Genomic DNA, 57,671 nt, shown 5'->3' on the forward strand with positions numbered 1-57,671 from the left:
TTCAATCCCTACATCCATTGCCCCTGTAACAGACAAAAAACTTAGAGGTTTCTTCTCATAATAAAGTTCTGAATAAGCAAAATCATGCAATACAGCAAAGCCGTACTTCTTTGCCAGATGGATCACCTGAAGAAAAAACTCTTCTGTCGCCATTGCAGGAACGGGATTGCCGGGGAAATTCAGAATCATTAATTTCGTGTTTGCGAGTATTTCATCAGGGATTTCATCAAAATCCGGCAGGAAGCTACTGTCCTTTTTTAAGGGCATGCCGTACATCTGTGCCCCGGCCAATGCTGCACCTGCAGCATAAGCAGTATATCCCGGGTCCGGGACTAGGATATACTCTCCAGGGTTACATAGAACCATCGGCAAATGAACCAGCCCGTCCTGGGAACCCATTAAAAGCAGCACCTCTGAAGATTCAAGATTCACTTCAAAATTTCGTTTATAATAGCTGCAGACTGCAGAATGAAATTCATTTGTACCTGTTAACGAGTACCCATATGATTCTGGTTCCCGGGTTCCTCTTGCTAACTCCTCCATAACAAAAGCGGGAGGGGGCAAATCAGGGCTGCCAATGCTCAAATCAATCACCGGAAATCCGTCTGAAAGTTTCGAATTCTTAATTTGGGACAATTCAGCAAACACACTTTCCGGAAAAGAAGCCATTCTTTTTGAAATAGGAAATTCCATAGTATCCTTCCTCGCTATGTATCTCAATTCTATTTTTCTATTATACTTCTTTTCGAACCAAATTTAAATTGATTTCATGTATCGTTAAAAAGAACAATAGATATATAGTGAAAAATATATTTGCCGGATTATAAAGCAGCAAAGCGGGAATAATAAGAACAAATCGTTTTCTTCAAGCCGAGGAGAATAAAAAGGGGGAAATTCAAATGGATTGGTCTGTATTCTTTGTTATTGCAAGCCTTTTGCTGATGGCTTACTTTGTTTATCTGGCCATCGCAGATTAAATAAGAAGGTGCCTGGTATTCAGGCACTTTTTCTTATTTTTCAATTACCCCAAAATGAAATTTCGATGACTTTCTTTCAATTACTTTGAAGCCATATCGGTCAAACCTTGAACTTCTAAAGTGATCCTTCAGAACCACTCTCTGTCTGGCTGCTCTTTTTGCATGAAAAATAACTTCCTCTGACAGGTCCTCATAAACAGCAAAGTTCCTCAGTGCTTTAATCCCCTCTGACTCAAGGATTTTTTCTTCAAACATGGGATCAAAATATACAACGTCATAACTGTCCGGGGGCAATTTTTTCAAATAAGGAAGGGCCATTGACGACTCCACCTTTATTCTTCTCATTGCCTGATTCATACTATCAAGCCCGGAGTCCCATTGTCTAAGGCCATTCGCCACCATGAAGGAAAGATATTTATTTCCTTCCAGCCCTGTAACTTTGCCTTTACTCCCTGCTGCATAACTGGCTGTTATGCTGTCCGAGGCCAGTCCAAGGGTACAATCTATAATACTGCTGCCTTCTTTAAGCCCCGCAGCCTGAAGAAAAGGATCACCCTCTCCTTTTAGGAGACGCTTTACTCTGAACATCGCTGAACTGGGATGAAAGAAAAATGGCTGGCTTTCACCTATAGGAAAAAGCTCCAAACGTTCTTTTCCAACTACTATGCAGTCTTCAGGAACTTGTTTTTGGATCATTCCTACAGACCTTTTATTCCTGCTGATATATTCTGCACCCAATTGTTCGGCAATTTTTTTTGCTTTTTCTTTCATTGCTTCATTGGTGCGTCCGGCAGTTGTAATAATCATTGTGTTCACCTGAATTTCTTAATTTTGCTATAAAAAAAGGGTGCCAGCAGACACCCCGTTTTGTTTAATCTTTATATTCTCAGCAATTCGCCTCAAAAGCCGCAAGAAGATTTTCCATGATCGCTTCCATGGAATGGTCTTCAATATCATGGCGGTGAATGAAGTGCACAACTTCCTTCCCTTTTAAAACAGCCATAGAAGGAGATGAAGGCTCATATCCATCAAAGTACTCGCGCATTTTAGCTGTTGCTTCTTTATCCTGTCCTGCAAACACCGTCACTAAATGATCAGGTTTCTTTTCACTGCGTAAGACGGCCTGTGTAGCTGCCGGCCGAGCCAGTCCAGCAGCACAGCCGCAAACTGAATTGACAACAACAAGAGCTGTTCCTTCAAGACCTTCCATAAACTGCTCTACATCTTCTGAAGCCGTCAGCTCTTTAAAACCAGCCTGTACAAGCTCCTCACGCATCGGCTTTACCATTTGTTTCATATATTCTTCATATGCCATAGACATAAAATTGCCTCCTCCTTAAGCTGAAGTTTGTAAAGTAAGCATACTATAACGTATGATCTTTATGCAATTTTTCTATGCCGGGTATTACTTTGTAATCCTTTTTATCGTCCTATTACGGTATTCTATCGTCCTAAATCACATACATATCGGCCAAAAACTCTTATCAGCAAGAAAGCCAGTCATAAATGACCGGCTTTCTTAACATTATTAAATTTTCATAACGCCGCCTGTGCTGGCATTGGTTACAAGCTTCGAATAACGGGCAAGATACCCTTTTTTGACCTTTGGCTCGAAGCCTTGCCAATTGGCTTTGCGTTCTTCAAATTCTTCATCCGAGATTTCCAGGTTTATTGTACGGTTATTCAAATCCAATTCAATGATATCTCCATTTTCCACGAATGCAATAGGCCCGCCTTCAGCAGCCTCAGGAGAAATGTGCCCAATGCTGATCCCCCTGGAAGCCCCTGAGAAACGGCCATCTGTAATCAGGCCGACTTTTGCCCCGAGTCCCCGGCCAACAATCTGGGAAGTAGGTGCAAGCATCTCCGGCATTCCAGGCCCTCCTTTAGGACCCTCATATCGAATGACTACAACATGGCCTTCCTGCACTTTGCCGGTAATGATTCCGGATAATGCCTCTTCCTGCGAATCAAAGCAGATGGCTGGTCCTCTATGGTATCCGCCTACTGATTCATCAACAGCACCGACTTTTATAATTGATCCTTCAGGAGCAAGATTTCCAAACAGAACTGCCAGCCCTCCGCGTTCAGAATGCGGATTCTCCAGGGTACGGATTACGTTTTTATCCAGAATTTCACTGCCTGCAACATTCTCCCTTAGCGTCTTTCCGGTAACCGTCAGACAATCTCCATTCAGGGCGTCCGGCTTTTTAAGCAATTCATTGATGATCGCACTGACTCCACCCGCATTATGAACATCTTCAATATGATAATCTGAAGCAGGAGCAATCTTCGCTAAATGCGGAACCCGGTTGGCAATCTGATTAATTCGTTCAATCGGATATTCAAATTCGGCTTCGTGAGCAAGTGCCAATGTGTGAAGAACTGTATTGGTTGACCCGCCCATTGCCATATCCAGGGCAAATGCATTGTCAATCGCATCAATTGTAACGATATCGCGCGGCTTGATGTCTTTTTTTATTAATTCCATCAGCTGCTTGGCTGAACGTTTAACAAACTCTTTTCTCTCTTCTGATACTGCCAGAATCGTCCCATTGCCAGGAAGTGCAAGGCCCAGCCCTTCTGCCAGACAGTTCATGGAATTTGCAGTGAACATTCCGGAACATGATCCGCAAGTCGGACAGGCAACCTGCTCGATTTCCTGAAGCCTTTTTTCATCGATTTGTCCAGATTCAAAGGCACCTACACCCTCAAAGACAGAGCTTAAAGATAAAGGTTTTCCGCTTGAATCAACGCCAGCTTTCATCGGGCCTCCGCTGACAAAAACGGTTGGAATATTAACCCTTAAGGCCCCCATCATCATTCCAGGCGTAATTTTATCGCAGTTCGGGATACAGACCATTCCGTCAAACCAGTGTGCAGAAACAACTGTTTCAAGTGAGTCTGCAATGATTTCGCGGCTTGGCAGAGAATAGCGCATGCCAATATGGCCCATGGCAATTCCATCATCTACTCCGATGGTATTAAATTCAAATGGAACTCCTCCTGCTTCACGGATTGCTTCTTTAACAATTTTACCGAATTCCTGCAAATGCACATGTCCAGGTACGATATCAATATAGGAATTGCACACAGCAATAAATGGTTTTCCGAAATCCTCTTCCTTTACCCCGGCAGCACGCAGCAAGCTGCGGTGCGGAGCCCGGTCTGTGCCTTTTTTGATCATATCACTTCTCATCTGTGAGCCAGTCATAGTATGTAATACCTCCGTTTACCCTAGATTCATAATCTCTTATTCTATGGGAATAATATGATAAGCCTCCTGCTCCCAAATATTTTCTTTCCAATATAGACCCTTTTTCGGATAATTTCAATAATTTTTACAAATTTATTATAATTTTTCGCTTTAAATGGGTGAAACTGCAGTGTGTGTGAGTTATGGAATTCAATAATTGAGGACGGGACATTCTATAAAAAGCCGGGCACAAAATTTTGCTTCAGTCGTTACCTTATTACTGCTGCCGTCTTTCCTAAGACGCCGGGAACAATTCCTTATATGCCCAACAAAAAAACCGCTCCAGATTTTCATTCTGTGAGCGGTTTTTTCCTGTAATTATTCCTGGCCCCGTTTCCGGGATTCAGTCATCTGTTTCCAAACTGACCCTTTTGCTTCTTCTCCATGTTCAATTCTTTCAATAGCCAATTTGATTTGCATGCTGACTTCGAATTCCGGATCGTCTTCTGCTGCTTTTAAAGCAGGAAGCACACTTTCATCACCCACTTCGTAAAGGAACATAGCCGCACGCCAGCGCACAAGTTTACTGTCATCCTGCAGTGCTTCCTTCATGGCGTCCATTGCTTCTTCAAATCCCAGGTCTGACAAACAATCCCCTGCTGTACGTCTTACAGTGACCGTTTTATCCTTTAATGCTTTGTAGAGGAGAGGCAGGACACTCTTTTCCTCAATCATCCCAAGATAAACTGTCGCAAGTCTTCTGATTGAAGCCTTCTCATCTTTAAGCGCTTTTTCAAGCACAGGCAGGTCCTCCAGTTCAGGATCATCCATCTGTTCGAGTTTTTGATAGCGCTCCCGCCAATCTGGGGAATCCAGATCTTCGACAGACAGTTTAAGAAGGGAACGTGCGTTTTTTTCCTCCGCTTTATCCGGGCTTTTTGCCGTTTTAACAAGTATCTGGAGTCTTGCTTCTGGATAGGCAGCCATTAATTCTTCAACAATATCATGGCCAACTTGGTCAAAGTCTCCATAGCGGACACCGAATTCTTTCCACTTGCGGACCATGACAACGTTATCTGCAGGATCCTGGGCCTCTGAAACAGCACTGATAAAGTTTTCAGGAAGTCCAAAGCGCTTTTCTTCTGTGCCGTCAGTCAGTTTTACCTGCATGGGAATTCCTTTATACATTTGGACTAACACTTGGACTTCACCAAAATGTTCATCGATGCCGTTGTCTTCTGTGCCTTCATTTTCCACATCCTCGCCAAAAGCGGATCTTACTTGAGGGAGAAGCTCTTTCCAGTCATATTTCGCATTTCTTTCGACAGCAAGGAAATCGGCAACATGGTACACCCCTTTGATTCCTTCAATTTCAAGTATATCTAGAATAATCTTTGGAGCTCCTTCTTTTTTTTCCTTTTTATAATTATTGGCCTTCCCCATCGGAAGCTCTTCATCAAGAATAACCTTCATAGTGTTTGGACTTGGTGTTGGTTCGATTGCTTTTATTCTCAAAAGTATCACCCTTTTTTATATATTCACGATGGTAACTGGTATTATTTTAACATAAGGAGATTATCGAGGCATTTTAGCTGTTTCTGAATATGCAAAGAAACCCGGGAAAAATCCCCGGGTATGAATTATTCATTTTCAGCTGCTTCTGAAAGATAGCTCCATCTCTCAATCAAGTATTCAAGCTCTTCATTCAGCTTTGTTTCTTCTTCTACTAAGGCCTGACCCTTTTCAAAGTCACTGCCGATGCTGGCCATTTCTGAGGAAATCGCTTCGAGACGGGATTCAGCCGCTTCAATTTTACCCTCGATTTCTTCCCATTCCTTTTTTTCTTTGTAGCTCATTCTCTTCTTTTTCGGCTTAGTTTCCCTCGCCTTTTTGGGGGCATGATCAGCTTCCTGAACAGGCTTGGCATTCTCGCTTTCAAGAAATTCACTGTAATTTCCATAGTAGGATTCGATTTTGCCCTCGCCTTTTAATACAAGAAGCTGCTCAGCCACTTTATCCAGGAAGTAGCGGTCATGCGAAACTGTAATGACTACACCGGGAAAATCTTCAAGATAATCTTCGAGAACCGTTAGGGTTTGAGTATCAAGGTTATTGGTCGGCTCATCAAGCAGAAGAACATTAGGCTCAGACATTAAGATTTTCAATAAATACAGCCTGCGTTTTTCCCCGCCGGAAAGCTTGCGGATAGGAGTGCCGTGAGAATAGGCCGGAAATAGGAAGCGCTCAAGCATTTGAGCTGCAGAAATCGTTTTGCCATCGGATGTTTCAACCACTTCTGCTGTTTCTTTGAGGTATTCGATCATGCGCTTGTTCTCATCCATATCTTCGCTTTCCTGTGTATAGTAAGCGATTTTTACTGTCTGCCCAATAATGCGCTTACCTGAGTCAAGCGGAATCCGGCCTGCCAGTATGTTAAGCAGAGTAGATTTCCCCGTTCCATTTCTTCCGATAATCCCTATTCTATCCCCTGGTTTTACAAGAAGATCAAAATGATCCAGAATCGTTTGAGTGCCATACTTTTTTGAAGCAGATTCGAGTTCAAATACCTGTTTTCCTAGGCGGCTGCCGCTTAGGGACATATCCAATTTTTCGGAGGATTTAACTGAAGCAAGCTGGCTGTCAAGGGTTTCAAACCGCTGGATTCTGGCTTTTTGTTTGGTGGTACGGGCTTTTGCACCTCTTCTGATCCATTCCAGTTCCCTTCTGAACAGATTTTTCTGCTTATCGATGGCTGCCGCCTCATTTTCCTCTCTTACCGCCTTTGCTTCAAGGAATGCAGCATAATTCCCTTTATAGCTGTATAGATTTCCGCCTTCAAGTTCAAACATTCTATTTGTAACCCGGTCAAGGAAATAACGATCATGTGTTACAAGGAGCAGAGCCCCCCTGTACCTGCCCAGATATTCTTCCAGCCATTTGACCGATTCAAAATCAAGATGATTTGTCGGCTCGTCAAGAATCAGCAAGTCAGGTGACTGGATCAATACTTGTGCCAGGGCAACCCGTTTTTTTTGCCCGCCAGAAAGCTCTCCAATCTTTTTGCTGAACTCCTCGATACCCAGCTTAGTGAGTATCGTTTTTGCATCGGTGTTCACTTCCCAGGCATCAAGGGTATCCATTCTTTTTTGAAGTTCGAAAAGATTTTGCTGAATGTCTGTATCTTCGGGGTGCATGCTAAGCTCCAGCAGGGCTTGTTCATATTCTCTCTGCAGTACAAGAATTGGCGCATCTCCTGCAAAAACCTGCTCGAGAACTGTTAAATCATAGTTGAGTTCAGGCTGCTGTGCTGAATATGAAATGGTGTAATCTCTAGGAGTGACTATTTCTCCAGAGTCTGGCAGGTCAACACCGGCAATCACTTTAAGCAGGGAAGATTTCCCTGTACCGTTTACACCGATCAGTCCTGCCCTTTCTTTTTCAGCGATTGTAAAAGATATATCATTAAAAAGTTCTTTCTCTCCATATGTTTTTGTAACATTTTCCACAGAGATCATCTTCATGCTTGACCATTCCATTCTATAAAAAATTGATGCAGATATTTCTCCATAATTTGATGCCGCTCTTCTGCCATTTCCCTGGCAGTGTCAGTATTTAGCAGTTCTCTCAGCTTCAATAGCTTTTCGTAGAAATGATTGATGGATGATGACTTACCATTCCGGTATTCATCTTCAGTCATTACTTTTCTGATTTCAAGGCCGGGATCATGAATTGGCTGCCCTTTTTTGCCGCCATAGGCAAATGCCCGTGCAATCCCCACAGCACCAATCGCATCCAATCGATCCGCATCCTGGACTATTTTAGCTTCCACGCTTAAGACCTTCTTGTTATTGCCTCCTTTAAAAGAAACTGAATCAATAATTGTCTTAATGCTGCTGGAAGCTTCTTCTGCAATCTCAATTTCCTGCAGAAAATCAGATAGCTTCCTTTCTCCAGCTTCCCTTGAAGTGTTCAGTTTAGCATCGGGTATATCATGAAGCAGTGCTGCCATTTCAATTAAAAAAGGATCTCCTGCTTGTTCCTTTTTAGCTATGTAAAGGGCATTTTTTCTCACCCGCTCAATATGATGCCAGTCATGCCCGGTCGAATCTTCTCCGAGTGTATCCCGGACGAATTTTTCTGTTAAATGTATATTTTTTTCCTTCATTATTTCACCTGCTTTCAAACTCCACACTCCATTTTAACATTAGTCCCAAAAAGAAACGATGGCAAGGTAATGCCATATCTATAGAACCATTTATTGGATTCATTCTTAAAGACTGCACCGATAAAAAAATGGTGCAGAAACCAGTATTTGATTTCCTGCACCAGGTCCCTAAGCTATTTTATTCCAGGCCATTCAGCCAGCTGATGCCAAGTGTATTTTCTCCTGCATGGACGCCAATGGTAGCCCCCAAAGAATAGCATCCAAATTCAACTCCATTAAATTCTTCCTGGAGCTCCTTCTTCCATGCCTCCGCTTCTTCCGGATGCAAACCGTATAGGATGAATACTTCCTTCAGCAGTTTTCTCTCATGTGCACCCTTGAGCAGATTCACAATTTTGTCTTTTGCCTTTCTTTCGCTTCTGGCTTTCTCTTTTACGCTTAATTCCCCATCACGAACTGAAATGATCGGCTTTACATTTAGCATGCTGCCCAGGAAAAACTGAACTCCGGACATCCTGCCGCTTCTATGAAGCTGTTCAAGACTCCCAATGAGGACATAGGTTTCTCCCGTATCGCGGAGTGCCTCAAGCCTGCGGATAATTTCTTTAATATCCAGTCCGGCTTCTGCCAATTCCATCCCCTTAAGGATTAATCTTGTTAAAGGGTATGATAATATCTTGGAGTCTATGCTGTATACTGGTATATCAACCAGCTGGGCGGCCTGTTCACTGGAAGAAACGGTCCCGCTGAGTTTTGCCGATACCAGCACTGCGATAATACAGTCATAGTCCTTCTGCAGATTTTCATATAACTCCTGAAAAGCACCAATTGATGGCTGGGAAGTTTTTGGAGGAGTATCAAGGGTTTTTAAGCTCGCATAAAGTTCTTCCGGTGTTAAATCAACTCCATCTGTATATTCTTTGCCATCCATAATGATGGTCATCGGAATCTGGTACATGTGAGGATGGTCTCTTAACTCGTTATTTAAAAAAGCAGTGCTGTCTGTTACCCATGCAATTTTATCCACTATAGCCGCCCCCTTTTAAGATATTTATACGTGTATGTATGTAATTAAGACTATTTGAAAGGCTGGAAGTGAAAGATTTCTCTTCCAGCCGCAGGTTCTATGGCAGAAAAGGCTTGATTTTAGGAAAAACCTTTATAGCGGTATTGTAAAATACATCTTCATGATGCTCTTCAGGTATGAGTTCTTTTATAAATTCAATATAAGGACCTACTGGCGCAAGAGGCCAATCAGTTCCAAACAGCAATTTATCGTAAGAATCTGCAAACACTAAAGCATGCCTCAGATGATCCAAAAATCTTCCTTTGCTGCGCTTCTTCAATTCTTTTTCTGTACCGACAATCAGGCCTGAAAGATCCGCATAGACATTTGGATTCTTGTATATGATTTCAGCTCCTGTCAAAGTCCATGGGTCTCCAAAATGAGCCATCATGAAATTAACATTCCGGTGTTTAACAGCAACCTCGTCAATAGCCAGCGGGTGAGAATACTTAAGCAATCCCCTTTCTGAATAAGTATCTCCTGTATGAAATACAACAGGAACTCCATATTTTGCAGCGAGTTCGTACACAGGTTCATAAACATCATCATAGGCGTAGAAAGGAAAATATCCCAGGTAAATCTTGATCCCTGCCACGTTCGGCTTTTGCAGATTATCCTCCAGCCTTTGAAGAGCTCCTTCATTGAGATCATATGGATTGATGCCAGCGCAGTAAACAACATTAGCCGGTATCTTATCATCCAGGTCAAGCCCCATAGGCGTTCTTGCTTCATAATCCGGAAAGCCCATATTTTCTGTTTCTGTAAGCCCCATTGCAATGCTCAAGACTACATTAGCTTTTTGGAACTCCTGCTGATGCCCATGGTATGAATAATCTACAAGTGAGAGTTCATTGGCAGTATGATGAAATGATTTAATATCAGAAAAATGAATATGTGCATCTATGACTTTCATAATTTCTCCTTTAGCAGAATTCCAGGTTGTGGAGTCTATTAAGCAGTCTGCCCTCGAAGCTTCTTTCATCAAATGCAATAAAGCCCGGTTTGGCCAATGGGCCTGCTTTTCGTTCCGAAATAACTTCGAATGCTTCTTTATTCATATATGCTCCAAGGAATTCATTATCTTTACTTCTCATTACATACATATTTTCAGGAGACAGGCAGCTGGAAATACGGGATCCATCAATTAGAACAAATGACTGCTCCTCAACTCCGGCCTGATATGCTGATTCTGCTCCTTTGTCACTTACTGTAAGAGTAAGATCCTTTAATGAGCTACCGGCTATAAATAAATCTGTAATCCATTTTTCATTTAACAGGTACTTCCCGCCTGCATTCTCCGCTTTTACCCAATGGGCAAGGAGCGGCACTCCCGGCAATAACGCGAAATACTGTGTATATTCAAGGCCTTTCCATATGGAGTGATGGACAACTTTCGTACGGATGGCCAATGCAGACCATTCGTTTCCATACGAATCTTTAACACTGGTAAATTCAGCAGAAGATGACTCCTTCAATAGCGAGAACACACTCATTTGCGATGGCACAGTTTTCATGCCGCCAGTCCATGGGTTCCACCATCCTTTGGCAACCGGTTCGGGAAAGGATGAATCAAGCCACTCCCTCTCTTTATAGGTTAATGAGAATAAGCCAGGATAAAAATCCGGTGCACCTTTTAAACTAATGATGCCATTATCCATGATATAAACAGTCTTGCCGCCATGCTCTTCCGTAAGCATACGGACATTACCCCGGGGCACAAGCAGAAGTTCCCTTACTTGCTTCTTTTCACTGTCAAGGGTAATTTCAGCATTTATAATAGATAGAGGTTCCGTATCCTTAATAGGAAAATTGGATTTGAACACACTTAATTCCTGTTCTTGACTGAAATTTGAGGTTTGTTTTTTATCTGTATTTAAATATAAATCAATAGTGCCATTAAGATAACTAGAACGATATGTTTTAAGAGTGAATTCTGCTGTATCCTGTTCTTTTGCAACTGGATTTCCCCTATTGATAATTAGTGCTTTTTCATGGTAAACATTTTTTTCATACTCTGTCCCGACACCTGCAAAATGCCGCATTTCTTCCCATGTCCGGAAAGCTCCTATTGATAAATAGCCAGGTGCCAATACTATCTGATCTCCCGATTCAATGCAGCCAGTTTCCTGCTGATAGTAAAATTGCCACCCATCAGGATTGGACTTCGCATTTTTCGGCCAGCAGAATCCAACCGGCTCGCCGTTATGATCGGCGAAAAACCAATTTTCGGTTATACCTGATAACTCCATGAACCCCAATTCTTTTATGTCAGAAAACTCGATTACTTCATTATCCAGGGGGAAATACGGCTTCTGCATTTCATAATATAACGGCTGGCTGAAATACAGATTCTCATATTTTTCATCCCCTTCGTTTGTCAATTCAGCCCATATTTTAACAAGGCCTTCACCATATAGGGATGTATACAATGATACAAGAATACCTGTAAATGCTTCAGACTTGAATACCAATTTGAAAGTGATTGCCGTGTCATCTGTAAACCACTCTGCTGCCGCCGGCTTTGCCTTTGAAAATTCAGCTGAAAAGGGTTTCCCAAGTTTAGGAGCAAAAAACGCGAAAGGCTGGTTAACACTTTCGTTCCTGCCAGCCGTTATTTTATAATCCAATTTACGGATATTCACCTGGCAGATTCCATTGCAGATATGCCAATAATCCTTTGACTCTCCCCCGAACTTTTGACCGAAGCTTTTAATGGGGATGCCCATTGAGCTGCATGAAAAAGCGAGTTCGTCTCCATTCTCCTTTGTTGCCAATATTGCCATTTCCGGCTGATAAAAGCCATATTTTTTAACAATGAAAGGCACCTTCAGCAACTTACGCCCTTTTTTGTGAAGCTCTATTCTAAAGTCCCGCTCTTCTAATTCGACAAGATCACTTACAGGAAATGAAAGGTGAAATACGGCGTCTTCTTCAAGGTTGTTCTCAACCTCAATTTCCAATTCAGCTTCCTGATTTATAAACCTGAGATTCCCTTTTGAACCGCCTGTAATTTTGGCTGGCTGCTTAGGCAGCAGACCAAGGCGCAATTCACACTCCTCACCATTTACCCACACCTTAACTTCTAATGAAGGATGCGTTTTCCAGATACTAGGCTCTTCCCCTTTATGCACTATGAATTGTCCGGTAATTACCGCGTCACTCTCGGCCATCAGGTCATGTTCGAAAACAGCTTCGACTCTTCCCTGGTTATTGCCTTCAGCCTTAAAAGAAACAGGAACTCCCGTCTTATTGATGAGTTTGAGCTGGAAATTTTGGATTTCATTTTCGATTACTTCATGATGATCCATGGATAGTTCTAGAAGGTAATCATCCGTTTCTATTAAACTGATTCCTCTGCCCGTTCTTTCAAACCTGACTCTTGCAGACACTTCACCGCTCTCCCATAAATACTCGTAAAATGTAAAGCCGCTTTCTTTGATTCCATCTGGCTTCACGTCAATTTCTCTCATGCTGCTGCTATACCAATCAAGCTTTTCGAAGGCAGGTTTCAAAAGCTGTGTCTGATGAACAGCCGGAATAAAATTCATTAAGTGTGTTGTATCATCTCTGTCTTCCCAGAAGAAACCGCATTTTTTGTAAAGCGGGACAGCTTTCACATTTCCTGGCCATGTATACAAGTCAAGGCGCGGCCAGCCCAATTCAATTGTTTTTTGCAGCGCTTTCAGCACAAGCATCTTACCTATTTTCCGTCCATGGTAATCCGGCCTTACATTTAAAAGAGGGATGTATAGGGATCCCGTATCTTCTTTATATTCCGATAACCCGCAATAGCCTACGACCTCTTCACCATCCAGCGCTAAGTATAAAGTAATATTGCCATTATTCGCTTCCTTCGTTTTTACTTGTTCTTCAGTCATTACACTGGTATCTCCGCCCCAGCTGTCTCTGCTCAAGTTCCACATTTTTGCTATTCCTGCCGCAAAGCCCTCATGATACTCTGCAATGACTATTTTGTCTGTACTTTGAATCATACCTTTGTCCTCCTGACTAGGTTACGTCTTGTCTACCCTTCTCAATTCCTTTTCCTTCAATGATAACCAAAACCATTTGCCTCTCCTCCTTTTGATATTATTCGGAATGTTTTTCCATTCCTTCTTAATCGTATTATCAGAGTAAATGATTGTAAATATAATTTTGAATTTTCCGTATAAATTCCATACGAAAAAAGCGCCTTGCTATTTTCGGCAAGACGCATTCATATTAAATATAGACTTTTCTTAAAGCTTTCATCGAAGCGGTCATATAAGTGATCATTTCATTCAGATCATCTATCTGTTCTTCATGAATAAGCCGGTTAAAAGAAATGACGGTTTCTGTTTCGGCCAAGGCCTTCATATTTTCAGGGTTGTATTTTACAGTCTGTTCGACCTTCCGTCCGCTGCCCCAGATATGACGCAGAACTTCACGGATTTGCAGAAATGCTTTTGAATCTTGTGGATGCTTAATTGTAAATTTTACATTAATCCGGCAGCCTGCCAGCTTTTCAGATTTCCCTTGAGGCAATAGCTCAGCTGCGAGATTATCCAATCCCGCTTCCATTGTAAAGGTACAGAAAATCTCTGCCAGCCCTTTTGCAATGTCTGTGAAAGTAATGTCATACCTCCGGCTCATTTTAGCTGAGTTTAATATGTCATTTCGATCAACGATTCTTATTTCACCGTCCAGATCCCGGTCATAGAATCCGCCTTCCATTACAACCTTCATATTCTCAAAGGCCGTTGGGTCAAACATGGGCTAATTCCCCCTTAAAATAGACCGACAGCATTCCCATCTTCATCTACATCCATGTTCATGGCTGCAGGGGCTTTAGGCAATCCAGGCATAGTCATCACATCACCGGTGAGTGCTACAATGAATCCTGCACCAATAGATGGCTTCAGCTCGCGTATAGTAATGGTAAAATCTGATGGCCTTCCAAGCTTTGAAGGATCATCAGATAATGAATATTGTGTTTTAGCCATACAAACCGGCAGGACGCCCCAGCCAAAGCTTTCAAAGTCTTTTATCTGCTTTTTGGCTTTAGTTGAGTATTCCACTTTGCTTGCGCCATAAACCGTCTGGGCTACTGTTAGAATTTTCTCCTCAAGAGGCAAAGATAAATCATATAGGTGGCTGAAATTCGCTGCTTTTTCATCCAAAATTCCCAGGAGCTTCTCGGCCAGCTCAATTCCTCCCTGCCCGCCTTTTTCCCAAACCTCTGTCAGCGCCACTGGCATGCCGGCCTCACTGCAAAGTTCTGTAAGAACCTCTATTTCATTCTCGCTATCGGAAATAAACCGGTTAATAGCCACTACATACGGAAGGCCAAAACTTTCAATTGTTTCAATATGCTTTTTTAAATTAGCAAAGCCTTTAGTGAGTGCTTCAGTATCTTCTTTGCCCAATTCTGCTTTTGACAAGCCGCCATGCATTTTAAGAGCACGGATTGTAGCTACAATCACCACTGCTTCAGGGTCAATGCCCTCTGTTCTGGCTTTAATATTTAAAAACTTTTCAGCACCAAGATCCGCGCCAAAACCGGCTTCTGTCACTACATAGTCAGCCAGCTTGGAGGCAGCGGCAGTTGCAATCACACTGTTGCATCCATGAGCAATATTGGCAAACGGGCCGCCATGAACCAATGCCGGTGTATGTTCAATTGTCTGCACCAGATTAGGTTTGACTGCTTCTTTAAGAAGCAAGGTAAGAGCTCCTTCCACTCCAAGATCGGCTACTGTTACCGGCTGTTTATCATAATTGTATGCTATCACCATTTTCCCCAGTCTTTCCTTCAAGTTCTGAAGGTCGGAGGCAAGGCATAGGACGGCCATAATTTCTGAAGCCACAGTGATATCAAATCCATCTTCTCTCGGAACACCTTGTACAGGCCCTCCAAGGCCAATGACTATTTTTCTTAATGCACGGTCGTTCAAATCCAGGGCACGCTTCCATACTATCCTTCTCTGGTCAATATTTAACAGATTCCCCTGCTGGAGGTGATTATCAATCAGGGCAGCCAATGCATTATTGGCTGTAGTGATTGCGTGAAGATCACCGGTAAAATGCAGATTGATGTCTTCCATCGGCAGAACCTGCGAATACCCTCCGCCGGTTGCTCCGCCTTTGATTCCCATAGTTGGCCCAAGAGAAGGTTCCCTCATCGCGACCATAGCTTTTTTGCCAAGTCTGTTGAAAGCATCGGCAAGACCGACTGTTACTGTGGATTTTCCTTCTCCTGCAGGTGTCGGATTAATGGAGGTGACAAGAATTATTTTCCCGCTTTCTTTCGTACTTAATTTCTTTAAGGTATCAGCGGATAATTTTGCTTTATACTTGCCGAAAAGCTCCAGATCATCCTCTAAGAGCCCGATTTTTTCAGCTATTTCCGCAATAGGCTTCATTGCAGATGCCTGGGCAATTTCAATGTCTGATTTCACAATCGGTTTCACATTCATTTTTATCCCCCTAGAATCCAATATGTATAGGTTCCTTACAGCTATATTGTACCATCCCCGAATCGAAATATTGTCATTTACTTTTGATATTTTCGCATTTTCACACAGTGAAGCATTGATACAATTTCGAATCGTCTTTATAATAAGTTTAATTGAATTTTTGCACAGGGAGATGATCACTTGCCAATAAAAATTCCTAAGCTGCTTCCTGCAAGGGAGATCTTAGAGGAAGAAAATATATTTATCATGGATGAGGATCGTGCCAAACAGCAGGATATTCGCCCATTAAATATCCTCATCCTGAATTTGATGCCTGAAAAAGAAAAAACCGAAGCACACCTTTTAAGACTCCTTGGAAATACGCCTTTACAGGTGAACATCTCGTTTTTAAAAACTGCCACACATCAATCAAAAAATACCAGTCCTATGCATCTCGAACAATTCTATACTACGTTTGAGCAAGTCCGAAACCGCAAATTTGACGGGATGATCATAACTGGAGCACCTGTAGAGCTTCTCGACTTTAAAGAAGTGGACTATTGGGAGGAACTAACCGTAATAATGGAGTGGACGAAAACGAATGTTACTTCCACCCTGCATATATGCTGGGGAGCACAGGCAGCGTTATTCTATCACTTTGGAATCGGAAAATATGAGCTGCCTGAAAAGTGCTCAGGCGTTTACCTTCATGAAGTCCATGACAGAAGCGAGAAATTATTGAGAGGATTCGATGACATCTACTTTGCTCCGCATTCGCGCCATACTGATGTTTATACAGAGCAATTGCTGAAACACCCGGAAGTCAAGCTCCTGTCATCATCTGAGGAAGCGGGTCCTTTCATCATGAGTGCCAACAGCGGAAGACAAATCATGGTAACAGGACACCTGGAATATGAAGCAGGCACACTTGCGGAAGAATACACAAGAGACAGAACCAGAGGCCTGCAGGTCCCTATGCCAAAACACTATTTCCCGAATAATGATCCCGGCAGAAACCCCCATAATAAATGGCGGTCACATGCCCATTTAATGTTTTCCAACTGGCTGAACTACTATGTTTACCAGGAAACTCCTTATGATTGGGATTAATAGTGCAGTGAACGGATAACTTAATTTGCAGCAAAGCATGAAAAAAGCCGGTATTTGAGAGGTTTGCCCCTCTCAAATACCGGCTTTTCCTTATGATTGCTGAGCATAATACACTTCTTCAAATGGCTGAACTACTACAAAGCCGTTGCCTGAAAACTTCATTTGGATCGACTCTCCGCTTCCTCTTCCAAGGAACGTTTTAAATGAGATATCTGTCACAAATTCCGGCTGCAGTGTACCTGACCATGCAACTGTCGCATTTGGATCCGTATACACCGGATTATCAGGAGTAACCAAGAGTGTCAGCGGCTCATAGTGAGAAGTGATAGCCACCATTCCTGTTCCTTCTAAACGGACGTTGAACAAACCTCCTGCAAGCATGCCTGCCATCCTCTTCATTAACTTAATGTCCCAGCAGATGGAAGGCTCGAATGCAAGCAGATCATTCCCATTTACAAAGATGGCATCTCCATCGAGATTCAGAATTGAAATTTTCTTTCCTTGGTCTGCAAGGTACAGCTTTCCGTTGCCCGTAGCTTTCATTAAAGCTGCCCCTTCTCCAGTAAGTGCCTTTTTAAACATTTTTCCTAAGCCATGCTCGAGTATCCCCTCGCGTTCAAACTTAATTTGGCCGCGGTAGGAAACCATCCCGCCTGCTTTAGCCCAAACCTGGCTGGTTAAATTAATTTCGAGCATCCTTGGTGTTTCAAGTTCAAATAATCCTTCTCCTTTATCCTGCTGTTTTGTCTGCTTTACAAACTCTTCAATTGAATATCTGCTCATTCTCTTCTCATCCCTTCATTTTTCCTGTTTTCAAGCATAAAGATCCACATAAAAGATAATGATTGCTTTAGCTCATCCGTCAGCGAGCCTTTTGAAAGCTGGTCTGATGCTTTTTTATAAACACCAAGTTCATCAATCTTTGACCATCCGTTTTCTTTTGCAAGCCGTTCAAACTCCCACGGCATCATGGTATTGCAGATAACTTTTTCCTTATAAAGCCTGCGGTAGCTGTTAGCCCTGGGTGCAGCTGTTGGACCAAGAATGCCTATACATGCCCTTCCGCCCGGCTTAACAGTTCGCCGAATTTCTTTTAATACATCCAGCGGGCTCTCTGTCCATTCCAGTGAATTGATGGCAAGGACCGCATCAAGTGCATTCTCTTCAAGGGTAAGATCTGAAATGTCTTCTTTCTTAAATACCGCACCTGTTTTTTCGTTCAATTTTTCTGCTTTATGTATCATCTCTTCAGAGACATCAATCCCGATAACTTTATAGCCAGCCAGAGCAAGTTTATATGAACCATACCCATCACCGCATCCAAGGTCACATACGGCAGATCCCTTTTTGACATGCTTTTCGAAGAAGGAGATGATATCCTTTCGGCTCCCTTCCTCCCACATTGCTGCACTCTTTGCATTCCATGATTCCGAATTTTCATCCCAAAGCCTCTCTGCTTCTGCAGACCAGTTAAAAGTGCTCATCATATCCCTCCGTGTATGCATACGATTGTTCATTAAAAAAGTTCCCAATATTTTAAATTCGCTAAGATTATCAAAAATACCTCTGATTATAAAATGTTAAAAAAGTCAACAATACTGATAGAAAATGAATAAGGAGTGTTTATATGAACGGTGAACAGCTGACTGCAGTCTACAGAAACAACAATGAAGAGATTATTTCCTTCCAGACTTCCGGAGGAAGGATCATTTCTTATCGGAAAGCACTATTGGAGGCTAAAGAAGGCTTGATTGAAGGTATTCAAATTTATGAAAACGAAGATGGTTCGATATATCTGAATCCTTCCTTTGCGTCATCTTTTGATGATTTTCCCAGCTTCTATTAAAAAAGTCCGGTGCATGAAAAAAACCTGACGAAAGCAGTCAGGTTTTTACTGTTCTTCTTCATTTTTACGCTGGATTTCCCTCAGCACTCCAATGCGGCTATCATCCTCTTCAAAAAACTGAACCAAGTCGCCAACCCTATCGATGGCATCCCAGCTCAGGTGATGTTCAATGCCTTCCACATCTTCATAAATATTTTCTTCTTTAACTCCAATAATACGCAGGAGCTGTTCTAAAAGTTCATGCCGATATACAAGCCTCTTGCCGATTTTTTTTCCTTTTGGCGTTAAAATAAGCCCTCGATACTTTTCATAAACTAGATACTCATCCTTATCAAGCTTCTGAACCATTTTTGTCACAGAAGAGGGATGTACAGAGAGAGCCTCGGCAATATCAGAAACTCTGGCATATCCTTTGTCCTCGATTAACATATATATTTGTTCAATGTAATCTTCCATACTTGGTGTTGGCATTACGCAACCTCCTGCCAATTAGAAAAGCGCAAGCGCCTTGCCCACCCCCGACAAACACAAGACGAGCCTCTCAGAAAGGCGTTCTTTGCCTCTTTGGGAGGATTGACTTGTGATCTCGAGGGGGTAGCCGCTCGAGCTAGACCATTCTCAAAATTCAAAGATATAAATTCAGATATTATAAATGCGCAGAGCGCCATGTCCACTTTATTTCATTCATTAACAATTATAAGACTTTAACGATTTTACTACAGTTGGAAAATGGAGACAAGGAAATACGCTGCAGCAAGCAAATTCAGGTCTTTTGCGGGAAGAGAAATTTGACTCTATTCTCCTGTCGGTCCCAGGTTAATTTAGCTGAAAATGTTTTATCCTTTCCTTTGCTTGTAAAACCTTCAACTAAGTCTGTTTCCCCATCCTTCAGTAGCTGTTTGATCAGTTTCTGAGTCATCGTCTTGCCCATAATGCTTTTGGAAATAGTGAAAGTGCATTTTGTTTTATTATAATTGGAGCAGCCATAAAAGCTCCCCTTATCAACAGCTTTACCATCACACAGCATGCATTTGCCCAGATTGACTGCTCTTTTTTGCTTGAATTTCCCGGGCGTGAACCCCTCTTTATCTTCCTCAGAGAATGTCCACTTTCCCGCATGTTCAATGGAGGCGGAAATCAAATGGCCAACCATTTTATTGGTTTGCTCCATGAATTGTTTGGGGGATGCCTGACCATCCGAAATATCCTTCAGCCGCTGTTCCCATTTGGCTGTCATTTCTGGAGAAGCCAGTATTTCTGTGCCTATTGCTTCTATCAGGATTTTTGCTTTTGAGTTTGCATATACAAGATTCTTCTTTATATCAATGTATTTGCGCTCCTTCAGCATTGTGATGATTCCCGCCCTTGTAGCTTCCGTTCCAAGGCCTTCCGTCTTCATCAGGACCTTCTCAAGTTCCTTATCTTCGATTTGCTTCCCGGCCGTTTTCATCAGTGTAATCAGCTGGCCTTCCGTATACCTTTTTGGCGGCTGGGTTTTGCTTTCTTTTACATCCGCCTTTAACACTGTACCTTGATCACCCGCCTGCAATAAAGGCAGAATCGGTTCCTTTTCCTTCTCCTGCTGCGGAATCACTTTTCTCCAGCCTTCTTCAAGCTGTACTTTTCCCTTGGATAAAAACAAAGCTCTTCCATCTGCAAGGGTTTTAATAGTTGTATATTCTGTTACAGCTTTTCCATAATGTGCAGCTATTAAGCTCCTAACGATCAGGTCATAGAGAATTTTTTCATCCGAAGATAATCTTACCAGGTCGGGCACTTGTTCGGTCGGAATAATAGCATAGTGATCAGTTACCTTTTTATCATTCACATACCGTTTATTCTGCAAAATCGAGCTTGAAGGCAAAGGGAAAAATTCCTTATACTCATCTTTTGTTTCCATTTTCCTGAGGATCTCCGGAAACATTTCCGCTTCTCCTTCTGTTACATGCCTGGAATCTGAGCGAGGATATGAAACGATTCCTTTTTGATAAAGCTTCTGCAATACATCAAGTGTTTTTTTGGGCGGGAATTTGAATCTGCGGTTGGTTTCTGCCTGCAATGCAGAAAGGTTATAAAGCATCGGCGGCAGGAATTCTTTTTTTTCGGCCTGCACATCTTCTACCTGTGCATCTTTGTCCCTGCAGAATGCCGCAATCTTTTCGGCAAGCTCCTTCGTCTTAATTCTTGATTCCCCATCTTTTTCCCACTTGCCGGTATATTTTTTCCCGTTTACTTTAAACTGTGCATTTACTTCCCAGAAAGGTTCGGAAACAAAATTCTGGATTTCCTGTTCCCTTTTTACGATTAAAGCTAAAGTGGGAGTCTGAACCCTTCCTACTGAAAAAACATCCGAGAAGCCTTTCTGCTGCAGAAGAAGACTGTATAATCGTGAAGCATTCATGCCAACGATCCAGTCGGCACATGCTCTCGTATAGGCTTCATAATATAAGTTCCTTGTGTCACTTTCATCCAGCAGGGTAAGAAACCCTTCCTTTATGGCTTTAGGTGTCAAGGAAGAGATCCAGAGCCTTTTCATGGGCACTCTGGTACCGGTAAGCCTTAGAATATTCCGGATGATAAGCTCGCCTTCTCTCCCTGCATCACCAGCATGGATAATTTCTGTTAAGTTAGGATTAGAAGCAAGCTGTTTGATTATATTAAATTGTTTTGCTTTATCCTTTGTCACTTCATATTGAAATTGCTCCGGAATTATGGGCAATGTATCCAATGACCATTTTTTCCAATCCTTCTTGTATTTTTCAGGGGCAGACAGCTGGCATAGGTGGCCTATAGCCCAAGTAACATGAGCCCCATGGGGAAATATATCGTTCGGAAGGATCTCAATATATCCCTGGTGTTTCTTCATTTTAAAAATTGAAGCCAGCGTCATACCCTGATCGGGTTTTTCCGCGATTATCAATTTCATACTTTAGCTCCCTTTGCATTGTAGAACAAATTGTAGACATCTATTTTAATATTAACCTAAAAATTTAGCAAAGGGAGTTAAAATACCTATATAGTTATGAAATTTTTAAAACAATCTGTTCCGCTAAGCAAAACAAAAGAAGAATCCCCTGACAGGATTCTCCTCCGTTACTTATCTTTTTAGAATAAAGCTTGTTTGTGCAGGTACTTCAATTGTTTTTGACTGATATATCTTTAGGGTTTTTATCCCTGCCTGTTTTCCGTCTGCAAGCAAATGCCAAGGGCCCTTGCCTGGAAGTGTTATTTTGGCTGTTTCTGTATTTGCATTATGGATTACAACAATCTCTTTCGCTCTATCTTTTAGGCCTTTTGCATCCAGTCTATAAGCCACCGTATTATCTGGGGCATCAATAAATTCAAGCTTTGATTGAATATCCTCAGCTGATGTCATTCTAAACGATTTATAATGCTTTCTGAGCTTAATCAGACCTTTAAAATAGTCTACTTCCCCGCTGAAATCTGTTCGGCGGTCCCAGTCTAACTGATTTACACTGTCAGGGGATTTATAGCTGTTGTGATCCCCGTATTTTGTCCGCATGAATTCCTGGCCTGCATGAACAAAGCTGATTCCTTGGGATGTCAGTATAATGGAAGAAGCCAATTTATGCATTTTCTTTCTTGATTCCTCCGCTGCGTCTGGATTAGTCAGTTCAAGCTTATCCCAAAGAGTGTGGTTATCATGCGCCTCAGCATAGGTAACCGCCTGTTCAGGATCTTTGTATGTGGCCATAGTGCCCGGATATTCCAATCCTGCTGCAATTCCTTGCTGAACAAATTCTTCCATGCCTTGTTTACCATTTACAAAACCTTTATCCAGTTCATCAAACACACTGCCTTTTAAACCATCCCGGATGCCATCGTTGAAATGGCCAATGCCAGGCATATCTTCGGCATTTTTCTGATTGGCCTTTCTTTCAGCTGCCAGTGGTGTGTTTAAATCCCATCCCTCCCCAATGATAATGATAGTAGGATCAATTTTATCCAATGCCTTTCTTACTTTATTCATTGTTTCAGTATCATGAATGCCCATCAGATCGAAGCGGAATCCATCAAGATTATATTCCTCAGCCCAATATGCAACAGAGTCGACGATAAATTTCTGCATCATTTTTCTTTCCGAAGCTGTATCATTGCCGACTCCTGTGCCATTGGCAAGTGTTCCATCTTCGTTATAGCGGAAATAGTAGCCTGGAACAAGCTTATGGAAACTGGATTCATTTACTGCAAATACATGATTATACACAACATCCATTACAACCCGCAGCTGCTCTTTATGGTATTCCTGAATCATTGTCTTCAATTCTGTAATTCTTGCAGCTGGATCATAAGGATCAGTAGAATACGAGCCTTCCGGCACATTATAGTTTTTAGGATCATAGCCCCAGTTATATTGTGGTTCGTCCAGTTTTGTTTCATCAACTGTCCGGTAGTCATAAATCGGAAGGAACTGAACATGTGTGACTCCAAGATCTTTTATATGATTTAAACCTGTTTTTTCTCCTTTTGAATTTAAAGTGCTTTTCTCAGCAGCTCCAAGGAACTTCCCCTTATGCTTAATGCCGCTGTCCTCATGAATCGAAAGGTCCCGTATATGAACTTCATAAATGATGGAGTCCTCTGGATTCTTTAACTTCGGCTTCTGTTTATTCCACTTTTTAGGGTCGGTTGAATCCAGATCCATCACAACGCCCCTGTCGCCATTCACTGTTACAGCCCGGACATAGGGATCAGTCGCTTCTGTCCATTCCCCTCCGATTTTAACTTTATAATTGTAAATCAGCCCATTTTGATTACCTTTTAGAACAGTTGTCCAGGTTCCTTTTTCACCTCTATTAAGAGGCAGTTCTGCAGCAGTCTGATCATCCCAGCTGTCATAAAGCACTATCGATGCTTCACTTGCTGTAGGAGCCCAAAGCCTGAAGGAGGTTTGATTTTTCGTATACTGGTTTCCCAGCTTCCCATCATAATAGAAAGCATCATCAAATTCCTTTGATCTGACAATATCCCCAATCTTCACCTCTGCCTCTCCGAATGAAACTGCAGAAATTTTATATGATTGCCTGAAGTCTAGTTTATCTTCTGTTATCACTCTTACTTTATTTGTAAAATCCTTTTCCTCGTCCCCGTCAAAAGGAACAACTTCTTTAATATTGGCATTGTCAATTTCAATGATGGATTCCCAATCCCTCCACTGGAAAGGAAAATTGGTTTCAAGCGTAATCTGATTAAAAGTATCCATAGAAGCATTCACTATTTTTGGATCTTTTTCAATATAGGCTGGATTGTAATAAATTCTTTCTGTTCCCTGAACAATCCATATTTCTGCATTCCCATTTTCATCGAACTTTGTAATAAAGCGATCACTAAATTCCTTGCCTGCCCAGTCATTTCCTTCTATGCTCTTCCTGACTATAAATCCGGCCTTTGTCATACCTTCCGGATTTTCAAGCTCAAATTCAGCAACTTTCCCAAAATCATCTTCTGCTGCAAAATCAACTCTTTTGCCATCTTTGCCTTCTGGCCAAGTCCATAAATTCCAGCCTTCATAATTACCGTCATATCGAAAGTAGTGGAGTTTTACCTTCACCCTTCCAAATGCCGGAAAGTCTCTGTACTCACCATCAGGCGGTGATGTATATGTATGTTCATCGCCTGCTTTTACCCATACTTCATCATTGCCGCTCTGTACATTGATGAATCGGTCTCCCCCATCCTTCTCCCAGCTGTCAGTACGGACAATAAACCCAACTTCATCATGGATTCCAGGGAGTACAATCTCTGCAGTGAGTCCAAATTCATCTTCACCAGTGAATTCAAAAACCTGACCTTCGCCATCTTTAGGCCATACCCATAAATTCCAATCTTTCGTATTGCCCTCTGCAGGCTGATAATGGATAGTGACTGCAGTAGTCTGATCGAGCCCTTGTGTCGATTTTTCAGCTGATGCAATCGTTTGCATAAATGGGGATAAAAGATTGGATGCCGCCAATATTATAGCAGCGGCCAGAAAAATAAACTGTTTATACCCTCTCAACATAAGTCCTCCTTTGCAAATTGTTTAAAGTTTCCTGCAATTATATATTAATCCATGCAGGAAAGCGTTTGCATAAGGCGGAAGACCCTGTGATTTATTACCTAATAAATTTGCTTGCAATAAGAAAAGCGCAAGCGCCTTGCAGTAAGAACGCCATATCTCTCAAAAGCTGCCAATTTTGGTCGTGCGGTGTGTATACCGTCGAAGCCTTCCTTAACCTGTGGGCATCAAGCACACGACTAGCCTCTCGGAAAGGAGTTCTTTTCCTTTTTTCGAAGGCTGCTCTACATGTAGAGGCGACTGCACAGGGACGACAAGCATAAGACGAGCCCTGCAAGAAGTGTACTTTCCTTGGAAGGGATTGGCTAGTCTTTCGTCACTAGGAGCCGCAACTAGACAGCCTTGTGACCTCGAGGGGCAGGCGCTCCTCCTAAAAGCTGACACTTTTAGTCGTGCGATGATAAAGCTGTCGTTGCATTCCTTGTGGAGCTGGAAAGTTATCGGCGATCAAAATTTTTTTCTATCAAAAAAATGGCTTTTGCCGATCATTCTTTAAGATAGCGCTTTATTGTCAGGTTATTTTGGATGTACCATTTATTTTCTGTAACAATGTTTGCGACCGTCAAAATCATGGATGGAATTTTCTCAACATTAAATACAATGATGCCTAATTGGTCATTCATAATAAGAAATGACTCTCCATGTGAGTATAGAGGGAGATCCTTGCCAAGCTGCAGGATCGAGCTGATGATGGCCTGCTTCTCTTCTGCTTCTATTTGGATGTTGGGTGAAAACCTCAAGATCCAATCTTGATTCTCAATGGAAAACCGATACATTTTCCTCACCCTTTGCCAACAAGATAATTAATAATTAATATGAGAAAATCTCTAATTTATGTTATCAATTGACTAGTGAACATTGCATTTCACTCTCAAATAAACAAAAGTTGAAATATTTTAAATATTTTATTGTTTTTTGTAAAAAAGCGTTTTAATTCCTTGACGGAAAGTGCCCATTCATGTATATTATAATCATCATTTAACAGAATATATTTCCGTTATTAGATAAAAATATCTGCTCTATGTTTTGTTAGGTGGTAATATTCATCTAAGGCACAAGATGTGTCTTGACAGGCTTAGGAGGAAAAGTAAACATGCAAAACGGTAAAGTAAAATGGTTCAACAATGAAAAAGGTTTCGGTTTCATCGAAGTTGAAGGCGGAGACGATGTATTCGTTCACTTCACTGCTATCCAAGGTGAAGGTTTCAAATCTTTAGAAGAAGGCCAGGAAGTTTCTTTTGAAATCGTTGAAGGAAACCGCGGACCTCAAGCTGCAAACGTTGTAAAACTATAATTCAAATATAACGATAAAAAGGCTGGCACCTGCCAGCCTTTTATTTTTTTCCTGATTTATGAAAGCTTGCTGCCTATTGATTTAATTTTCTCACCTACAGTGCACTCTGTAATGCAAAATCGATGGGCATATCTGCGCCCTCTTTCCTCTTTATGATGCTTATGAAGGAAGCAGTCTTTGCAGTAACTGATTATCAGCTCCTCCACTTCATTAATAATTTCCTTCCTGCTCAAACGATTCACGCCTTCCTTATATCGGATTATATGATCTGCATTTTGCTGTTAATAAACTTCCCCTGCAGTGCCTGACCGGCCAATTTATCTGCTTCTTTATTTTCATTGCGCGGAATGGGTCTATATCTTGGCAGAATACCAAGCTTTTTAATCTTTTCTTCAATTCGGTCAAGCCAGCGGTTTAAATTTTCTTCATAACATGGCCATTCACCTTCAAGCTGTTTCAACACTACCTGTGAATCACCTTTGAATTCACAAGTCATATGATGAACGCCCATTTCTTCGAGCAGGTTGAGAGTGTAATAAATGGCCGCATATTCTGCTTCATTATTATTATCCATCTCATCAAATAGCTCATTTGCCCGCACACGGTACTTTTTTTTGCCCTGTTTAAAATATATTACTGCACCCAGCCCAGCCTGACAGGTTTCTTTATTAAATCCCCCATCAAAAAATACGGTAATATCGTGGGGATCCTCTTCCACTTCCATTAGAAGTTTTCTCATTTCCTTTGTGCTCCATGAAGTGCCAGCTTCATCATAGTAAATTATTTCTTTGCCCTTCCCTGATTTTTCAATATCTTCTCCAGCCTGCAAGGCCGATTCACCGTCAATCCAGTCTGAAGTAAATAATATATCCTCATTACCTTTAAGTTTATATTTCCATTCCAATTTATATTTCATTAAGGTCAGCCTTTCTGTACTTTATTAGCTGGTCATCATTATTAGAACTGTTTGCAATAGTTGAACTTATTATACTTTACTCAGTTTATTACTAACTGAGTATATTTCAAGGTATAATGGTCAATGACAATTTTATATCTCCTGCGGTTCGTAAACTCCCGCATTAACAAAACTAGGAGGAATATGATGTTTAACGAATGGTTTGGACTTCTCTTTGCAATTATTAATTTCACATTAGTATTGACTATGTACCGCGTGTTCGGAAAGACTGGTTTATTCGTGTGGATTGGCTTCTCTACTGTCATGGCCAATCTTCAAGTCGTAAAAACCATTGAGATGTTCGGCCTGACGGCTACTTTAGGAAACGCTATGTACGGTACCGCTTTTCTCGTTACGGATATCCTAAATGAAAAGTACGGAAAGGAAGAAGCAAAAAAAGCTGTATGGCTTGGTTTCTTTACTCTTCTGTCCATGACTCTCATCATGCAGATGGTTTTATTATTTAAACCGCATGAAACAGATTTTGCACAGGAGCCCCTCAGCACTCTTTTTTCGATTCTGCCGCGGATTGCTGCCGGAAGCCTCGCTGCCTATTTAGTCAGTCAATTTACGGATGTTTATATTTTTACCTATTTAAAAAAGAAATTTCCAAAGGATGGCCAATTTTGGATCAGGAATAATGGCAGCACTATGATCAGCCAGCTATTGGATACCCTTGTTTTTACAAGCATTGCTTTCCTCGGCGTATTTCCAATGGAGGAATGGATTCAGATATTCATCACCACTTATTTGCTGAAATTTATAGTAGCTATACTTGATACCCCGTTTGGCTATATTGCTAAACGTTTTCCAGTAAAAGATTAGGATGCCATTTTTGGTATCCTTTTCTGCTTTATCGCGGTCTGACGGGCAGTAGGCTCCCCCAATTAAAGACTCAGCGGTATCAATGGAGGATAACTGGGGGATCCAACTGCCCGTAAAGGCCCGATTGGTTCAACTAACAATCAGTGGGAGATAAAGCCCCCCACTTATTGAAGTTTCACTTTATCGCTTATTTTTATGATAAACTACACTTAGTTTACCCTATTATGCTGTTAAAATCAGGAGGCAGTTTAATTGATTGAAGTGTATATCGATGGAGCAAGTGCCGGAAACCCGGGTCCCAGCGGGGCAGGCATTTTCATTAAAACTAATGGCCAAGTTGAACGCTATTCCATTCCTTTAGGGAATATGGAAAATCACGAAGCCGAATACCGTGCATTTATTCATGCTCTGGAAATATGTATAGAAAAGGGATACAAAACAGTATCCTTTCGAACGGATTCACAGCTCGTTAACCGGGCCGTTGAAAAGGAATTCGTTAAAAATAAAAAATTTGCTCCCTTGCTTGAAAATGCTTTGGAGCTTACAAGGCAATTTGATTTGTTTTTTATGAAATGGGTGCCCAGCTCCGAAAACAAAGGAGCGGATGAATTAGCCAGAGCAGCCATTCGCAAAAATAGAACGAAAGGTCAATGAGATAATGAATAGATCGGTTATATTTGCAGATGTAAGCCTATTGCTCGTAGCCTTTGTGTGGGGAACTACCTTTGTGCTTGTACAAAACGCCATTGCTTTTCTTGAGCCATTTTCTTTTAATGGTGTACGCTTTTTCATGGCCGCTTTCTTGCTGGGAGGCTGGCTAGTTATTTTTGAAAGAGAACAGTTAAAGAAAATAAACAAAAAGCTTTTGATTTCTGGAATTATTATGGGCTTGTTTTTATTTATAGGCTATGCTTTCCAGACAATCGGACTGCTTCATACAACTTCCTCAAAAGCTGGCTTTATTACGGGGTTAAGTGTAGTAATGGTCCCAGTCTTTTCTTTTATGCTTTTAAAAATTAAGCCAGGGTTCAATGCTATTATAGGTGTATCAATTGCAACAGCGGGATTGTATTTGCTTACAATGACTGATAGAGTCTCGCTAAATATCGGTGATGCATATGTATTAATCTGTGCAGTTGGTTTTGCCCTTCATATTATATTCACAGGAAAATATAGCAGCAAATACCCGGCCCTGCTATTAACGGTTATTCAAGTAGGTACCGTGGCCTTGCTATCAGGCATTTTTGCGTTTTTTACAGAAAATTGGCAGCAGGCATTTGAAACTGGAGTATTATTTAAGACCAATGTGGTGACTGCTCTAATTGTAACTTCATTGTTTGCGACCGCGCTCGCATTTTTTGCACAGACGGCTTTTCAAAAATTCACAACCCCAACAAGAGTGGCCCTCATATTCGCCATGGAACCTGTGTTTGCTGCTGCTGCAGGATTTATGTGGGCGAATGAGAGACTTTCCTTTAGTGCCCTGACTGGCTGTCTGCTAATTTTTGCAGGTATGGTCTTTGCAGAAATTCCTGCTAAGAAAACATTATCCATCTTTAGGAGAAAAACAGCTTAATAAATAGAAAAAGGGCGTGTCCTCAAAAAACACGCCTTTTAAATGATTGATTTTTCTTTTACAAATTTTATTGCTTCACGCCTGCTGGTAATATTCTTTGAAACCAATGTTTCAAGCAATGATACGTAAAAACTGCCGTCAAATGATTTCTGAGCTTTTAATGTAAGTTCTATTGCTGCATTGGCAAGCTCATCAGAAGCATTGGTATAATTTTTGCCAAAGTAAATGAAGCCAATCGCGTCTTCCCGAAATTGAAATCCTTTACTTTGCAAAAAGTGCAAATACTCTTCAACTGTCTTCATTTCACTTACCCTCTTCCCCTGCTCCCTCCTGCGTTCTCCTAAATCTTACCTGATTTTTCGACAATTATCTACCTTTTTTCTGCATGAAGCAGGGGAGTTGTAAGCTCAATTATTTCTTCTTAGCTAGAAGGTAGCCAAGTGTTCCGGTTAATACACCGAGGAGAGCTCCGCCCAATACTTCAGCAGGCTGGTGGCCGAGCATTTCCTTCAGCTTCTTTGGACCTTCCTCTTCAAACTTAACTGTCTCATCTTTGTGAATTTTATCAACCAGCTCACCAAGACTATTTACCTTTAAGGTAAGCTCACCGGTTTGGCGCCTGATTCCCTGGGCATCATACATAACAATCAGGCCATAAACCAGTGATAAAGCAAAGTCGACCGTCGGAACTCCGCGCTTTAAAGCTATAAAAGTGGTTAAAGAAGAAACACCAGCCGAATGAGAACTCGGCATGCCCCCTGTCTGGAAAAACAAATCAGGACGAAGTTCTCCCTTTTTCACATAATGGATGGGGATTTTTAGGCCCTGTGCCAGCCCTATACTTAAAAGAGCGATATAAACTCCCTTGTTCATAACAATTCACCTCTTCTTTATTGTGAAGTATGCAGACTTTTATTATTCCTCCTTCAAATGCTAAATAGGCCTGTAATTATGGAATAATTAAACCCAAAACAGAAGAAGAACTCACCGCATCAGTTGCTAAATTGTACCCTCGATGGACATGATTAAAACCCGAAGACTTTAACAATAATAAGGTTATCAATGGAGAAGTTGCTGACTGGGGAGGTGAATCACATGAGCAAAAATGGACATACAAACAGAGGAATAAAAGCACCTGGTGTAAACCCTCAAGGATACGGGCAGGATGCTGAATTTTCAGAGGAACCTAAAAGCAAACTGGAGAATGCAGCGAAAAAGAAGAATACTAAATAAATTGGATGCCGCCTTTGGCGGCATTAATGTTTGTTAGAGTAAAGCTGCATTTGGGGTCTGATGGAGATGTACACATTTTACTTCGGTTATATGTGCATGATCCTTGTGTGAGCGGTTACTGTCATTTTTGTGCGCGGGGGTTCTTCGTTTACGCGCGCTTGACCCTTGTGTGCTCGGAGCTCTCTCGTTTGTACGCGCAAGCTTTTCTTATACGCGCTGGCTTGGCGAGGATGTGCGCGGGGGTTCTTCGGTATGCGCGCATGATTATGGTGTGTGCGGGTTTCTTGCATTTATGCGCTCAGTTTTCTCTTTTACTTGGAGATGCGCAATCATGAAAAAAATTTAAAACCCCAGGCAGGAGCCTGGGGTCTCTATTATGCATATTCCTTTTTAAAATCAAGAAATCTATGAAGACCGCGGAATTCAATTTCAGTGAATTTCTCTATGACCTTTTCCCGGTTCATTGTGAATTGCGCCAGGTCTAGAGGGCATTCAACAGGTACATCGCATTTTATTTCGGCGAGCTGTCTGCTCAAGTGCAGCATTTCAAGATCCTGTTCGATCTTGGCACGCTGTCCTTTTGTGAGCTGTTCCAGGTTTTCTAATACACCTTCAATATGCTCAAATTGCTGCAGCAGCTTCAGAGCTGTTTTTTCGCCAATCCCTTTTACTCCGGGATAATTATCACTTGTATCTCCCATGAAGGCTTTCAAATCAATCATCTGCTTCGGTGTTATTCCCTTTTCTTCATAAAAGGTTTCTGTCGTATGCACCAGATAATTGCCGTAGCCTTTTTGCAGCAAAATGACAGAAATATTATCATCCAGAAGCTGAAGGATATCCTGGTCGCCAGTAAGGATCAGTACTTCCGCTTCCTGGCTTGCTTTTCTTGCAATGGTGCCAATGCAGTCATCAGCTTCATATCCTTCAAGGCCAATATTTGGAACATCAAAAGCTTCCACGACTTCTTTTACCAGATCGAATTGAGGCACAAGTTCAATTGGAGCTTCAGGACGGTTTGCTTTATAGGCATCAAACATTTCCGTACGGAAGGTTTTGCTTCCCATATCCCAGCAAACGGCCACATGAGTCGGGCTAAAGGAAGAAACAGCCGTTAAAAAGTGTTTAACAAATCCGTAAACTCCATTTGTAGGTATTCCTTTTGAATTTATCATAAATTGACCGGACATCGCTGTTGCAAAATATGCCCTGAACAGCAGAGCCATTCCATCAACCAGCAGCAGTGAAGGTTTTTTCTCGTTCATTTTTCCGCCTCCCGATTATAATCATAACAACTATTATATCATGGGAAACTCTCCGTTTCTCTTGAAAAGTTTTACAGCCCTATTCTGTTTCCCTTATTAGTTCAACTCCATGTTCTTCCAGTTCATAGTAAGTAGCGATTCGCGCATTTCGGACATTATTATTTAATGGATACGCATATGTAGTTCCATCTTTAAAGGTAAAGATTAATTCATCATCAGACATAACACCCATTTTGTTTATGACCGTTTGCCTGGCATGTTTGATTTCCGGCCAATTATAGTGCTTCTCCTTCAAACTGAATAATGTATTAAAATGGACACCATTCTTATCAATATAGTGGTAATAATCAAAACTGAGGATAACTGTAGCCAGTGAAAACAAAAAACCGGCTCCTGTAATAAATTTCGCAATCCTGCCAAATTTTTCAGCACTGTGCAGCCAAACCCCCGCTAGGATAAAAATCCCCATCGATGCCAAAGCTATGGTAAATGTAACATAAGCGGCTTTAGGCGCTTCGAAAACCCAGGTCCCTTCAGGTCTGAAAAATTGTGCCTGAAATGGTGAAAGTAAAGATATAGGAATAAAAATTGCTGACAATATTAGAATAATTGCAGTCGTTACCAATATTTGTTTTGTTTCAGTTCTTTGTTTTTTTGTTATCGTGTAGCCCGAAGTATTCATTTAACCACTCCATTTTCAAAATATATTAAACCTTTTAAATTATATAATAATTTTAACAGTAAAAAAATCCCTTTTTTTATAAGGGATTCCTCTATTTTTCGACAGTTTCTATTTTATTTCCGTCATAAGAGATCCAATCGCTGAAGCTTCCAGCATATAATTTAACATTACGGAAGCCAGCTTCCTTTAATGCCAGAAAATTAGGTGCTGCTGTTACCCCAGATCCGCAGTAAACAACTACAGGTTTATTCTTATCGATGTCTGCAAACCGTTTTTCCTGTTCCTCTGCTTCTTTAAACCTGCCATTTTTATACGCTTCAAGCCAAACTCTATTGATTGCTCCAGGGATATGGCCGGCTTTTTTATCAATTGGCTCCTCCAGTCCCAGGTATCTCTTTTCCTCTCTCGAGTCAATAATTACAGCAGTATCCTGATTACCGGTATATTCTTTAACTTCTTCGTATGAGGCATGTATGTCAGGCCGCAGATCGATTTTAAAGTCAGCTGGCCCGAAGCTTTGAATCTTATTATTCAAAGGATAGTCGCTTTCAGCCCATTCTTTATATCCGCCGTTCAATACATAAACTTTATCATGTCCCAAATACCTGAGGAGCCACCAGAACCTTGCGGCAAAAGCCCCTTCTCCTCCATCATAGGCAATTACTGTGGTATCCCTGCTGATACCAGCCTTCTCCAGGACTTCTTTAAATTGAGAGGGATTTGGAAGCGGGTGCCTGCCCCCATGTTCTCTAACAGGGCCCGACAGATCCTTCTCTAAATCAAAATACACGGCATTGGGAATATGGTTGAGATTATATAAGCTGCGCCCTTCTTCAGGTGACCCAAGTTTAAAGCGGCAGTCGGCAATTCGGATATTAGGATCATCCAGTTTAGTTACTACCCATTCCTTTTCTACTTGATACTTCATTTAAGGTTCTCCCCTTTTCTCTTTTCCATCAGGCGTTTTATATGTTCCTTTGGTGTCCAGCAGTTAAATTGATAGTCAGGTTTCGTTTCATAGCCCAGTCTGCTGCAAAAATAAACCATTCCTTCTTTACGCTTTTCAGGATGGAAGTTTACGCAGGTTGCACATGCATGAAATAAATTTTTCTCCATAGCTCTCCCTTTACTTCTCAGAATGATTTTAAACTTTCAGCAGTTCCCAAAGCCATTTATTCAGTCCGGATACTTTGCCTTTTCCTATAGGCATTGATTCACCGGCTGTATAGAGGAATTCCCTTTCTGACTCGAGTGTATCAGCTATTTGATTAGCTAGATGCTCCTGAATAAGATCCCCGCGTTGTTTTGCATTAACCAGGGTCTGATAAAAGCGGGTAATCTCATCCTCTTCCTTTAAGCAAAAGAGACCTGTATACAAAAAATCTCCGTTTATTTTGCTTTGCTGTAGCAGCTGCCTTGAAATGAGGCAGGCTCTTATCGCCTGGATTAGCAGCTTCTGTTTCTTAATTGTAAAGCCCTCTTTTTTAGCCGCTTCCCCAAGATTGCGGGAAAATAGCTGGGTGTAATGCTGGAATAACTTATACCGTGAGAACTCTTTTTCCGCGATACTCCTCAGCCTATTTGAAAAGCCATCCCTATCCTTGTAGATGATGGGTGAGTATGCCCATTCGAATATACTTGGATTGGATTTTTGCATAAGGTCAAATGCTTTAAAAATATCCCAGCCGTGCGCATCATAAGGGTTATCTGAATCAATAACCTCTTTGGCACGTTCAAGGGAAAGATATGCTTTCAGGTCCTTATGTTTAAAGATGAAGCGGATATCATAATCTGATTCCGCATCATCTGTCCCCCAGGCCCTGCTTCCTGCTTCACATGCAAACAGGATGTCTATATTATATTTTTCTTCAGCAGCAGAAAGCCATTTTTCCATAAGAAAAGCAGCAACCTTTCAATACCTATTATTCGTACTGTGCAACGTTCCTCTCAATTTCTTTCAGCTCTTCAATCGGGAAATCATCTTTTAAAGCAGCCGTAATACCTTCATAATATTCATTGTTCTGTTCAATCAGCGAATTGAGCAGCCGCTCAAATTCGACCGTCAGCAGGCTGCTGTAATGGAATTTTAGTCTGGTGCTTTCAGCTTGCAGGTAACGATCTGCAGGTTCCTGCAGGTTCTTCTCCAGTTCATCCGCCAACTGCTTGCGTTCATTCTTTTCAAAAAACGTTTTTGGGTTTTTAAAGTAGGATAGAGCCTTTTTAAATTGGTTCGGGTCTTCATTGGAAAATGCAGAATCAAATTCAATACTCTCCATTTTTAATGGCTCATATGAGCTAAAAGACAAATCACTGTTCACATTGGCGGCTTTTTTCGAAATAGTCTCCTGCTGCTGGCCGATCAGCTTGAATATATAGGATTCAAGCCTTAATGTTGTTGCACGAAGTTCCTGGGCAAAATCAAACCCAAAGCTTGCAAGGAATTCATCAAGAGCGATTTTAAGCATTTTCTTTAAGTTCCGGCCATCATCCTTCAGGACCGAAGGGTTGAAAGCCTCCTTAACAAAATCAAAGAAACGCAGAAATACTCTTTGCTTGATGTAAAAGACTAGCTCATCCGTTTCCTGTTCAAGCCTTTGGGAAAGCAGTTCGGATTTTTGTCCACGGATAATCTCAGTAACCGTCTGGTGCTCTTCCTCAAGCTGTTTCAGCTTTTCAAACCTGACTTCTTTATTTTCCTGTGAGGAGGAAATGTAAGACCTCAGCTGGGCTAATAGGCGCCTCCACTCTGTTTCTGCTGATGAGATGGAAATATTCAGCAGGTCTTGATTTATAAAGGAGTAAAAGCTTTTTTCAAATGAACTGATATTGGAAACTCCCTCTTTGCTGTTATCCAGCTTCTCTGCCAGAGCTTGAAGGCTTGAAATGCCAGACAGATGCGGCCGGCGGATTCCGTATTGCACCAGCTGTTCTTCAACGTACTCAAGTACCGAATCCTTTTCTTCTTCATTATTGGCAAGGTCAATGGCATTGACGATAAAGAACATTTTATCAAGTGAGAAGGTGTCTTTGACCCTTCCAAGCTGAATAAGAAATTCTCTGTCGGCTTTCGAAAAGGCATGATTATAATAAGTTACAAAAAGGATTGCATCCGAGTTTTTTATATATTCAAATGCGACCCCGGTATGCCTCGCATTAATCGAATCTGCCCCAGGTGTGTCAACCAGGGTAATTCCCTGCCTTGTCAGTTCACAATCAAAGTAAACCTCTATTGTCTCAACGAAGCATGATTTTTCCTCATTGGCAACATAATCCCGAAACTCTTCCAAATCAGCTTTTATGATTTTCCCAAGCTGATCTGTGAAGAAATTAAAACCTCTCATAAAGGCATTAAGAAATGCAAAGTGTGTCTTTTCATTCGCATCGAAATCCTGGTTTTCCCCAGTGATCTTTTTAATCGCTGCAGCAGCATCGCCAAAGTTTCCTGCAGAATAATCAAAGACCTTCAATGAATGATTGATATCATTTAAGAGAGTCTGTGAATCCTTTACTTTTACAAGAACAGTTCCATGGACATTTTCAGCCGTAACAGGCTTAATTTTGTTGATTGCAGCTGTCGTCGGATTTGGTGAAACCGGAAGCAGTTTTTTCCCGATTAAAGCATTGGCAAAGGAGGACTTTCCTGCACTGAATGCACCAAAAAGGGCAACTGTGAATTCTTTGCTCTCAAGCCTTGATGCTTTATCTGCCAAATCAGATGCAAGCTTTCTGAAACCTGGGATATCCTTTACTGCATTAGCGGTGAATTGAAGCTTTTCAATAACAGGCTGAACGGAAACCGCAGGAACGGCTTCCCCTGTCTGCTCTTCCTCAGCAGATTTTCCAGATTTCTTTGGCACCTTTTCCTTCTCAGCTTTATCTTCATGCAGGAAAACAACTTCAGCTTCATCGACATCTTCTGCTGCAAGGATTTTGGCTTGCTCTTGAAACTCAACTTGAGCAAAGTCACCTGTCAAATAGACTTTCATCTCGGCAGATGCCTTAATAACTTTTTCATTGAGAGCTTTAATTGCACTAAGAGCTTCCGCATAGACAGTAAGCTTGCGAATTTCATTGACCAGTACAGTCTGATCCTGGCTGATATTTTCTTCAAGCGCTTCCAGTAGTGCATTTTTCAGGAAAGCTGCGTTCTTTTTGGCAATTCTCTTTACAGCCTCTGCGGTGTCGTTCGTATACTGAAGAACATAATCTCCTGAAACCATGGCCCCGGACTTTACTGTTTCGGCTAAAACTGCTGGTTCAAAGGAAAGCTTGAAGCTCTGAACTTGTGCTAGAATTTCTGAATCATGGATATTATGCTGCTTGAACTGCTGTAAAAACAGCTCTTTTATATGCCACTCCAGCTGAGACTTAACCTTTTCGGAAAAATCCTGATAGAAGCGGTCAAGCCGCACTGACCTTTCCTGCTCCGTTTTCTGTTTGCTGAAAAATAGGCCAATTTTAAACGAAGGCTGGCACGACTCAAGGTAAGATTCAGCCAGTTCCCTCGTCTGGAAAGGCATTAAATAAGCGTTTTTTAAAATCTCATCTATCTTTCCGGTTAACTCAATATCTGCTTCATGCATAGAAGACTTTAGCTTATTCAACTGATTCTCTAACTCTTGCAGCCTGTTTCCGAGCTGATCCCGTTCATCCTGATCTAATTCAGCCAGTTTTTCTTCCCATTTATCTTTTTCAGCTGCATGGGTGTCTCCTAAAAATGCCAGATGGTCCTCTGTTAATTTCTTTAAAGAATTAAAAACGGATTGGGGCAAAAGCTCTTCACGGTTATCAATGCTGCTGTTAATAAAGTTCTGAAGTGCCTTAAAATCGTTTGCCTGGTGATTTTCATCTTTTAACGTGGTGTAAAAAATCCGCGCAGGCTTTACTCCCCAGGATGCAAATGATTCCTTTACGCTTTCTTTAAATTGTTCAAAGCTGAGCTCTTCATCCCGATGTTTATCAATTTGATTGATAACAAGATAAACTTCTTTTCCTGCAGCCGTCAGTTCTTTTGTAAAAAGAAAATTTAATTCCGACTGGACATGGTTATAATCCATAACATAAAAAATAAGGTCAGCCAAATGAAGAGCAGATTCAGTAGCAATTCTATGCGCATCATCTGTAGAATCGATTCCAGGTGTATCCATAATTACTGCCTTCTTGGGCAAACTGGTGGCGGAATGGCTTATTTCAATGGAATGAATTGAATCGCCGTCCTTGCAATAGGATTTTACCTGTCCGTAATCATACGGAGCAGGATAAAGCCTTGGCTTTCCTTCCTTAAAAATAACTTTTGCATAATCTTCCTCACCTGATTTGACTTTTACCAGGTTAGCACTGGTTGGAATCGGCGAGGACGGAAGGAGGTCCTCTCCTGCAAGCTTGTTAATCATGCTCGATTTTCCAGCAGAAAAATGTCCGCAAAAAGCGATGGCAAATTCCTGGTCTCTTAGCTTAATTAAGAGATCTTTAGCTCTTTTAGCTGTCTGGCTATCCCCATTTCTCTGGGCGAATGTATATATCGCAGTAATTCTGTTCATTAATTCAGTTTGCTGTAATCCTGGTTGCAAAATCGTGTCAGCCATTTCCATTAATCCCCTTGTAACTTTAATTTACTTCCTATTTTAAATGATTTTCGTTTATTTTCCTATATAGGATGGTTTATTCTTTGATTTTTCTAATATTTCTCAGCAGCTGCTTTTATTCTATGTTCATTTGCTTGTATTTTCACATGCGTTAAAAAACAAAAACCAGGCCTCCCGCGCCTGGTTTCAAAAAATACTATTATCTTGTATGTGGTCTAGCTACGTTATTTAATACATGTTTCATAACAAGTGAGTAGGCAGCAATTGTGCCTGCAACAAATAGAATTGTCATATGTAGCAACACCTTCCTGTTGGAATGATATTGAGAATAATTTTCAAATTCAATTAGAAGTTTATCACGAACGATAATCATTTTCAATAGGGATTTTAAAATTGTCAAACTTTTTTAATATCTCTATTCATGCCAGGTCTTAATCGTAAAAAAGCTTCTTCGTATCCTGTCAATTCTTTCAGTGCTTTTTCTTCGGCTGGTATCCTGACCGAAAGTACCATTATGTTTAGCAGGGTAAATACAGCCGCAGTGATATAAGCCTGGAACATTAAAGGTATTACGAGAAATTCAGCAGCTACAATTACATAATTGGGATGCTTTATAAAACGGTATGGCCCCCTTCTGACGACCTTTGCCCCCGGCATGACTATGATTTTGGTATTCCAGTATTTCCCTAAAGAGAAGAGTGCCCATACTCTTCCTGCCTGGGTAAGAAAGAAAAGAATCAGAAGAATGGGCCAAAAAGGGGACAGGTCTTTTTCAAAGATGGTTACTTCAATCAGAAAGCAAATGAAAAAAGAAACGTGAACCGCAACGATCCAGGGATAGTGCCGCTGACCAAATTCCAGTGCGCCCCGGCCTTTCATCCACTTTTCATTATTTCGGGCTACAGCAAGCTCTGCTGCCCTCTGCAAAATGATGACGGCAATAAATAGTTTGAACAGCATGTATTCACTCCCATTCCAGCAGCAGTAATTCCGAGCTAAATCCCGGGCCGAGAGCAGTTGCAAGTCCGGTATCTCCCTTTCTGCCGATCTCCATAAACCTTTTCAGCACGTAAAGAATGGTTGCTGAGGACATATTCCCGAACTCCTTTAATACATCAAGTGAAACTTTTGTCATATCAGGATCGAATTGCAATGCTTTCTGATAAGCATCAATAACTTTTTTTCCCCCAGGATGGGCAACAAAATGGATTATTTTTTTCATCTCCATGCCTTTTCCCCTTAGAAATTCCGTTACATTCTGCTTCAGCCAGCCCTCTATTATGGATGGTATATCCTTTGAGAAAACCACATATAAGCCCGCATTCTTCACTTCCCAGCCCATCACATCCAGAGAATTGCGCATTGTTGTTGATTGGGTTCCCAGGATTCTCGGAATGGATGACACCTTTTGAAAATCCCTTTGAACTTCATCACCCGTTATCAGCGCACATGCTGCGCCGTCAGCAAAAAGAGAGGTCCCGATAAGATTACTCTTTGATCTGTCATTGCGCTGAAAGGTCAAACTGCATAATTCTATAGTTAAAACCAATACTTTTGCTTCAGGGTAAGCCAGGCAGTATTCATAGGCTCTTGAAAGGCCTGATGCGCCGCCCGCACAACCCAGTCCCCATATCGGTATTCGCTTCGTATGTTCAGAAAATGGAAGCTTATTCATGATTCTTGCTTCAATACTCGGTGTGGCAATTCCTGAGCTTGAAATAGTAAAGATGGCATCGATATCATCACATTGGAGATTCTTGCTCAGGAAAATGTCATTTTCCAGACAGCACTTTATAGCCTTTGTTCCCAGTTCAATAGCCTGTTCAATATAAGCATTGTTTCGCTCTTCAAATGATTTATCTGTTTTAAACCATTCGAGTCCCTTTGCGAAGTGGCGCTTTTCAATTTGGCCGTTGCGGAAAGCTTTCAATAGGCGTTCAATATCCTTAAAGGACTCTGAAAATAAATCTCTGGCAAAATCCATTACCTGATCCTGTGTCAGAACATGTTCAGGTATTGCTTCTGCAACTGATACAATTGCTGGCATACATGACTCTCCTCCACTTGCTTTCTTTTACTTTTTCCAAATAAAAGCAATTTATGTTACAAAATTGGATAATCAAGCAAAAAAAAGCTCCCCCCATTAGGAGGAAGCAATGTGTTTTGAAGGAGTTGTTGTGCATCTTTATTATAATGGAATAACTAAATGAATATCATTACTAAATCTTTTCCAATTAGCTCTAGAGCCAAGCATTCAATAAAAAATGGCTGGCCCATGGCATAGTTATTCTGATGCATCCAATCCATTATTGTTTTTGTGATGCTTTTGTACTTCTATATATATTTTTTTCGTAACCAGGATACCGCAAGCAGCACAAACCTCTTCTTCATTATATAAAAGCCGGCAGTTATCACAATAAAATTTCTCCATCACATTCCACTCTCTTTCGTGCGAGAAACAATCGCTTCGGAAATGTAAAATACCGATAGAATATTATATTGATTGCCAGAATTATTGTGATTGCCGCAAAGAAGAATTATGAAGCCTTCTGCTCCGCAAAAGATGCAGGCTGAACTGCTTTTTTTCCTTTAGCAACATTGAATACGATATTTAAAAGAATTGCTGTCACACTGCCAGCCACTATACCGTTATCAGTCAGGATACGCACACTGGAAGGCATTTGCGCGAATAGTTCAGGAACGGCTGTTACTCCCAATCCCATCCCGACAGAGCAGGCAATGATTAATAAATTTTCCTGAGAGGAGAACTCTACCTTGCTGAGCATTTTTATTCCATAGGCGACTACCATACCGAACATAGCTACCATTGCGCCTCCTAAAACAGGAGTAGGAATAATGGTTGTCAATGCGCCGATTTTCGGAACTAGCCCAAGCAGTACAAGAAAAGCCCCTGCTGTATATATGACATTTTTTGTTTTAACGCCTGACATCTGAAGAAGTCCGACGTTTTGCGAATATGTTGTATAAGGAAAAGCATTAAAGACAGCACCAAGGATAATCGCAAGTCCTTCGGCACGATAGCCATTTGACAGATCTTTCTCTTCCAATTTTTCTTCACAGATATCACCAAGGGCAAAGTATACGCCCGTAGATTCAACTAAACTGACCATTGCTACGAGTATCATTGTGAGGATCGCTGTCACCTCAAATGTCGGCATGCCGAAATAGAAAGGGGATGGCATATGAAACCAGGAAGCTTCCCCAACAGCGGAGAAATCTACCATGCCCATAAAAAACGCAGTAATGGTGCCAGCAGCCAGCCCCAGCAAAATGGCAATCGCTCGAACAAAGCCTTTAAAGAATCGGAAAAGTACTATGATGAACAGCAAAGTGCCAAAAGCCAATGCTATATTTGTCAGGGAACCAAAGTCAGGGCTTCCCTCACCTCCAGCCATATTATTCATTGCTACAGGAATTAACGTAATCCCTATAATGGTAACTACAGACCCTGTTACAACAGGCGGAAAAAATTTAACCAGTTTTCCAAAATACTTTGAAACAGCTACAACGAAAATACCAGAAACCAGAATAGAACCATAGATAGCAGGTATTCCATACTGCCCTCCGATCGCAATCATCGGTCCAACGGCCGTAAATGTGCAGCCCAGAACTACAGGAAGGCCAATCCCAAAAAATTTACTGCGCCATACTTGAAGGAGTGTTGCAATTCCGCACATAAAAATATCAATGGAAACAAGATAAGTAAGCTGTTCCCCTGTTAAGCCAAGTGCACCTCCTACAATCAATGGTACAATTACCGCGCCTGCATACATGGCAAGGACATGCTGAATTCCCAATGAAGCAATTTTAAGCGGATTCTGATTCATCGTATCATTTCCTCCATATTCTTTGCTGTATTATCAAAGCTGATCATGCCGTTTTCAAGTGAGTCAATAATAGCTAAGGACTCGACCCGGAATCCCTTTTCCCTCAGCAGCTGTCCGCCATTTTGAAAGCCTTTTTCAATAACGATTCCAATCCCTGCAATTCCTGATCCCGCTTTTTTTACTATATCCGCAAGACCTAGTGCTGCCTGTCCATTCGCCAGAAAATCATCGATTATAAGGACATTATCTTTTTCTGATAGATATTTCTTTGAAACAGAGATTTCACTTGTTTCTTCCTTAGTAAAAGAATAGACAGAGGCTGTAATCAGGTCATTTACCAGAGTGAGAGATTTTCTTTTTCTAGCGAATACAACTGGAGCATTCAGATGGAGCCCAGCCATTACAGCTGGCGCAATCCCCGAAGATTCGATAGTCAATATTTTTGTAATCCCGCTTCTGGAGAATCTATCTGCAAATTCTTTGCCGACTTCATGCATTAGCTGAGGATCTATTTGGTGGTTCAGAAAAGAATCCACCTTTAAAACTGTCGGAGATAAAACAATCCCTTCGCTCTTTATTTTTTCAATAAGCATATCCATTTTGCATCCTCCTCTATGATAGATAGCCTTCAATTACTCATTCCAGCCATATAAAAAGCCTGAAGCCCATCGCATTCACAACATAAAAATGAGTGAAGCAATGGCCTTCAGGCTAATGATCTAAGCTGCAGGCAAACAAGGATGACTTTAAACGTCCTTTACATTGCTCACTCATAGTCGGATCATTTACGGTAACCCGGTAGAAACTTGCGAGCCATATCCTCGCGATTATATGAGTGAATGTTATTAATTTATTAACATTATAACATCATTTACTAATACTTCAATCAAAAATTTAACTAAATACGAACTAAACAATATATTACCAGAAAATTGTTCGCTAATCAGATAATTCGCCCTCTTCAGTATGTTTATTTTTAAAAATTTGCCTTCCTTCTGAAGCTCAATTAAACCTTCACAGTTTTTTCACAATTCACAGGAGTTTTTTGTGACATAAATCACTTAAATATCAATTTTTCACCATTATCATAGTGTTTAAGTTACGAATGAACAATTTGTGAACTCACTGAAAGCATCTAGAATCTTCCTAAATGTTTTGTATTATGAAAGTGTAATCATTTACTTTTTCCAAATATTCGAAAGGAGTGAAAGACAATGGCGAAAACAGAACTCAGCCGAAAAACAAAAACTGAAATAGAGGATAGCTCTTCCTTAAAGGGAACGCTAGCTTCCGTTTTCTTATTAGGATTCTTCCTGATCATTACATGGGCAGGTGTTTATTCATTATTTATCAGCCGCTTTTAGAGTTAGAAAGGGGAAAAAGCCATGCATATGCATAAATTTGAAAAGGCCTGGCTCACTTTTGGAATCGGATCGCTGCTTGTTTTTCTAACAGTCTTGGGAGTCAGCGCATTTTACCTGGGCAATCAGCCCCCAAGCTGTTTGGCAACAATCGACCCTGAAAAGGTCGATACTACCGCTCCATTTAATGAGCCAGGACTGAAAAAGGTAGAAGGGAAAGATTGGGATTACGAATTGGTATACGTAGCATCTGCGTTTTCCTATAGCCCAGCTGAAGTGGAGGTTCCATATGGTGCTAAAGTGAAAATTATCGCAACAACCAAAGACGTTGTCCACGGTTTCGAAGTTGCAGGATCAAATATCAACATGATGCTAGAACCCGGCTATATCAGTGAACACATTACAACATTTGATAAAACTGGAGAATACTTAATTGTATGTAATGAATATTGCGGTGTTGGTCACCACATGATGTCGTCTAAAATTAAGGTGGTGGAATAATGTTTAATCCTTCAGCAAAATTTAAAGTTGACCGCCGTGACGGAAAATTGGCAATGGCTCACTTTTTCGTTGCATTTACAGCTTTAGCAATAGGCGGCCTTGCTGGCTTATTGCAGACTTTGGTCCGCTCCGGTAAATTCGAGCTTCCGGCAGGCATCGGGTATTACCAAATTCTCACGGTTCACGGTGTTGTACTCGGACTTGTACTTACTACCTTTTTTATAATGGGCTTCCAGTTAGCAGCAACAAGCAAAACATCAGGAACCCTTACAAATAAACAGCGAATTGCCGGCTGGGCAGGTTTTTGGCTGATGACAGCAGGAACTGTTCTTGCAGCTGTCATGATCCTGTTGAATGAAGCTACTGTTCTTTATACTTTCTATGCTCCTCTTCAGGCACATGCATTGTACTATATCGGTTTAACACTTGTTATAGTGGGAAGCTGGATTGACGGGGCAGCCATCATTATGAAGTATGCAGAATGGAGAAGAAAAAATCCCGGGCAGCCGAGTCCGTTATTAACCTTTATGTCATTGGTCAACACAATGATGTGGATTGTGGCAACAATCGGTGTAGCGTCTACTGTTCTTTTCCAGCTTCTTCCTTGGTCATTGGGGTTTGTAGAAACAGTAAATATCGGAGTCAGCCGTACTCTATTCTGGTATTTCGGACATCCGCTTGTTTACTTCTGGCTATTGCCAGCTTACATGGCCTGGTACGTTGTCATTCCTAAAGTCATCGGCGGAAAGATTTTTTCTGATTCATTGGCGCGCATGTCATTCATATTATTCCTGCTGTTTTCAATCCCTGTCGGATTTCACCATCAATTAATGGAGCCGGGAATTGACCCAGCATGGAAATTCTTACAGGTTATCCTAACATTCCTGGTTGTCATTCCATCTCTTATGACTGCATTTTCTCTTTTTGCCACTTTTGAAAGCTTTGGGCGTTCCAAAGGGGCCACAGGATTATTCGGCTGGGTAAAAAAACTGCCTTGGGGAGATGCCCGATTTACTGTTCCTTTCATCGGGATGGTTGCCTTTATACCTGCGGGAGCAGGCGGTATCGTTAATGCGTCCCACCAGATGAACCAGGTTGTCCATAACACGATTTGGGTAACCGGCCACTTTCACTTAACCGTGGCAACATCTGTAGTACTTACATTCTTTGGGGTTTCTTACTGGCTGATTCCACATCTCACAGGAAGAACATTAACAAAAGCGATGAATAAATTGGGTATCATCCAAGCAGTTATCTGGGCAATCGGAATGACATTCATGTCTGGTGCCATGCATGCTGCCGGTCTTCTGGGAGCGCCGCGCCGTTCATCATACTCTGAATATGGCGGAGCAGCACAAGCAGCAGAATGGATTCCATACCAGGTTGCACAGGCAATCGGCGGTTCTATCCTATTTATAGGCATCATCTTAATGCTTTATATCTTCATCAACCTTGCCTTTTTCGCACCAAAGGGAGAGCAGGAATTCCCTGTCGGAGAAGCTGCTGATGAAGCCGAAAAAGCTCCAATGGTATTTGAAAATTGGAAGCTTTGGCTTGGAATTACGGTTGTTCTTATTCTATTTGCCTACACCATTCCTTTTATAGATTTAATTCAAAATGCACCTCCCGGGGCTAAAGGATATAAGCTTTGGTAAAAAAAACACTCCGTTCCGATATGGACGGAGTGTTTTAGTGTTCAAGCTTGCTTGAGTCAGCCGCCCTTCCTGCATTTTTCCTTCTTGCAGGCAAATTCACAATAATTACAGAACTGAGTATCAGCAAAGCACCAGCAATCTGGACTGCACCGAGACTTTCCCCGTAAAGTGTGACTCCTAGAAGCATGGCCACGACAGGTTCAACTGTAGCAATAACAGCTGCTTTGCTTCCATCCGTTTTTTCCAGTCCCCATGTATATACAAAATAGGCGAGAACCGTAGGTACAAATCCAAGACCAATACTAAGAAACAAAACTTCAGTGTTTAGAAAGATTTCAGCTTTTGTCCACAGTCTGGTTACCGGGATTAGAAATACCGATGCAATCAGGAATGTATAAAGCGTAACTGTATACGGATGATATTTTCTTAATGCAAATTTTCCGAATATCGTATACAGTGCATAGCCAAACCCAGAACCCAATCCCGTCATAATTCCAAGCAAAGTGATATCACGGCTGCCTGCTGTTACTCCGGCAATTAGAATGCAGCCTAAAATTGTGCCTGCCACAGCTGCAATCTTTCCAAGATTTATTCCTTCCTTTAAAAACAGGTAAGATAATACAGTAACAAATGCTGGAGCTGTGTAAAGCAGAACGACAGCCATTGATATGCTGATTTGGTTCATTGCTGTGAAATAACAATAATTAAAAAAGACGATGCTCAGTATTCCGGTTCCTGCAAAAAGTCTGATGTCAGAGGCAGATTGCAATTTAAAGCAGTTCCGGAAACGCATAATTCCTATTAGGACAAGAAATATTGCTGCAAAAAAAACTCTCGCGGCCACAATTTCCATAGCCGTAAATCCATATTCTCCGAGCCCTTTAACAAAAACAGCAATAATTCCCCATAGACTTGCCCCTAACGCAATCATTATGAATGGAAGTATTTTCTTCATTATTTCTCTCCATGAAGTAAGAGGATGGCTGAGGCCACCCTCTTCTCAAATTATAATAAACACCTATTTCAACTGATAGACCTTACCGTACTTATCATATAGATAATCAATTAAATGCTGGGCATTCAGTCCTTCTCCAGTTACGTCATTTAAGATTTCAAGCGGTTTTTTCATTTTGCCGAACTGGTGCACATTTTGGGTAAACCACTCTTTGATTGGCAGCAAATTGCCCTCTTCAAGTAATTCATCATAGTTTGGCAAATCCTTTAACATGCTGTTTTTAAGCTGTGCTGCGTACATATATCCTAAAGCGTATGAAGGGAAATAACCGAAGCTTCCTCCAGCCCAATGAACATCCTGCAGAATGCCTGCTCCGTCATTTTCAGGCTTTACTCCCAAGTATTGTTCATATTTTTCATTCCAGATTGCAGGAAGGTCTTTAACTTCGATTTCATCATTGAACAAGCCCTTTTCAATTTCATATCGGATGATGATATGAAGAGGATATGTTAATTCGTCTGCTTCAATACGGATTAAAGAAGGCTTTGATTCATTAATGGCACGATAAAAAGCATCTATTGGCACATCATCAAATTGACCGCTGGCATATTCTTTAAGAAGGTCATAATTCCTTTTCCAGAAAGAAAAATGTCTTCCAACAAAGTTTTCATAAAATAATGACTGTGATTCATGAATTCCCATGGATGTTCCAGAGCATAGCGGGGTGCCCACAAGATCAGAAGAAATATTTTGTTCATACAGAGCATGCCCGCCTTCATGAATCGTGCCAAATACGGCAGTTCGGAAATCTGTTTCATCATATTTGGTTGTCACCCGGACATCACCAGGGTTTAAACCGGTCGCAAAAGGATGAACAGTCTCATCCAGTCGTCCTGCTTTAAAGTTATAACCCATTTGTTCAAGAACTTTAAGGCTGAAATCCCGCTGTTTGTCCTTGGCAAAGTGTTCAAATAAAAAGCTGGTGTCCGGTTTATTCTGTGATTCGGAAATTTGGTGAACCAGAGGGACAATTTTCTCCCTAAGCTGCCCAAAAACCTGATCAAGTGTTTCAACGGTAACACCAGGTTCATACATATCCAGCAGAGTATTATATTTGTTACCTTCATATCCCCAATAAGAAATGAATCGTTTATTCATTTCAACAAGCTTTTCCAAATATGGCTGGAACATCTCGAAATCTGAGCTTGCTTTTGCATCTTCCCAAATGCTTTCAGCTTTGGATTGCAGGATGACATACTCCGTATATTCCTCCGCAGGAATTTTTTTATTCCGATCATAATCCTTTTTGCATTCTTCAAGAGTTTTCAATGTCACTTCAGTAAGATTTTCCTGACCTGAAAGTTTTGCTATGTATGCAGCCATTTCCTCAGATGTTGACATTTTGAATACTTCTGAAGAGATCATTCCAATCACTTCGGAACGCTGTTCCAGACCCTGCTTGGGTGCCCCTGTCCGCATATCCCAATACATCAGCCCGATGGCTTCATTATATGCCGTCATTTTTTTGACATAATCAAGGAATTGCTGTTCTGTCTGTTTTAATGATTCTGCCATAATTTTACCCCCTATATATATCTATTACATTATCATTTTATCACATTTTTCTGAAAAGGCAGTCAACATAATCTCTTTCCCATTGCTGTTTTTCTTTTTAACCTGCCGGCCAAAGAGTTATAATGGTGGAAAGTGAACTAACTATAAAGTGAAACTTCAATTAGCGGGGCGCTTTTCCCCGCTGATTGTTAGTTGAACTTATCGTGCCCTTATGGGCAGTTTGACCCCCACTTATCCTCTTTTGATTCCTCTTTAGCCCTAAAGTGAAGGTCTTACTGCCCGTTGGACGCGAGAAAGTGAGATAGCATGAAATATTTGATTTACTTTATCATTATCGCAGCATTTATTGATACCTTTTCCCAGCTCCCTATTATGAGCCCTTTTGCCAAAACCTTTGACTCCTCACCAGCCTTTGTGGGATTAATTGTTGGGATGTATTCCTTCTCGAATATGATAGGCAATATATTAGCAGGCTATTGGATTGATAAAAACGGAGCAAAAAAAGTTTTGGTCTCTGGCCTTTCCTTAACTGGCACCATTTTAGTCCTGTATGCATTTGCTGAGACACCTTTGCATTTAATTACAGTAAGGTTTTTTCATGGGTTATTTGGCGGGTTTCTGGTACCTGCAGCTTTTACAGTCATCGCAGACCGCGGAAAATCAGACAAACAAGGAAAAAAAATGGCTGTATCAGGTGCTGCTGTTGGCTGTTCTGCCATTATCGGGCCTGCTTTTGGCGCTGTGGTTGCTTCCAATTACAGCATAAACTGGGTCTTTTTAATTATAGCAGCAACGATGATCAGCAGTGCAGTCCTGGCCTTTGTGTTTTTGCCATCAGGGAATCTGAAAAAGGTTAAAGAAGAAAGCTCTCATTCTGAGAAAATGCTTTCATTATTAAAGAATCCTATGCTCGCAGCAAGCTATTTAGGAGCTTTTTCACTCATGTTTGCTCAAGGGGCACTTGCTTACCTTCTCCCCCTTCAGGTAGAAGCTCTGCAATTTGATTCAATGTACAGCGGAATCTTATTAAGCACTTTCGGAATAACCGCAATTCTTATTTTTCTGCTGCCTATTAATAAAATTTTTGATACATTTAAGCATCACAATAGCATGCTTTCAGGGATGCTGATCATTGGAATTGCACTCATTCTGCTAAGTTCAGCTTATTCTCTTGCATTCATGTTTTTATGCATGGTCCTTTACGGCACCGGGTTTGCTCTTTTATTCCCTTCCATTAATGCCCTTATAGCCAGCCATACAACTGAAAAAACAAGAGGAAAGGCATTTGGCCTCTTCTATGCCTTTTTTTCTTTGGGCGTTGTAGCCGGCTCCACCGTATTAGGTTTAATGGGAGTAACTTTCAATATAGGTTTCTTGATCGCCGCAGCGCTTTTACTGTTAACGGTATGCGGGATGTTCATATACTTTAAAAAGCAAAGTTCCCAAATATTAGAGAGCCAGGAGTGACCGAAAATGAAGGAATTAGTTGGCAGCTGCTCTGTTTGCGGCAAAGACCTATTCTGTCTTGATGGATTCTTCAACGGAGTTCATAACGAAAAAAATGAAACAATCTGTTTTAAATGTATTGAAGAACAGGAAGAATCCGCAGAGTTGAACTGTGCCCCGATTTACGGACAGTTTAAAAAGCGCCTATGCGGCTAGTAAATGGCCCCGGTATTGCTCCGGGGTCATTTTATTTAAGCCCCATTGATAACGATGCTGGTTATATTCCTCAATCACTCGATCCACTTCTTTTCTAACATCTCCTAAATTATCTAATGATTTATACTCTGCTAAATCCTTAAAGTGCCCAAAGAAACTTTCCATTGGTGCGTTATCCCAACAGTTTCCCTTTCGGGACATCGATTGTATTAAGCCAAGTTCTTTTACTTTGCTTTGGAATTGGGGATGGGTATAGTGGAAACCTTGGTCAGAGTGCAGTATGGCTTCTGGATGAAAATGATCGCCAACAGCTTGTTTTAACTTTTTAAGCGTCTTATATACAATATCCATTTCTAACGAAGTGGATAGATGATAAGCGACAATTTCTTTGGTAGCTCCATCTTTTACGCAGGATAAGTATGCTTTTTGTCCCTTTCCGAAATAGAGATAAGTAATGTCAGTAAGCAGGACTTTTCCTGGTTCTTCTTGATTAAATTCTCGGTTAAGGAGGTTGGGACAAGATCGATGCTCATGGGTTGCCTTAGCCATTTTACGATAAGGATTGGCTTTCCTTACTTTTGTTACAAGATTATATTTCGCCATCAGACGCCTAATCTTTTTGTGGTTCATTACCGATGAATAATCATTCTCCATAATCATTTTGATCTGGAGGACACCTACTTTTTCTTTTTTACTTATGAATATTTCTCGAATTAACTCTATATCCAATTGATCCTTCTCGTCACGTTGTGCCCGTAATTGTGCTGCCTTCAGCCAATCATAGTAGCCACTTCGACTTACGCCTGCCAGTTCACACAGGTAGGAAACAGATTTTTTCAACTGATATGTTCTGATGGTTTTCTCAATTAAAGAAAACTTCTCAGCTGCCGTTAGAATCGTTTCTTCATCAACGCCTGCCTTTCTAGTTCTTCCAGCTTTTTTAAGAAGTCATTCTCTGCCTCAAGGAATTTAATCCTTGCCTCAGCCTTCCTTAGTTTCTCCTCAATGGAAAGTTGTTTAGAAGAAGGACGTCCAGTGCTCCCTTTACCTCGACGTTCCGTAAGGAAACCTTCCTCCCCGAACCTTTCGAATGTTTCTCTCCAACGCTTAAGACAACGTTTTGGCTGTTCCTTGCCAATCATCTCGAGATCAAAGCCTTGTTCAATAAAGATTTGCGATGGTGTTTTCCCACTTTTGTACTCCGCCACTGCTTTTATCTTAAATTCAGAACTATAGGAGATTGACCTCTCAGAAGCCCTCAAAACATTAGGATTCTTTTCAAGCTCTTTCATTTGGAATTCATTATAGATATTCTTACTCATAAAAAACCCTCCGCCTTATTCATTAAAACTATTGAAACACAAAAAACCCCAGAAAGGGGCACTTTTTTATCAGTGTCCACTATCTAGGGTATAGTTCAAGTAAGCATCTGCGGGTTTTTTTGTTCCAATGATTTTTTTATAACTTTATAATGCCTTTTGAAAAATGTTCTTCGAAATATGATTTATGTCACTTATTTGAAAAGCTGCCGCTGTTAAACTTAAAGCAATTAATAACTATTCTCACTGCAGTTGATTCACTGTTATTGGCAGCTATTTTAAACTATCAGCCAATTAAAGGAGAGGTCAAAATGAAAAACAAAGTCGTTGAACTTGATGTAAGAGAAGATATAAAAAACAAATTGGAGCCATTTCAGAAAATCATGTCCGCGGTATCTGGACTGGATGCCGAAGATGTTTTTATTCTGCATGCACCATTTAAGCCCATCCCTCTTTTTGGAGTATTAAAGGCAAAAGGGTTTGAATATAAAACTGAAGAAATTGATAAGAAGCATTGGAAAGTGATCTTTACTAAGAGCGGTGAGTCAAAATGAAGCTGGATAACCGGGGACTGGAGCCGCCGCAGCCCATGCTGAGAACACTTGCAGCTCTTGAAAGCCTTCCAGAAGGAGAAACCTTATTAATCATTAATGACAGGCGGCCCATGTTTCTTTATGAACAGCTGGACGAAATGGGCTGCAGCCATGTAACTGCCGAACAGGAAGATGGAAGCTTTTTAATAGAAATTAAGAAATAAGCAGGTGATCCCAATGTTCGCCAAAACAAAAAATGAGACCAATATCAAACTTCCATTTTTATTTATACTTTTCAGCCTGCTCTGTTTAATAGGAGCTATGTCCCTTATTCTTTTTAAAGGGGATTCCATCATCAGCAGCCAATTTCGTGTACCCGCAATTTGGTCAGCCGCTCATCTTTTTATATTGGGATGGGCGCTGATGACAGCAATGGGAGCCATGTATCAGCTCGTTCCAGTGGTTTTTCTGACACCAATTTGGAATGAAAGGTTTGGCTTTATCCAATTTACGGTTACTGCCTTTGGAATATTATATTTTGCCCATAGTTTATTTCATAATCCGGAGAGTGCACTGCTGCCTGGGCTTATTACTTTAACGGGGATCTTAATGTTTCTGCTGCAAATGTTCATGACTTTAAGGCAGCAGGCGAAGCCCAATGTATTGACTCTTTTCGTGGGAACTGCACTAATTAGCCTGTTAACTGCAATTCTACTGGGAATCCTTATGGTCTTCAGCATGAAAACTGGATTTATCTCTGATTATTATCAAGCAGTTTTTAAAAGCCACATACTGTTCGGAACAGCGGGCTGGTTTACCCTCTTGATTTTTGGATTTTCCTATAAAATGGTTCCCATGTTTTCCTTGTCTCATGGCTACAGCATGAAGCCGGCCAAATACGTCTTTACGGTTTATGCATCAGGGCTGGCTGCGGCAGTTCTGTCTTTTTTCACAGAGAAAAACTCACTTTTTACCATTGCATTAATGATTCTGGCAGGCGGATTTGCATTCTTCACCTGGCACATGCTGCAAATCCTGCAGAGAAGAGTAAAGAAAAAGCTTGATTATTCATTCCGCTTTGCTCTGCTCGCTATACCTGCAGGACTGGCCATCCACCTGGGAGCTTTCATATGCTCGCTTACCGGGAGCTTCGAAAGTGCCATTGGATATCTGGCATTTGCATACCTCCAGCTTTGGGTAGCATTGAGCATTATGGGTTATTTATTTAAAATTGTTCCATTCTTATGGTGGACTTGGAGATATAGCAAAGAGATAGGCAAACACAGTGTGCCTTCGCTCAAGGATATGATGAATGACAAGGCATCCATTCCGGTTCTTTCCGCCTTTATTCTCGGTATACTCAGTGTGACTGTTTCCATTGCATATGAACACCTTGCCCTGTTCCTTTCCGGCCAGATTTTAACTCTTGGAGCATCCATTGTTTTCTGTTATTTAATTATTTCTGTTTTAAAAAAATAGGAGGAATGAACATGAATCCAGAAGAATTAGTTCTCAGCAATCTAAAAAGAGTTATGGATCCTGAGTTAAATATAAACGTGGTGGATTTGGGACTTATTTATAATATTGATTTTCCCGATGATGGCAAGGCAGTTATTACCATGACCCTGACAACACCCGGATGCCCGCTTCATGACAGTATTGTCAGCGGAGTGAAATATTGCATTGAAGATCTGAAGCAATTTTCTGCTGTTGAGGTTAATCTTGTCTGGGAACCAGCCTGGACCCCTGCCCGTATGACATCTGAAGCAAATCAGCTTTTGAGAGGTTAACAATAAGGCAGTGCCCGCTTGGGGCACTGCCTTTGTTCAACTCTTTATGGATGGCTCTGCAGGCAGAACCTTTTTTATCGTTTCACGCACTTCTTCGTTTTCATTTTCATTCATTAGAATGTGAACTGTGCCCTTGTCTTCATGTGTTCTAATTAATCTCCCAATACCCTGCCTTAACCTCAGAATCATATATGGCAGATCAACCTCTCTGAAAGGATCAGATGAACCTTCCCTTTTGGCTGTAAAGACCGGATCATGAGGAGGAAATGGCAAGCCAAAAATAAGCACATTTTCCAGGGATCTTCCCGGTATATCAAGACCTTCCCATAAATGGACAGAACAGAGTACTGAATACTCATCATTTTGGAAATTTGACACGAGGGTACTTATTTCTGCATCCCCTTCAAAAAAGATTGGCACACTCAATTTTCCTGATGCAAAGGCTTTGAATTCTGCCAATTCAGAAGCGCTATTGAATAAAACTAAAGCCCTGCCTTCTGTCAGCATAATTTGTTCAAGAATATAATCCATCTTCGCTGTGGCAGATTCCTCTGCAAATTCCGGCATGTGAATAACCATATTCTCTTCATAGTCAAATGGGGAATCTACGGTAAATGATAAATACTCATCTACCCCAAGGCTCTTTGCCATATAATCAAAGGATTTATTCTCTGATAATGTTGCTGAAGAAAATACAAACGGCTTCTTCTGGGAAAATACTTCTTCCCGCATAATATCTTCCACCATTCTTGGCATGATGACCAGGGTTCTTTCACCATTTGTTTCTTCAAACCAGGTAATTCCTTTTAAATCCTTTAGGAACAGTGAAAGTGAGTATGCGATTTGCTCAAGATATTCTTCGACAATTTTTAAGTCATATTCATTAATAACGTACATTTCGCTTTCAAACACCAATTCTTCCTCAAGTGTATTGATTAAGTTCTGGAGTTTACGGCCTTCTCTCATTACATCGGCAGTTTTTTCAATCGTTTTCTTGTCAGAGCCTGCGTCACCAGAAGCGGACATGGCAAGTGTTAAAAAGAAATGCTCATTCTGGTAAATGGCATCCTCAATTATATTTAACGTTTTTTCACGTACATCATTAGCCATGAGTCTTGTTAAAATGGATTCCAGTATCTGCTCAGTAAAACGATACGTCAGAGCCTTTTGGGATGCATATTCCAACAAATGGCCTTCATCAAAAACCACACAGGAGCTCTCAGGAAGCAAAGGTAGCTGCCCTTCACGTTTTCTTGATTCCTTTGTCCAGATATGTTCCATATAAAAATCATGCGAACAAATAATCAAGTCTTTTGCGCTCCGGTAGTATTCCCTATGGAGGGTTTGACCACAGCGGTGGCGCTTCTCACAAGTAAAACAATCCTGGATTGAATCCCACGAGACATTCTTCCAATGCTCATCCGGCAAATCAGGATAATCTTTCCGGTCACCATATTTCTCAAACTTTTGCATGGAAGATCCTGTTTGAACAAAATCCGGGAGATCATCAAAAATGCGGTTATAATGATCATGAACATCATTCGCTACGAGCTTATCCAGCTTATTTAAGCATAGGTACTGATCACGTGATTTTGCCAGCCTGACATCAATATTCAATCCTAATGCTTTCTCCAGCTTGGCAATATCTCCTTCCTTTTTCACAAGCTGCTCAATTAAAGTCTCATCCGCACATGCGATAATAGCAGGTTTGTTTATGTACCTTGCATAGCTGATTGCATATAAAAGATAAACAATCGTTTTCCCAGTCCCTACACCAGCCTCAGCAAAAATAACACTTTTGTCTTTAAATGCCTTCTCAAGCTGAAAGGCCATAAATATTTGTTCATCCCGAATTTCAAATCCTGCTTCAGGCAATATATCGTAAAAAACATCTCCGATCCACTCGCTTAGCTTTTCGTAAAAAGATTCGCTTTTGGATACGGCAAAAGGCATTCGGTTAGACATGCTACCCCTCCGTAATTAAAAAGTTAAAGCGCCTTTTTATCCAGACGCTTTGATTTCAGTTCTATCAGTATTTCATATTTAGATTGTTAATAATCAAATGAACATCATATAATTTTATCTCAAATACTGCAACTGTCAAGATTTATAAAAAAACGAATATTGATCTTTTACATAAAAAAACAGGGGTGCTATTAGGCAGCCCCTGCTCAGGTATTGACGATTAGTTGACACGTGACATAGAAAATGACAATGCCTGCTGCAATTCGTCCTGTGCATTTCTTAGACTCTCCAGTGCTTCTGCTGATGGATCACCGTCACCCTGTATTGCTTCAAGTGTTCCATTAAGCGCCTGGGAAATTTTATTAAAATCAATGCTTGAATGTTTCATTGCCACCCCTCCTTAGAAAAGCGCAAGCGCCTTGCCCACCCCCGACATGCACAAGACGAGCCTCACGGAAAGGCGTTTTGTGCCTTTTTGGGAGGAATGGCTTGTGAACTCGAGGGGGTAGGCGCTGGAGCTAGACAGCTCTCGAAAAAGAATATAGATTCTGATGTTGAAAAAAGAATCAGATAGATATATTCTATACAGCCTCAGGAGGAATTATGCTTTTGTTTTTACATCTAATTATTTCTTGGCGGTCTTTTGCCCCAGTACTGATAATAGTCTGTGCGAATAAAACCATTGAAGAGCTTGCGTTTCTTAGTCGCTTTTTTTCCAAAGTGATTTTCAAATTCCTCGTCTGAAGTCAGGATATAAATCGACCACGTATCAAGAGGGGCCAAGGCCCTCCCCATTTCAGCGTACATTCGCTGTACCGCTGCCTTCTCACCAAGTCTCTCCCCATACGGAGGATTTCCGACAATGACACCATATTCCTTAGCAGTCGTAAAATCGCGCACTTGCATTTGTTTGAAGTTTATTAAATCTCCCAATCCGGCTTCAAAAGCATTTTCTTCTGCTATTTTCACCATCCTGTGATCAATGTCAGCACCTGTAATATCGAGAGGCTGATCATAGTTCGCCAGATCTTCAGCTTCGTTTCTTCCATCCTCCCAGACTTTTTCAGGAATCCATGACCATCCTTCCGAAATGAATTCACGATTAAAACCTGGTGCAATATTCTGGCCGATTAACGCTGCTTCTATCGGAATAGTGCCAGATCCGCAGAAGGGATCTGCAAATGGCTTATCCGGGTTCCAATTAGTCAGCATAACCAGTGCAGCTGCAAGTGTTTCCTTTAGGGGTGCTTCCCCCTGCCCCGTACGATATCCCCGTTTATGGAGTCCACTTCCGCTGGCATCGATGGTCAAAAGCGCTACATCTTTATGAAGAGCAACTTCTATTTTAAATAACGGCCCATTTTCTTCGAGCCAGCCTGTCTTATTATACTTTGTTCTCATGCGTTCCACTATTGCTTTCTTGACAATAGCCTGACAATCGGAAACTGAAAAAAGCTTGGACTTCACAGACTTTCCTGAAACAGGAAATTCGGCATTTTCAGGCATATAATTTTCCCAGGGCAGCGATTTTGTTTTCTCAAAAAGCTCATCAAAACTTGTTGCTTTAAATTCTCCCACTTTTATGCGTATTCTGTCTGCTGTTCTCAGCCATAAATTCGACCGGACAATTGCAGCTTCATCGCCTTTATATGTTATTCTGCCGTTTTCAACTTCACATTCATATCCGAGATCGCGCACTTCTTTGGCAGCGAGTGCCTCAAGCCCCATGGCCGTAGTGGCGATTAAATCGTATTTAGACATATTTTCACCCTAACCTAATTCTTATTACTATTATGTATACCCTAACTCGGCTTAGCAATCAACATATAAAGTATATCTGTTTATTTACTTACCCGCAATGAGCCTTTCAGGTTCTCTGATTGGTCATCTTGGACTTCAGCCTTGCTTTTTTCTAAAAGTTTTGTGTTTTTGCTAATGAATTAGTCCGTTGATTTCCACTGCGGGAAGTTGCTTTCCGCGGGGAGGAACGGGAGCCTCCCCAGCTTCGACTACGGGGTCTCCCGCTCCCCCTCCTCCCGCAGGACATTGAATAAGCTACTTCGAATTTACACCATTAAACTAAGTTATTAAATAGCAACAAACTTTACGAAAACAGCTTAAACTTCTTAACAGCAGGCAGAAAAGTAAAAAAGCTCTCCCAAAAAGGAGAGCTTGAATTTATAACACTCATACTGTCTCACTAATAACGTTCTGTAAGC

At 41.2% G+C, this 57,671-nt stretch carries 55 protein-coding genes, 1 other RNA gene and 1 riboswitch (2 of these 57 cut by a window edge); of the genes, 16 read left to right on the forward strand and 40 right to left on the reverse strand.

The window, feature by feature from the left end:
• The 12 genes from AC0VZ9_RS19170 to AC0VZ9_RS19225 form a co-directional block, all read right to left on the reverse strand.
• Positions 1–693 carry the 5' portion of an LL-diaminopimelate aminotransferase gene (locus AC0VZ9_RS19170; RefSeq protein ID WP_475396624.1) on the reverse strand. Its footprint begins 486 nt before the window's first position, so only the first 693 of its 1,179 coding nucleotides appear in the window; the start codon lies at positions 691–693; its stop codon lies off the left edge, out of view.
• Positions 694–1,010: 317 nt separating this feature from the next.
• Positions 1,011–1,784, reverse strand: a complete 774-nt coding sequence (locus AC0VZ9_RS19175) for a class I SAM-dependent methyltransferase (protein WP_475396625.1) — start codon at positions 1,782–1,784, stop codon at positions 1,011–1,013.
• A gap of 79 nt (positions 1,785–1,863) precedes the next feature.
• Entirely contained in the window at positions 1,864–2,298 is a 435-nt protein-coding gene (locus AC0VZ9_RS19180) for a BrxA/BrxB family bacilliredoxin (protein WP_009332636.1), read from the reverse strand.
• 207 nt (positions 2,299–2,505) lie between these two features.
• A complete protein-coding gene (gene ilvD, locus AC0VZ9_RS19185; RefSeq protein ID WP_033196461.1) occupies positions 2,506–4,176 on the reverse strand; it encodes a dihydroxy-acid dehydratase in 1,671 nt (556 codons plus the stop codon).
• 375 nt (positions 4,177–4,551) lie between these two features.
• Positions 4,552–5,688, reverse strand: coding sequence for a conserved virulence factor C family protein (locus AC0VZ9_RS19190; RefSeq protein WP_251267370.1), 1,137 nt, complete (start codon positions 5,686–5,688; stop codon positions 4,552–4,554).
• Between the two features lie 125 nt (positions 5,689–5,813).
• Positions 5,814–7,694 (reverse strand): ABC-F family ATP-binding cassette domain-containing protein, encoded by a 1,881-nt coding sequence (locus tag AC0VZ9_RS19195; RefSeq protein WP_475396626.1) that lies wholly within the window; start codon positions 7,692–7,694, stop codon positions 5,814–5,816.
• Positions 7,691–8,341: an HD domain-containing protein gene (locus AC0VZ9_RS19200; RefSeq protein ID WP_251267387.1), complete on the reverse strand. Its 651-nt coding sequence runs from the start codon at positions 8,339–8,341 to the stop codon at positions 7,691–7,693. The genes AC0VZ9_RS19195 and AC0VZ9_RS19200 overlap by 4 nt, the downstream gene beginning before the upstream one ends.
• 175 nt (positions 8,342–8,516) lie before the next feature.
• On the reverse strand, positions 8,517–9,365 hold the full coding sequence (locus tag AC0VZ9_RS19205; RefSeq protein ID WP_475396627.1) for a DegV family protein: 849 nt from the start codon (positions 9,363–9,365) through the stop codon (positions 8,517–8,519).
• 97 nt (positions 9,366–9,462) lie between these two features.
• Positions 9,463–10,317, reverse strand: a complete 855-nt coding sequence (locus tag AC0VZ9_RS19210; RefSeq protein ID WP_475396628.1) for an amidohydrolase family protein — start codon at positions 10,315–10,317, stop codon at positions 9,463–9,465.
• Between the two features lie 10 nt (positions 10,318–10,327).
• The gene (locus tag AC0VZ9_RS19215; protein WP_475396629.1) at positions 10,328–13,396 is read right to left on the reverse strand and encodes a GNAT family N-acetyltransferase; all 3,069 of its coding nucleotides are present in this window, start codon (positions 13,394–13,396) and stop codon (positions 10,328–10,330) included.
• Between the two features lie 229 nt (positions 13,397–13,625).
• Positions 13,626–14,156, reverse strand: a complete 531-nt coding sequence (locus AC0VZ9_RS19220) for a hypothetical protein (protein WP_019379734.1) — start codon at positions 14,154–14,156, stop codon at positions 13,626–13,628.
• A gap of 14 nt (positions 14,157–14,170) precedes the next feature.
• Complete coding sequence (locus AC0VZ9_RS19225) at positions 14,171–15,859, reverse strand: formate--tetrahydrofolate ligase (RefSeq protein ID WP_009332645.1); 1,689 nt, start codon at positions 15,857–15,859, stop codon at positions 14,171–14,173.
• 180 nt (positions 15,860–16,039) lie between these two features.
• Here AC0VZ9_RS19225 and metA point away from each other — a divergent pair, with 180 nt between their 5' ends.
• Positions 16,040–16,948, forward strand: a complete 909-nt coding sequence (metA, locus tag AC0VZ9_RS19230) for a homoserine O-acetyltransferase MetA (RefSeq protein ID WP_251156223.1) — start codon at positions 16,040–16,042, stop codon at positions 16,946–16,948.
• Between the two features lie 90 nt (positions 16,949–17,038).
• Here metA and AC0VZ9_RS19235 read toward each other — a convergent pair whose 3' ends face one another.
• Positions 17,039–17,731, reverse strand: coding sequence for an AIM24 family protein (locus tag AC0VZ9_RS19235; RefSeq protein ID WP_475396630.1), 693 nt, complete (start codon positions 17,729–17,731; stop codon positions 17,039–17,041).
• A complete protein-coding gene (locus AC0VZ9_RS19240; protein ID WP_475397517.1) occupies positions 17,728–18,432 on the reverse strand; it encodes a class I SAM-dependent methyltransferase in 705 nt (234 codons plus the stop codon). Before AC0VZ9_RS19240 ends, AC0VZ9_RS19235 begins: the two co-directional genes overlap by 4 nt.
• A gap of 143 nt (positions 18,433–18,575) precedes the next feature.
• On the opposite strand from AC0VZ9_RS19240, the gene AC0VZ9_RS19245 reads away from it, so the two are divergent.
• Positions 18,576–18,794, forward strand: a complete 219-nt coding sequence (locus AC0VZ9_RS19245) for a DUF3892 domain-containing protein (protein ID WP_009332649.1) — start codon at positions 18,576–18,578, stop codon at positions 18,792–18,794.
• 45 nt (positions 18,795–18,839) lie between these two features.
• Here the strand turns inward: AC0VZ9_RS19245 and mntR are convergent, their stop codons facing one another.
• The 4 genes from mntR to AC0VZ9_RS19265 all read right to left on the reverse strand — a co-directional run bounded on the left by mntR (position 18,840) and on the right by AC0VZ9_RS19265 (position 25,649).
• Positions 18,840–19,265 (reverse strand): transcriptional regulator MntR, encoded by a 426-nt coding sequence (gene mntR, locus AC0VZ9_RS19250; protein ID WP_048009428.1) that lies wholly within the window; start codon positions 19,263–19,265, stop codon positions 18,840–18,842.
• 292 nt (positions 19,266–19,557) lie between these two features.
• Entirely contained in the window at positions 19,558–21,720 is a 2,163-nt protein-coding gene (locus AC0VZ9_RS19255) for a DNA topoisomerase III (protein ID WP_019379736.1), read from the reverse strand.
• A gap of 171 nt (positions 21,721–21,891) precedes the next feature.
• Positions 21,892–24,816, reverse strand: coding sequence for a type I pullulanase (gene pulA / locus AC0VZ9_RS19260; protein WP_475396631.1), 2,925 nt, complete (start codon positions 24,814–24,816; stop codon positions 21,892–21,894).
• A gap of 542 nt (positions 24,817–25,358) precedes the next feature.
• Positions 25,359–25,649, reverse strand: a complete 291-nt coding sequence (locus AC0VZ9_RS19265) for a hypothetical protein (protein ID WP_475396632.1) — start codon at positions 25,647–25,649, stop codon at positions 25,359–25,361.
• 317 nt (positions 25,650–25,966) lie between these two features.
• Here AC0VZ9_RS19265 and cspD point away from each other — a divergent pair, with 317 nt between their 5' ends.
• On the forward strand, positions 25,967–26,167 hold the full coding sequence (gene cspD / locus AC0VZ9_RS19270) for a cold-shock protein CspD (protein ID WP_009332654.1): 201 nt from the start codon (positions 25,967–25,969) through the stop codon (positions 26,165–26,167).
• A 56-nt stretch (positions 26,168–26,223) separates the two neighbouring features.
• On the opposite strand, the gene AC0VZ9_RS19275 is transcribed toward cspD, so the two are convergent.
• A complete protein-coding gene (locus tag AC0VZ9_RS19275) occupies positions 26,224–26,400 on the reverse strand; it encodes a zinc-finger domain-containing protein (protein WP_009332655.1) in 177 nt (58 codons plus the stop codon).
• 26 nt (positions 26,401–26,426) lie between these two features.
• A complete protein-coding gene (locus tag AC0VZ9_RS19280) occupies positions 26,427–27,083 on the reverse strand; it encodes a ribonuclease H family protein (RefSeq protein WP_019379739.1) in 657 nt (218 codons plus the stop codon).
• Positions 27,084–27,269: 186 nt separating this feature from the next.
• Here AC0VZ9_RS19280 and AC0VZ9_RS19285 point away from each other — a divergent pair, with 186 nt between their 5' ends.
• The 3 genes from AC0VZ9_RS19285 to AC0VZ9_RS19295 all read left to right on the forward strand — a co-directional run bounded on the left by AC0VZ9_RS19285 (position 27,270) and on the right by AC0VZ9_RS19295 (position 29,523).
• Positions 27,270–27,947: a queuosine precursor transporter gene (locus AC0VZ9_RS19285; protein ID WP_009332657.1), complete on the forward strand. Its 678-nt coding sequence runs from the start codon at positions 27,270–27,272 to the stop codon at positions 27,945–27,947.
• A 252-nt stretch (positions 27,948–28,199) separates the two neighbouring features.
• On the forward strand, positions 28,200–28,601 hold the full coding sequence (locus AC0VZ9_RS19290; RefSeq protein ID WP_475396633.1) for a reverse transcriptase-like protein: 402 nt from the start codon (positions 28,200–28,202) through the stop codon (positions 28,599–28,601).
• Between the two features lie 4 nt (positions 28,602–28,605).
• Positions 28,606–29,523 (forward strand): DMT family transporter, encoded by a 918-nt coding sequence (locus AC0VZ9_RS19295; protein WP_251267378.1) that lies wholly within the window; start codon positions 28,606–28,608, stop codon positions 29,521–29,523.
• A gap of 38 nt (positions 29,524–29,561) precedes the next feature.
• Here AC0VZ9_RS19295 and AC0VZ9_RS19300 read toward each other — a convergent pair whose 3' ends face one another.
• Positions 29,562–29,825, reverse strand: coding sequence for a DUF6123 family protein (locus tag AC0VZ9_RS19300; RefSeq protein ID WP_009332660.1), 264 nt, complete (start codon positions 29,823–29,825; stop codon positions 29,562–29,564).
• A 109-nt stretch (positions 29,826–29,934) separates the two neighbouring features.
• Positions 29,935–30,396: a divergent PAP2 family protein gene (locus AC0VZ9_RS19305; RefSeq protein WP_475396634.1), complete on the reverse strand. Its 462-nt coding sequence runs from the start codon at positions 30,394–30,396 to the stop codon at positions 29,935–29,937.
• A gap of 222 nt (positions 30,397–30,618) precedes the next feature.
• On the opposite strand from AC0VZ9_RS19305, the gene sspL reads away from it, so the two are divergent.
• Positions 30,619–30,756 (forward strand): small, acid-soluble spore protein L, encoded by a 138-nt coding sequence (sspL, locus tag AC0VZ9_RS19310; protein WP_009332662.1) that lies wholly within the window; start codon positions 30,619–30,621, stop codon positions 30,754–30,756.
• A gap of 374 nt (positions 30,757–31,130) precedes the next feature.
• On the opposite strand, the gene AC0VZ9_RS19315 is transcribed toward sspL, so the two are convergent.
• The 11 genes from AC0VZ9_RS19315 to AC0VZ9_RS19365 all read right to left on the reverse strand — a co-directional run bounded on the left by AC0VZ9_RS19315 (position 31,131) and on the right by AC0VZ9_RS19365 (position 42,735).
• On the reverse strand, positions 31,131–32,021 hold the full coding sequence (locus AC0VZ9_RS19315; RefSeq protein WP_009332663.1) for a 5'-3' exonuclease: 891 nt from the start codon (positions 32,019–32,021) through the stop codon (positions 31,131–31,133).
• Positions 32,022–32,100: 79 nt separating this feature from the next.
• On the reverse strand, positions 32,101–32,703 hold the full coding sequence (locus AC0VZ9_RS19320; RefSeq protein WP_475396635.1) for a hypothetical protein: 603 nt from the start codon (positions 32,701–32,703) through the stop codon (positions 32,101–32,103).
• 91 nt (positions 32,704–32,794) lie between these two features.
• Positions 32,795–33,631, reverse strand: a complete 837-nt coding sequence (locus AC0VZ9_RS19325; protein ID WP_475396636.1) for a sulfurtransferase — start codon at positions 33,629–33,631, stop codon at positions 32,795–32,797.
• On the reverse strand, positions 33,628–33,819 hold the full coding sequence (locus AC0VZ9_RS19330) for a hypothetical protein (protein ID WP_009332669.1): 192 nt from the start codon (positions 33,817–33,819) through the stop codon (positions 33,628–33,630). Before AC0VZ9_RS19330 ends, AC0VZ9_RS19325 begins: the two co-directional genes overlap by 4 nt.
• 28 nt (positions 33,820–33,847) lie before the next feature.
• Complete coding sequence (locus tag AC0VZ9_RS19335; protein ID WP_019379746.1) at positions 33,848–34,597, reverse strand: nucleotidyltransferase domain-containing protein; 750 nt, start codon at positions 34,595–34,597, stop codon at positions 33,848–33,850.
• Positions 34,598–34,625: 28 nt separating this feature from the next.
• A complete protein-coding gene (locus tag AC0VZ9_RS19340) occupies positions 34,626–38,288 on the reverse strand; it encodes a dynamin family protein (protein WP_475396637.1) in 3,663 nt (1,220 codons plus the stop codon).
• Between the two features lie 396 nt (positions 38,289–38,684).
• Positions 38,685–39,248 carry an isoprenylcysteine carboxyl methyltransferase family protein gene (locus tag AC0VZ9_RS19345; protein WP_009332674.1) on the reverse strand — a complete coding sequence of 188 codons (564 nt, stop codon included), beginning with the start codon at positions 39,246–39,248 and terminating at the stop codon, positions 38,685–38,687.
• A gap of 4 nt (positions 39,249–39,252) precedes the next feature.
• The gene (locus AC0VZ9_RS19350) at positions 39,253–40,335 is read right to left on the reverse strand and encodes a type III polyketide synthase (RefSeq protein WP_019379749.1); all 1,083 of its coding nucleotides are present in this window, start codon (positions 40,333–40,335) and stop codon (positions 39,253–39,255) included.
• Between the two features lie 237 nt (positions 40,336–40,572).
• Positions 40,573–40,722 (reverse strand): hypothetical protein, encoded by a 150-nt coding sequence (locus AC0VZ9_RS19355; RefSeq protein ID WP_157380196.1) that lies wholly within the window; start codon positions 40,720–40,722, stop codon positions 40,573–40,575.
• Positions 40,723–40,825: 103 nt separating this feature from the next.
• Positions 40,826–42,136, reverse strand: coding sequence for a nucleobase:cation symporter-2 family protein (locus AC0VZ9_RS19360; protein WP_009332676.1), 1,311 nt, complete (start codon positions 42,134–42,136; stop codon positions 40,826–40,828).
• A complete protein-coding gene (locus AC0VZ9_RS19365; protein WP_019379751.1) occupies positions 42,133–42,735 on the reverse strand; it encodes a xanthine phosphoribosyltransferase in 603 nt (200 codons plus the stop codon). Before AC0VZ9_RS19365 ends, AC0VZ9_RS19360 begins: the two co-directional genes overlap by 4 nt.
• Positions 42,736–42,889: 154 nt before the next feature.
• Positions 42,890–42,991, reverse strand: a riboswitch (purine riboswitch).
• Between the two features lie 359 nt (positions 42,992–43,350).
• On the opposite strand from AC0VZ9_RS19365, the gene AC0VZ9_RS19370 reads away from it, so the two are divergent.
• The 3 genes from AC0VZ9_RS19370 to AC0VZ9_RS19380 are packed head-to-tail and all read left to right on the forward strand — an operon-like array spanning position 43,351 to position 45,653.
• Positions 43,351–43,500 (forward strand): cytochrome c oxidase subunit 2A, encoded by a 150-nt coding sequence (locus AC0VZ9_RS19370; RefSeq protein WP_009332678.1) that lies wholly within the window; start codon positions 43,351–43,353, stop codon positions 43,498–43,500.
• A gap of 21 nt (positions 43,501–43,521) precedes the next feature.
• Positions 43,522–43,998 (forward strand): cytochrome c oxidase subunit II, encoded by a 477-nt coding sequence (locus AC0VZ9_RS19375; RefSeq protein ID WP_071157222.1) that lies wholly within the window; start codon positions 43,522–43,524, stop codon positions 43,996–43,998.
• Positions 43,998–45,653, forward strand: a complete 1,656-nt coding sequence (locus tag AC0VZ9_RS19380; protein ID WP_019379753.1) for a b(o/a)3-type cytochrome-c oxidase subunit 1 — start codon at positions 43,998–44,000, stop codon at positions 45,651–45,653. Before AC0VZ9_RS19375 ends, AC0VZ9_RS19380 begins: the two co-directional genes overlap by 1 nt.
• Positions 45,654–45,687: 34 nt before the next feature.
• Here AC0VZ9_RS19380 and AC0VZ9_RS19385 read toward each other — a convergent pair whose 3' ends face one another.
• Together AC0VZ9_RS19385 and AC0VZ9_RS19390 are read right to left on the reverse strand one after the other, a co-directional pair.
• Positions 45,688–46,608, reverse strand: coding sequence for a DMT family transporter (locus AC0VZ9_RS19385; protein ID WP_009332681.1), 921 nt, complete (start codon positions 46,606–46,608; stop codon positions 45,688–45,690).
• A 63-nt stretch (positions 46,609–46,671) separates the two neighbouring features.
• The gene (locus AC0VZ9_RS19390) at positions 46,672–48,183 is read right to left on the reverse strand and encodes a carboxypeptidase M32 (RefSeq protein WP_009332682.1); all 1,512 of its coding nucleotides are present in this window, start codon (positions 48,181–48,183) and stop codon (positions 46,672–46,674) included.
• Positions 48,184–48,489: 306 nt separating this feature from the next.
• Here AC0VZ9_RS19390 and AC0VZ9_RS19395 point away from each other — a divergent pair, with 306 nt between their 5' ends.
• Together AC0VZ9_RS19395 and AC0VZ9_RS19400 are read left to right on the forward strand one after the other, a co-directional pair.
• Positions 48,490–49,650, forward strand: a complete 1,161-nt coding sequence (locus AC0VZ9_RS19395) for an MFS transporter (protein WP_019379754.1) — start codon at positions 48,490–48,492, stop codon at positions 49,648–49,650.
• A 6-nt stretch (positions 49,651–49,656) separates the two neighbouring features.
• Positions 49,657–49,845: a hypothetical protein gene (locus tag AC0VZ9_RS19400; RefSeq protein ID WP_475396638.1), complete on the forward strand. Its 189-nt coding sequence runs from the start codon at positions 49,657–49,659 to the stop codon at positions 49,843–49,845.
• Here AC0VZ9_RS19400 and AC0VZ9_RS19405 read toward each other — a convergent pair.
• Positions 49,834–51,167, reverse strand: a protein-coding gene (locus AC0VZ9_RS19405) for an IS3 family transposase (protein ID WP_099049178.1) whose coding sequence is annotated in 2 segments (ribosomal slippage) — positions 49,834–50,795 and positions 50,795–51,167 — 1,335 coding nt in all. Because the reading frame shifts where the segments join, the coding sequence is not laid out codon by codon here. The two genes, AC0VZ9_RS19400 and AC0VZ9_RS19405, sit on opposite strands and share 12 nt — an antisense overlap.
• 308 nt (positions 51,168–51,475) lie before the next feature.
• Here AC0VZ9_RS19405 and AC0VZ9_RS19410 point away from each other — a divergent pair.
• From AC0VZ9_RS19410 to AC0VZ9_RS19425, 4 genes are read left to right on the forward strand one after another with little or no spacing between them, the layout of a single operon-like run.
• Positions 51,476–51,718 carry a DUF2249 domain-containing protein gene (locus AC0VZ9_RS19410; protein WP_026041556.1) on the forward strand — a complete coding sequence of 81 codons (243 nt, stop codon included), beginning with the start codon at positions 51,476–51,478 and terminating at the stop codon, positions 51,716–51,718.
• The gene (locus AC0VZ9_RS19415) at positions 51,715–51,921 is read left to right on the forward strand and encodes a DUF2249 domain-containing protein (protein ID WP_009332685.1); all 207 of its coding nucleotides are present in this window, start codon (positions 51,715–51,717) and stop codon (positions 51,919–51,921) included. Before AC0VZ9_RS19410 ends, AC0VZ9_RS19415 begins: the two co-directional genes overlap by 4 nt.
• 13 nt (positions 51,922–51,934) lie before the next feature.
• Positions 51,935–53,176: a hypothetical protein gene (locus tag AC0VZ9_RS19420; protein WP_475396639.1), complete on the forward strand. Its 1,242-nt coding sequence runs from the start codon at positions 51,935–51,937 to the stop codon at positions 53,174–53,176.
• Positions 53,177–53,187: 11 nt separating this feature from the next.
• On the forward strand, positions 53,188–53,487 hold the full coding sequence (locus AC0VZ9_RS19425; RefSeq protein ID WP_019379758.1) for a metal-sulfur cluster assembly factor: 300 nt from the start codon (positions 53,188–53,190) through the stop codon (positions 53,485–53,487).
• 36 nt (positions 53,488–53,523) lie between these two features.
• Here AC0VZ9_RS19425 and AC0VZ9_RS19430 read toward each other — a convergent pair whose 3' ends face one another.
• The 4 genes from AC0VZ9_RS19430 to rnpB form a co-directional block, all read right to left on the reverse strand.
• Positions 53,524–55,452, reverse strand: coding sequence for an ATP-dependent DNA helicase (locus AC0VZ9_RS19430; RefSeq protein ID WP_475396640.1), 1,929 nt, complete (start codon positions 55,450–55,452; stop codon positions 53,524–53,526).
• 220 nt (positions 55,453–55,672) lie between these two features.
• Positions 55,673–55,840, reverse strand: coding sequence for a hypothetical protein (locus AC0VZ9_RS19435; RefSeq protein WP_009332689.1), 168 nt, complete (start codon positions 55,838–55,840; stop codon positions 55,673–55,675).
• Between the two features lie 233 nt (positions 55,841–56,073).
• A complete protein-coding gene (locus tag AC0VZ9_RS19440) occupies positions 56,074–57,213 on the reverse strand; it encodes a THUMP domain-containing class I SAM-dependent RNA methyltransferase (protein ID WP_009332690.1) in 1,140 nt (379 codons plus the stop codon).
• 448 nt (positions 57,214–57,661) lie between these two features.
• Positions 57,662–57,671: RNase P RNA component class B (gene rnpB / locus AC0VZ9_RS19445), an RNA gene on the reverse strand; it runs 379 nt beyond the window's last position.

Source organism: Cytobacillus sp. QJM3NY_8 (assembly GCF_056173585.1).

Bases quoted from the DNA above. Each gene is read 5' to 3' on its own strand.
- AC0VZ9_RS19175 (WP_475396625.1), bottom strand. From the start codon at position 1,784: ATGATTATTACAACTGCCGGACGCACCAATGAAGCAATGAAAGAAAAA.
- AC0VZ9_RS19180 (WP_009332636.1), bottom strand. From the start codon at position 2,298: ATGTCTATGGCATATGAAGAATATATGAAACAAATGGTAAAGCCGATG.
- ilvD (WP_033196461.1), bottom strand. From the start codon at position 4,176: ATGAGAAGTGATATGATCAAAAAAGGCACAGACCGGGCTCCGCACCGC.
- AC0VZ9_RS19195 (WP_475396626.1), bottom strand. From the start codon at position 7,694: ATGAAGATGATCTCTGTGGAAAATGTTACAAAAACATATGGAGAGAAA.
- AC0VZ9_RS19210 (WP_475396628.1), bottom strand. From the start codon at position 10,317: ATGAAAGTCATAGATGCACATATTCATTTTTCTGATATTAAATCATTT.
- AC0VZ9_RS19215 (WP_475396629.1), bottom strand. From the start codon at position 13,396: ATGATTCAAAGTACAGACAAAATAGTCATTGCAGAGTATCATGAGGGC.
- AC0VZ9_RS19220 (WP_019379734.1), bottom strand. From the start codon at position 14,156: ATGTTTGACCCAACGGCCTTTGAGAATATGAAGGTTGTAATGGAAGGC.
- AC0VZ9_RS19225 (WP_009332645.1), bottom strand. From the start codon at position 15,859: ATGAATGTGAAACCGATTGTGAAATCAGACATTGAAATTGCCCAGGCA.
- AC0VZ9_RS19235 (WP_475396630.1), bottom strand. From the start codon at position 17,731: ATGAGCAGATATTCAATTGAAGAGTTTGTAAAGCAGACAAAACAGCAG.
- AC0VZ9_RS19240 (WP_475397517.1), bottom strand. From the start codon at position 18,432: ATGAGCACTTTTAACTGGTCTGCAGAAGCAGAGAGGCTTTGGGATGAA.
- AC0VZ9_RS19245 (WP_009332649.1), top strand. From the start codon at position 18,576: ATGAACGGTGAACAGCTGACTGCAGTCTACAGAAACAACAATGAAGAG.
- mntR (WP_048009428.1), bottom strand. From the start codon at position 19,265: ATGCCAACACCAAGTATGGAAGATTACATTGAACAAATATATATGTTA.
- AC0VZ9_RS19255 (WP_019379736.1), bottom strand. From the start codon at position 21,720: ATGAAATTGATAATCGCGGAAAAACCCGATCAGGGTATGACGCTGGCT.
- pulA (WP_475396631.1), bottom strand. From the start codon at position 24,816: ATGTTGAGAGGGTATAAACAGTTTATTTTTCTGGCCGCTGCTATAATA.
- AC0VZ9_RS19265 (WP_475396632.1), bottom strand. From the start codon at position 25,649: ATGTATCGGTTTTCCATTGAGAATCAAGATTGGATCTTGAGGTTTTCA.
- cspD (WP_009332654.1), top strand. From the start codon at position 25,967: ATGCAAAACGGTAAAGTAAAATGGTTCAACAATGAAAAAGGTTTCGGT.
- AC0VZ9_RS19280 (WP_019379739.1), bottom strand. From the start codon at position 27,083: ATGAAATATAAATTGGAATGGAAATATAAACTTAAAGGTAATGAGGAT.
- AC0VZ9_RS19285 (WP_009332657.1), top strand. From the start codon at position 27,270: ATGTTTAACGAATGGTTTGGACTTCTCTTTGCAATTATTAATTTCACA.
- AC0VZ9_RS19295 (WP_251267378.1), top strand. From the start codon at position 28,606: ATGAATAGATCGGTTATATTTGCAGATGTAAGCCTATTGCTCGTAGCC.
- AC0VZ9_RS19300 (WP_009332660.1), bottom strand. From the start codon at position 29,825: ATGAAGACAGTTGAAGAGTATTTGCACTTTTTGCAAAGTAAAGGATTT.
- AC0VZ9_RS19305 (WP_475396634.1), bottom strand. From the start codon at position 30,396: ATGAACAAGGGAGTTTATATCGCTCTTTTAAGTATAGGGCTGGCACAG.
- sspL (WP_009332662.1), top strand. From the start codon at position 30,619: ATGAGCAAAAATGGACATACAAACAGAGGAATAAAAGCACCTGGTGTA.
- AC0VZ9_RS19315 (WP_009332663.1), bottom strand. From the start codon at position 32,021: ATGAACGAGAAAAAACCTTCACTGCTGCTGGTTGATGGAATGGCTCTG.
- AC0VZ9_RS19320 (WP_475396635.1), bottom strand. From the start codon at position 32,703: ATGAATACTTCGGGCTACACGATAACAAAAAAACAAAGAACTGAAACA.
- AC0VZ9_RS19325 (WP_475396636.1), bottom strand. From the start codon at position 33,631: ATGAAGTATCAAGTAGAAAAGGAATGGGTAGTAACTAAACTGGATGAT.
- AC0VZ9_RS19330 (WP_009332669.1), bottom strand. From the start codon at position 33,819: ATGGAGAAAAATTTATTTCATGCATGTGCAACCTGCGTAAACTTCCAT.
- AC0VZ9_RS19335 (WP_019379746.1), bottom strand. From the start codon at position 34,597: ATGGAAAAATGGCTTTCTGCTGCTGAAGAAAAATATAATATAGACATC.
- AC0VZ9_RS19340 (WP_475396637.1), bottom strand. From the start codon at position 38,288: ATGGCTGACACGATTTTGCAACCAGGATTACAGCAAACTGAATTAATG.
- AC0VZ9_RS19345 (WP_009332674.1), bottom strand. From the start codon at position 39,248: ATGCTGTTCAAACTATTTATTGCCGTCATCATTTTGCAGAGGGCAGCA.
- AC0VZ9_RS19350 (WP_019379749.1), bottom strand. From the start codon at position 40,335: ATGCCAGCAATTGTATCAGTTGCAGAAGCAATACCTGAACATGTTCTG.
- AC0VZ9_RS19360 (WP_009332676.1), bottom strand. From the start codon at position 42,136: ATGAATCAGAATCCGCTTAAAATTGCTTCATTGGGAATTCAGCATGTC.
- AC0VZ9_RS19365 (WP_019379751.1), bottom strand. From the start codon at position 42,735: ATGGATATGCTTATTGAAAAAATAAAGAGCGAAGGGATTGTTTTATCT.
- AC0VZ9_RS19370 (WP_009332678.1), top strand. From the start codon at position 43,351: ATGGCGAAAACAGAACTCAGCCGAAAAACAAAAACTGAAATAGAGGAT.
- AC0VZ9_RS19375 (WP_071157222.1), top strand. From the start codon at position 43,522: ATGCATATGCATAAATTTGAAAAGGCCTGGCTCACTTTTGGAATCGGA.
- AC0VZ9_RS19380 (WP_019379753.1), top strand. From the start codon at position 43,998: ATGTTTAATCCTTCAGCAAAATTTAAAGTTGACCGCCGTGACGGAAAA.
- AC0VZ9_RS19385 (WP_009332681.1), bottom strand. From the start codon at position 46,608: ATGAAGAAAATACTTCCATTCATAATGATTGCGTTAGGGGCAAGTCTA.
- AC0VZ9_RS19390 (WP_009332682.1), bottom strand. From the start codon at position 48,183: ATGGCAGAATCATTAAAACAGACAGAACAGCAATTCCTTGATTATGTC.
- AC0VZ9_RS19395 (WP_019379754.1), top strand. From the start codon at position 48,490: ATGAAATATTTGATTTACTTTATCATTATCGCAGCATTTATTGATACC.
- AC0VZ9_RS19400 (WP_475396638.1), top strand. From the start codon at position 49,657: ATGAAGGAATTAGTTGGCAGCTGCTCTGTTTGCGGCAAAGACCTATTC.
- AC0VZ9_RS19410 (WP_026041556.1), top strand. From the start codon at position 51,476: ATGAAAAACAAAGTCGTTGAACTTGATGTAAGAGAAGATATAAAAAAC.
- AC0VZ9_RS19415 (WP_009332685.1), top strand. From the start codon at position 51,715: ATGAAGCTGGATAACCGGGGACTGGAGCCGCCGCAGCCCATGCTGAGA.
- AC0VZ9_RS19420 (WP_475396639.1), top strand. From the start codon at position 51,935: ATGTTCGCCAAAACAAAAAATGAGACCAATATCAAACTTCCATTTTTA.
- AC0VZ9_RS19425 (WP_019379758.1), top strand. From the start codon at position 53,188: ATGAATCCAGAAGAATTAGTTCTCAGCAATCTAAAAAGAGTTATGGAT.
- AC0VZ9_RS19430 (WP_475396640.1), bottom strand. From the start codon at position 55,452: ATGTCTAACCGAATGCCTTTTGCCGTATCCAAAAGCGAATCTTTTTAC.
- AC0VZ9_RS19435 (WP_009332689.1), bottom strand. From the start codon at position 55,840: ATGAAACATTCAAGCATTGATTTTAATAAAATTTCCCAGGCGCTTAAT.
- AC0VZ9_RS19440 (WP_009332690.1), bottom strand. From the start codon at position 57,213: ATGTCTAAATACGATTTAATCGCCACTACGGCCATGGGGCTTGAGGCA.